This window comes from Microbacterium psychrotolerans, from assembly GCF_031085295.1.
GTDB lineage: Bacteria > Actinomycetota > Actinomycetes > Actinomycetales > Microbacteriaceae > Microbacterium > Microbacterium psychrotolerans.
Window position 1 is genome coordinate 1 of the sequence record NZ_JAVFWO010000005.1, and the last position, 57,196, is coordinate 57,196.

The window sequence follows — 57,196 nt, forward strand, 5'->3', positions numbered from 1 at the left end:
GTCTGGTTGGGGGCGGGGGGGGGGCGGGGGGGGGCGGCGCTGCGGGGGGGGTGTGTTTTGTTGGTGGGGGGGGGGGGGCGGGGGGGGGGGGGGGGGGGGCCGCCCCCCCCCCCCCGGGGGGGGGGGGGGGGCCCCCCCCCCCCCCACCGCCCCGACCGAGGCAGGAAGATGACCGCCACCGCCACCGCCATCCCCGTCCAGAAGATCCGCCGCGGAGAACGGCCCCCCTCCCGGAAGATCCGGCACCCGCTCGCGGAGCGGATCGCGCCCTACGTCTACATCGCGCCCTTCTTCGTGCTGTTCGCGATCTTCGGCCTGTTCCCGCTGCTCTTCACGTTCTACGTCGCGCTCTTCGACTGGAACCCGATCGGCGAGCAGACGTTCGTCGGGCTGGCGAACTTCGAGCGACTGGTGCAGGATCCGCGGTTCTGGAACGCGTTCGTCAACACCTTCGGCATCTTCCTGATCTCGACGATCCCGCAGCTGCTGCTGGCGCTCGGCCTCGCGCACCTGCTGAACCACGCGATGCTGAAGTTCGCGAACTTCTTCCGGATGGCCCTGCTGGTGCCCTACATCACCTCGGTCGCCGCGACCGCGCTGGTGTTCGCGCAGATCTTCGACAAGAACTTCGGGCTGATCAACTGGGTGCTCGGATGGTTCGGCATCGGCGAGGTCAACTTCCTCGCGTCGCAGGTCGGCTCGTGGATCGTGATCTCGTCGATGGTCATGTGGCGGTGGTTCGGGTACAACACCCTCCTCTACCTCGCCGGTCTCCAGGCGCTGCCGCGGGAGATGTACGAGGCCGCCTCGGTGGACGGGGCATCGAGCTGGCAGCAGTTCATCCACCTGACGATCCCGTCGCTGCGCCCGATCATCATCTTCACGGTCATCATGTCGACGATCGGCGGGCTGCAGATCTTCACCGAGCCCCTGCTGGTCGCCCCGGAATCGGGTCTCACCTGCGGCGGCGGCCGGCAGTGCCAGACGCTCGCGCTCTTCCTGTACGAGCAGGGCTTCGGACAGTTCGAATTCGGTTACGGCTCCGCCATCGGCGTCGCGCTGTTCGTCATCGTCGTCGTGGTCTCGCTGATCAACTTCTTCCTCACCACCCGCACCCGGAGGGCACGCTGATGTCCGATGTCATCGACCAGGCCATTCCGCAGACACCGGAAGAGGCGTTCGCACGACCGGAGAAGACGCCGTCGCGCCGCGGCGGACGCCTGGGCCGCGTGCCGTGGCCCGTGTACGCCATGCTCATCATCGCGGTCGTGATCAGCGTCTTCCCGCTGTACTACATGTTCGTGATCGCGTCGGTCGGGGCCTCCGCGGTCACCTCGATCCCGCCACGGCTGTACCCGGGATTCAACTTCTTCGAGATCGCCGGCAAGGTGTTCGAGACGGTCCCGTTCTTCCAGTCCCTGCTCAACAGCGTGATCGTGTCGCTCGCGATCGCGGTGATCGCCTCGCTGCTGTGCGCGCTCGCCGGATTCGCGTTCGCGAAGATGCACTTCCCCGGCCGCAATGCCCTGTTCCTGATCGTGCTGCTGACGATGACGGTGCCCGCGCAGCTCAGTGTCATTCCGCAGTACCTGATCATCTCGTGGCTCGACTGGGTCGACACGCTGCAGGCGATCATCGTCCCAGGGCTCGCCAGCGCGTTCGGCATCTTCTGGATGCGCCAGCACATGGCCACGACGCTGAGTGACGAGCTCATGCAGGCGGCGCGGATCGACGGGGCGAACAGCTGGCAGATCTTCTGGCGCATCGGCTTCCCCGTGGTGCGGCCGGCCGCCTTCGTGCTGGGCCTCATCACCTTCACCGCGGTGTGGAACGACTTCATGTGGCCGTTCATCGTGCTCAAGTCGCCGGAGCTCTTCACGGTTCAGATCGCACTCAAGCAGCTGCAGGCGAACCGCACCATCGACCTGGCGCTGACGATGGGCGGGTCCTTCATGGCGACGCTGCCGCTGCTGATCGTCTTCTTCTTCGTCGGACGGCGAATGGTCGCCGGGATCATGGACGGGGCGTTCAAGGGCTGATGAGCGCGCAAGCCGGCGTCATCGATCAGGGTCGATGGCGCGATACGACGCTGAGCGCACGCGAGCGCGCGCAGGCACTCGTCGACGAACTGACCCTCGAGGAGAAGGTCGCCCAGCTCGGCTCCGTCTGGCTGACGGATGCTGCCGACGACTTCGCCCCGACTCTGGAGGACGGTCTCGCGCCGGACGGCGCCGATCCCTTCGCCCACGGGCTCGGTCAGCTGACGCGCGTCTTCGGCACCGCGCCTGTGAGCGTGCGCGAAGGCGTCGCCCGACTGCGCGAGCTGCAGCATCGCGTCGTGGCGAGCCAGCGGCTCGGCATCCCGGCCCTCGTCCACGAGGAATGTCTGACGGGCCTCGCGACGTTCGGAGCGACGGCCTTCCCGACGCCGCTGGCGTGGGCGGCGACGTTCGACGAGGATCTCGTGCGCGACATGGCCCGGGCCATCGGCGACGACATGCGCGCGATCGGCGTGCATCAAGGGCTCGCGCCCGTTCTGGATGTCGTGCGCGACTACCGGTGGGGCCGTGTCGAGGAGACCCTCGGAGAAGACCCCTACGTGGTCGGGCAGATGGGCGCGGCGTACGTCGCGGGTCTGGAGGGCGCGGGCGTGGTCGCCACCCTCAAGCACTTCGCCGGATACGCGGCGTCGCGCGCCGCGCGCAATCACGGGCCGGTGAGCATGGGACCGCGAGAGTTCGCCGACACCGTCCTGCCGCCGTTCGAGACGGCGCTGCGCCAGGGCGGTGCGCGCAGCGTGATGACCTCGTACACCGATGTCGACGGCATCCCGAGCACCGCGAACCGGCAGCTGCTCGACGGTGTGCTGCGCACAGAGTGGGGCTTCGACGGGACCGTGGTCGCCGACTACTGGGCGGTGCCGTTCCTGGTGTCGATGCACCGCGTCGCCGCGGACGGCGCCGCGGCAGGCGCCCTCGCGCTCCGCGCCGGCGTCGACGTGGAGCTGCCCTCGACCGTCGCGTACGCCGCCCTGCCGCGCCTCGTGCGCGAGGGCGTCGTGGACGAGAGCGACATCGATCGCGCAGCGGTGCGCCACCTCCGCCACAAGATCGAAGCCGGCCTGCTCGATCGCGGGCCGGTCGTGCCCGACGGAGCGGAGGATGTGCTCCTGGACAGCCCACGCAACCGCGCCATCTCGGCCGCGCTCGCCGAGGAGTCGATCATCCTTCTGCGGGACGACGGGATGCTGCCGCTCACCGGTGCGCGGCGCATCGCGCTGATCGGTCCCGCCGCGACGGAGTACCGCAGTCTCCTGGGCTGCTACGCCTTCCCCAATCACGTGCTCACCAAGTACCCCGGACACGCGCCCGGTATCGACATCCCGACGATCGAAGACGCCGTGCGCGCCGAGTGGGGAGACGCCCGGGTCCGCTCGGAGCGCGGCTGCGAGATCGTCGGCGACGCGGGGGTGCGGATCGATGAAGCGGTCGCACTCGCCCGCCACAGCGACGTCGCGGTGCTCGTCGTCGGCGATGTCGCCGGCCTCTTCGGGGCCGGGACCTCCGGCGAGGGGTGCGACGCGCCGCACCTGCGGCTGCCGGGACGTCAGGACGATCTGGTCCGTGCGGTGCTGGCGACCGGGACACCCACCGTGCTCGTCGTCGTCTCGGGGCGCCCCTACGCGCTGGGCGACTACGCCGAGGCGGGAGCGATCGTGCAGGCGTTCTTCCCGGGTGCGGACGGTGCAGCGGCCGTCGCGGGCGTGCTCTCCGGCCGCATCGCGCCCAGCGGGCGGCTTCCCGTCCAGATCCCGCGCTCTGCCGAGGCGACCGGCACCTACCTGCAGCCGCCTCTCGGACGGCACAACCGCGGCATCACCGTCGCCGACCCCACGCCGCTCTTCCCGTTCGGCCACGGCGTGACGCCGGGCCGGATCGTCTACGAGAGCATCGAGACGCCGGCGGTGCTGTCCACCGGCGGCGCCGCGGAGGTGGCGGTCGTCGTGCGCAACGACGGTGCGGATGCGATCGAGGTCGTGCAGCTGTATGCGTCCTTCCCGTCCGGTCCGATCGTCCGCCCCGACGTCCAGCTGGTGGGTTTCGCGCGCATCCCGGTGCCCGCCGGGGCGCGACGCACCGTACGGTTCACCCTCGAGGCCGCCCGGCTCGCGGCGACGGGCCCGGACAGCAGGCTCGCCGTCGAGCCCGGCGTCGCGGTACTCTCGGCCGGCCCTTCGGCGGCGGAGCGTCCGGCAGAGACGCGTGTGCGTCTGGCGGGGCCTCGGCGCGTCCTGCTGGCCCGCGCCGGGCGGACAGCATGGGATGTAGACGCGACCGAAGCGAAGGAGACAGCATGACGCAGGCGCGGGGAATCCGGGTCCTGGTGTGGGGCGAGAACCACCATGAGAAGCACGATGAGGTGCCACGCCGCCTGTACCCGGACAGCATGCACGAGACGATCGCCGCCGGGCTGCGCTCCCTCCTCGGCCCCGACATCGTCGTCGACACGGCGACGCTCGACGATCCGGAGCACGGCCTGAGCGCCGAGCGACTGGAGCAGACCGATGTGCTCTTCTGGTGGGGGCACGTGCGACACGACGCCGTCGACGACGCCGTGGTGGAGCGGGTGCATCGCGCGGTCCTCGCCGGCATGGGACTGGTGGTGCTCCACTCCGGGCACTTCTCCAAGATCTTCATCCGCCTGATGGGAACGACGTGCAGCCTCCGATGGCGCCAGGGGGATGACCGCGAACTGGTGTGGACGGTATCGCCCACCCATCCGATCGCCGCCGGCGTGCCGCATCCGATCGTCATCCCCGCACAGGAGATGTACGGAGAGTTCTTCGACGTGCCCGCCCCCGACGAACTGGTGTTCGTCTCGAGCTTCAGCGGAGGAGAGGTGTTCCGGTCGGGCATGACGTTCTCTCGCGGGCGCGGGCGCATCTTCTACTTCTCTCCGGGCGATCAGGACTATCCCGTCTATCACCAGCCGGAGATCCAGCGGGTGCTCGCCAATGCGGCCGGATGGGCGTTCCAGGACCGGCCCCGTGACCTTCCGCACCTGGCGATGCACCGCACGGGCGAGTTCGACACGCCTCGCGAGTGGAACGGCGAGGCGCTGGCATGAGAGAAGTCGTCCTCGTCGGCGCGGGAGGGATGGGCCGCGCCTGGATGGATGTGATCGAGCGACGCCCCGATCTGCGCGTGAGCGCGGTCGTGGACGTCTCGGTCGCCGCCGCGCAAGCGGCGGCCCGCGAGCGGGGCTGGGACGTCCCGTGCGTCGCCACGGTCGCCGAGGCGTTCGCCACAGTGGAGCCGCCGAGCATGCTGCTCAACGTCACGATCCCGGAGGCTCACCGGGGGGTCAGCGAAGCGGCACTGCACGCCGGAGTGCCCGTGCTCAGCGAGAAGCCGGTGACCCCGACGGTCGCGGACGCCCTCGCCCTCGCCGCCGTGAGCGAGCGCCTGGGGGTCCTTCTCGCGACGAGCCAGTCTCGGCGTCACCTGGCGGGCCTGCGCGCGTTCCGCGACGCCGTGGCGGCGTACGGCGGCGCGGCCCAGCTGGACGCCGCGTTCTTCCAGAATCCGCGCTTCGGCGGTTTCCGCGACGAGATGGACTCGCCGCTGCTCATCGACATGGCCATCCACACGTTCGATCAGGCGCGCTACGTCCTGGGCAGCGAGCCGGCGTCCGTCTACTGCGAGGAGTTCTCGCCGCCGTGGAGCTGGTACCGCGGCGGTGCCGCCGCCCAGGCGATCTTCCGTTTCGCCGACGGCGCGAGGTTCGCGTACTCCGGAAGCTGGTGCGCCGACGGCCTGACGACGTCGTGGAACGGCGCGTGGCGCGCGAGCGCGGCGGCAGGCTCGGTCGAGTGGGACGGCGAGCAGGCCGTCCGCGCGCAGGACGCCCATGGCGCCGCGCGGACGCTGCGGCCCGTCGAGCAGGCGGAAGGTCTCGACGCCGCGCTTGCCGAGTTCCTGCAGGCGCTGGACGGCGGACCGACGCCGTCGGGCGAGATCCACGCCAACATCTGGAGCCTCGCGATGGTGGAAGCGTCCGTCGCGTCCGCGCGATCCGGCGCCCCGGTGCTCCTCGACGACGTGTTCGCGCGCGCGGCGGAGACATGCGTGACCGAGGCGCGCAGCAATGGTGACGACGCCACAGCCGACCTCGTTGCGTCCTGGGGCGGCGCCCCACCCCGCTGACGTCGGACCGCGCCTCGTGACGCTCAGTCGTCCGCCCGCAGGTGCACCACGGCGGCGCGCTCCGGGTGGAAGGTGGGGAACTCCAGACCGACGCGGCTGAGGAGGCTGCCGCTGAGGACGGGAGCAGGACCGCCCTCGTCGAGACCCGGTGCCTTCAGCCATCCCGGCACCTGCCACGGAGGCCCGAGCGACTCCGGCGCGTCCACGGTGATGCGGTAGCGGCGTTCGGGATCGAGGCCGGTGAGCCGCACGCGCGCCAGGGTGTCCGCGCTGGTCGCGGGCGTGACGATCGTGTACAGGGCCTCCGCACCGTCCTGCGCGACGACTCCTCGCACCGCGGGCGCGGACGGGTCGGCGGGCCCGCCGACGGCGCGCCCCGTCGAGATGAGACGTCGGTGCCTGCGGTACAGCGAGATCCAGGACGAGAGCGACTCCCGATCGGCTTGCTCGAGGCCCCGGATGTCCCACTCGATCCCGAAGTGGCCGAGCAGCGCGACCGCGCATCGGTAGTGCAGGCTGGAGGTGCGCCCTGTCGTGCTGGACACCGCGGACGCGACGTGCGAGCCCATCATCTCGGGCGGCACCAGAAGCCCGGTCCACCGCAGGATGTGGAACCTGTCGATCGGGTCGTGGCTGTCCGAGGGATGGATGCGGTCGGTGCGCTCGAGGATGCCGAGATCGACGCGTCCGCCGCCCGAGGCGCAGCTCTCGATCTCGAGGTCGGGGTGGCGGGCGCGCAGCTCGTCGATGAGGCGGTAGACGGCAAGGGTCTGCTCGTGCACGGCGGGAGCGCCGCTCGCGGGGTGGCCGGCCTCGACGAGGTCCCGGTTGTGGTCCCACTTCAGATAGCTCACGTCGATCGAGGTGACGAGGTCGTCGAGCCGTTCCAGGATGTGGGCGTAGGCCTCGGGGTGCGTCAGATCGAGCACCTGCTGGAACCGGTAGCGTGGCGGAAGCTCGGGCCGGGCGCGGAGGATCCAGTCGGGGTGGGCGCGCGCGAGGTCGGAGTCCTCGTTGATCATCTCGGGTTCCACCCAGAGCCCGAACTCCATGCCGAGCCGGCGTACGCGGTCGGCCAACGGCCGCAGGCCGTCGGGCCAGCCCACCGGGTCGGGCGTCCAGTCGCCCAGCCCCGAGCGATCGTCGCGGCGGCCGCGGAACCAGCCGTCGTCGAGCACGTACCGCTCCACGCCGAGTTCGGCCCCGCGTTCGGCGAGATCGATGAGCGTCGCCGGGTCCTGGTCGAAGTACACCGCCTCCCAGACGTTGAGTGTGACCGGGCGCTCCCGCCGCGATGAGCGCGACAGGGCGCGCAGGTGGTCGTGATAGCGCGCCGCCGCACTGTCGAGGCCGTCGCCGTAGCTGCCGTAGACCCAGGGCGTGGTGTATTCGTCACCCGTCGCGAGCCTGATCTCTCCGGGCAGCAGCAGTTCGCCGCCCCGGAAGGCGAGGAAGCCGTCACCACGCTCGATGGCGTGCTCGTGGTTCCCGCTGAAGCCCACGTGACAGACCCACACCTCGCCGGCGTCCGACCCGAACCCGGGAACGCCGGCGGCGACGACCGTCGTGGCGTCCAGGCCCGTGCGTCCACGCCGGGAGGGCCGGGTGTGCAGGCCGCGGACGATCGGATGCCGCTGAGGGATCCGCTCGTGCGCCCAGCGCCCGGAGAAGTCGAGGATCTCGCCCGCACGAAGCGGCAGGGGCAGCGACAGCATCACCTCGGCGATCTCGAGCGGGGCCTCGTCCTGGCCGGTATTGCGGACGAGAGCACGCGTTCGCAGCAGCCCAGCCGGGCTGAGATCGATCTCCACACGCAGATCGATCCCGCCCCAGTCGTCGCGTGCATCGATGATGACGGTGTCCGCACCGCTGGTCGTCACACCCGTTTCGGCGGTGCCGCCGCCGACTCGGAGCGGCGTGGCACGGAAGCGAGGGGCCCAGGCCGAACCCGCTCGATGCGCGCTCAGCCCGGGCCGGCCGAACCAGCCGCGACTGTGTTCAGGCAGGATGCTCGCCTGGTAGGGAACGTCCGAATCAGCGGAAAGACCTGGCCTTTCCTCGGCGGTGACGAACGCGTGGAGGTCATCCGCGCTCGCGGCGATGCGAGCGCCCCAGTGGGCGATCCGGGGCAGGCTCGCTCCCTGCTGGGCCACCACGAGCGAAACGTCGCCGGCCGACAGGTGGACGATGCGCACATCATTCATGCGACCCATTGTGGCGGGTGTGATGGCCTCGGGTACAGTCGGAGATCGATCTCACAGGAGTGGACCATGACCATCGATACCTCCACCGCCATCACCCTGGCTCCCGGGGCGGTGCGACTGACGCGCGGTGACGTCGACCGTCGCCGGCGGCGCAACCGCGACTATCTCGTCTCCCTCACCGAGCGCAACCTGGTGCAGAACCACCTCATCGAGGCGGGGATCGGCGACCAGCTGTGGCATCTGCATCCGTCGCGCGACGGGCATGGCGATCGTGGACTCGACCGTCACTGGGGGTGGGAGACGCCGGGGTCTCTCCTGCGCGGCCACTTCCTCGGCCACTGGATGTCGGCGGCCTCACGCGAGGTGGCGACGACGGGCGATGCCGTCCTCCGGGGCAAGCTCGACAACGTCATCCGCCTCCTGGCCGAGTGCCAGGAGGAGAACGGGGGCGCATGGGTCTTCGCCACACCGCGGTCGTTCCTGCGCCGGCTGGGGGAGGGGCGGGAGACCTGGGCGCCGCAGTATGCGATCCACAAGACCTTCATGGGCCTCGTCGACGTCTACCGCGACCTCGGTGACGAGCGCGCGCTCGCGATCGCGCATCGCGCCGCCGGGGAGATCGCCGCGTGGGCACGTGGCTTCGACAGGTCGCGGTTCCAGGAGATCCTCGACGTCGAGACGGGCGGGATGCTCGAGGTCTGGGCGGATCTGCTCGAGGCCACAGGCGACGTCCTCTATCGGGAGCTCCTCGATCGGTACTGGCACGCGTCGCTGTTCGATCCTCTGCTGGACGGCCTGGACGTGCTGACCAACATGCACGCCAACACGACGATCCCTGAGGTGCTCGGCGCCGCGCGCGCCTACGAGGTGACGCGGGACGAGCGCTGGCGGCGCGTCGTGGAGGCGTACTGGGAGTGGGCGGTCGTCCGCAGGGGCACTTTCTGCACGGGTGGGCAGACGTCGGGTGAGATCTGGACCCCGCCGTTCGAGTTCGCCGCGCGCCGCGGATCGAAGACGCAGGAGCACTGCGTCGTGTACAACATGATCCGCCTGGCCGACGTGATGTTCCGCTGGAGCGGTGCCGCCGAGCCGCTCGATTACATGGAGACCAACCTCTACAACGGGCTGCTCGCTCAGCAGAACCCCGAGACGGGGATGGTGGCGTACTTCCTCCCGCTGGCGGGTGGGGGGCGCAAGGAATGGGGCGCGCCGACCGAGGACTTCTGGTGCTGTCACGGAACTCTCGTTCAGGCGCACACTCGTCACGCCCAGCTCGCGGTGTACGCCGGTGCGGACGGCGTCGTGACGGTGGCGCAGTACCTGTCGGTGCGCGCCGAGGCGGCCGCAGCCGGGCGTGCCGTCGGCATCGACATCCGACTTCTCGATGACGCCGGCTACGTCGGTCCGGACGCGAACGCCGGTCCCGGTGGCGACCGTCGCCGCCCACGAGCCCTGCGGACGCGCGTGACCGTGACTTCCGACGCGACCGATGCCGTGCGTCTGAGGCTTCGCGTGCCTGCGTGGACCGTCGGCGAACCCGGGGTCCGCACGTCCGCGCGATGGCGTCGGGAGGGCTCTTGGCTCGAGGTCGACCACGCGGGCGGGGAGACCTGCATCGACCTCGAGTTCCCGATGGCGCTGCGCGCGGTGCCGATTCCCGACGAGCCTTCGACCATCGCCTTCCTCGAGGGGCCGGTCGTCCTCGCCGGTCTCGTCGACCGCGAAGTCGCCCTTCACGGGGATGCCGGCGATCCCACCACGATGCTCGCGCCCGACGACGAGCGTCAATGGACGCAATGGCTCGTGCGGTATCGCTCGATCGGCCAGGATGCCGCCATCCGGTTCCTGCCGCTGCACGAGGTGACCGACCAGCGGTTCTCGATCTACTTCCCGGTGCGCCCGGTGGTCAGTCGCTGACCGCCGGCCGGGTGGACCCGCGCTCCACGAGCTCCGTCGGCATGACCACCGCCTCTGCCTCCACCGACTCGCCTGCCGCGGCGCGGGCCAGGATGTGCACCGCAGCGGCTGCCATCTCGCGGATCGGCTGGCGGATGGTCGTCAGCGGCGGATGCAGCCAGCGCGCGCCGCGCACGTCGTCGAAGCCGATGACGAGGACGTCTCGGGGGATGCTCCGCCCGCTGTCGGAGATCGCGCGGTAGGCACCCGCCGCCATCTCGTCAGAACACGCGAACACGCCGATCGGGCCTTCGCCGCCGAGCTCTGAGAGTGCGCGCGCGCAGGCGCGTCGGGCGTCCCATGCGCTCCAGTCGGCGCTCGTCCGCACGAACTCGGCGTCCGGGGCGACCCTCTGCAGCGCGCTCGCGAAGCCCTCGACGCGCGCGCGGCCGTAACGGTAGGAGGGGGCGCCTCCGATGACGATGAATCGGCGTGCGCCGCGCTCGACGAGGTGCTCGGCGGCGGCCTCGCCCCCGGCGCGATCAGTGGTCCGCACGCTCGGAAGCGGGCGGGACGCCTCGGAGGGCGGCTCCATCAGCACGAGCGGGATGCCGGCGCGGCGCATCGCGGCGATCTGGGTGCTGGTCGGCACGATGAGTCCCACGATGACTCCGGCGGAGCCGCGCGACCGGATCCGCTCGGGCCAGTCCTGGGCGGGATCCTCCCGCTCGCCCGTGAGTACGAGATCGAACCCGAGCTGCGACGCGGTCGTGCGCGCGCCGGCGGTGATCTCCTCGGTGTACGGGTCATGGAAGTGACCGAGCACGAGATCGAACATCAGCGACGTGCCGCGGCGCGGACGTCCCCGCACCTGCCCGGCGGGCCGGTATCCGAGCTCGGTCGCCGATCGCAGCACGCGTGCGCGGGTCTCGGCGGCCATCTCGCCGCGCGCGCGAAGGGCTCGGGACGCGGTGGCGATGCTCACCCCGGCACGCTCGGCCACGGCTGTGAGGGTGACGCGATCTCCGGTGGGCATGACTCCCATTTTGCGCAAATTGCGTTCGCCCGGCAACGCCTCGGTGGCATCGTTTGTCGACGTTGCACCTGCCCGTCGATGTGGAGGGATGAAGTCGATGACGACGACACCGCGAACCGGACCGGCCGGAGCCCGCTGCACGGGCCGCCGGCACGGCATCGCACGCACCGAGGTCCGGCCGTGAGCGCGCGGCGCGCCCTCATCGTCCGTGGTGGCGGCGAAGGGCATCGGCCCATCGAGGCGACCGAGATGTTCCGGTCGTTCCTCGACGACCACGGCTTCGACGTCAGGGTGGAGGAGTCCCACGCGATCTACGCCGACCGTGAGGAGATGGCGCGCATCGATCTGGTCGTGCAGTGCGTGACCGGCTGCGAGATCTCCGACGACGCGCTGCGCGGACTCCGCGAGGCGGTCGAGCGGGGCACCGGGCTCGCCGGCTGGCACCGTGGCATCGCCGATTCCTATCGCAACAGCTCGGACTACCTGCAGCTGATCGGTGGCCAGCTCGCCACGCATCCGGCACCCGGCGCCGGTGCCCAGGACCAGGACGGCCCGGACGAGACGGTCTGCTACACCGTCGACGTGACGGACATCGGCCGCTCGCACGAGATCATGTCGGGACTCGAGGACTTCACGCTGCGTACCGAGCAGTACTGGGTGCTCACGGACGACCTGAACGAGGTGCTCGCGACCAGCACGCTTCCCGTGCGGCCGCACCGACCGTGGCATCGGCCCGTCACCACGCCCGCGGTGTGGACGCGCGAGTGGGGGCAGGGCCGGGTCTTCGTCGCCGCGCCGGGCCACAATCTCCGGGTCCTGCGCGACGTCAGCGTGCGCACGATCATCGAGAGAGGCATGCTCTGGGCCAGCCGCGGCGCCGCCGCCTAGGCATCCGTCTTCGGCGCTGTACCGAGCGCCCGATCTCAGGCAACTCCGGCAGACCCCATCCGCTTCCGGGGGTCTGCACCCGGGTTCCGTTCATCCTTCTTTCGTAGCGTGGACTCGTCGCGCCGACCGGTCGCGGCCGCCGCCACCAGGTGCCGACGGACGGACGGGATCCGACGAATGACGACTGCGACGACGACCGACGGCTCGTGGCTGAGCACGCTCGCCGATGGGGCGGTCTCGCTCATGGACGTGATCGGACCGGCCGGCGCCGGCATCGCGATCGCGATGGAGAACCTGTTCCCGCCCCTGCCGAGCGAGGTGATCCTGCCGATGGCAGGGCTCGCCGCGAGCCGCGGCTCGTTCACCGTCGTCGAGGCCCTCGTGTGGACGACCGCCGGATCGGTGATCGGAGCGCTGCTGCTGTACGGCCTCGGTGCCTGGCTCGGCGTCGAACGGCTGCGCGCGATCGCGACGAAGGTGCCGCTGCTGAAGCCCGAGGACATCGACCGCACGGTCGCCTGGTTCCAGCGGCACGGCGGCAAGGCCGTGTTCTTCGGACGCATGATCCCGATCTTCCGCAGCCTCATCTCGATCCCCGCCGGCATCACGCGCATGCCGGTGTGGCGATTCGCCCTCCTGACGGCGGCGGGCAGCCTGCTGTGGAACTCGATCTTCGTGCTGTCGGGTTACTTCCTGGGGGAGTCCTGGCACATCGTCGAGCGGTACGCCGACATCCTGCAGTACGTCGTCATCGCCGTGGCGGCGGCCGCCGTCGTGTGGTTCGTCGCGGCCCGCGTGCGTGAGGCGCTCGCCGCGCACGATTCCCGCGACGGCCGCGGTGAGCCCGAGCTCGACTGAGCCCGAGGGCGTTCGGGCCCGCTCGGGCCAGGCCCAGGAACCGCGAAAGGGCATGTCTCCGCAGCACGCCGCGTGCGGAGATCCACCCTTGCGCGGTTCCCGAGGCGCGGACGCGGCTCGGAACCTGGGAGGACGCTCAGCCGGCCCATAGATGAGGCCCACGTAGACTGGGGCGGTGCCCGCAGCTCGCCTCCATCTCGTGCGCCACGGGGAGGTTCACAACCCCGCCCGCGTGCTCTACGGGCGACTCCCGGGATACGGCCTCAGTGCAGACGGCCGCCGGATGGCCCGGCAGGCGGCGGAGTACGTGAAGTCGCTCGACCGGCCCGTCTCGGCGCTGGTGTGCTCGCCGCTGCAGCGGACCCAGGAATCGGCCGAGCCGTTCGCCGAGATCTTCGGCATGGCGCCCGTCATCGACGAGCGCGTCATCGAGCCGACCAACGTCTTCGAGGGCAAGCGCATGGCGATCGCCATGATCAACCCGTGGAACTGGCGCCATCTTCGCAAGCCCGCGCTGCCGAGCTGGGGCGAGCCGTACGCGGATGTCGTCGGGCGCATGAACGCGGCGATGACCCACGCATGGGATGCCGTGGACTCGGGCGACATCGTCATCGTGTCGCACCAGCTCCCGATCTGGATCACCCACCTCGCGGTCGCCGGGCTGCCGCTGCGGCACGACCCCCGCGCGCGCCGCTGCGCGCTGTCGAGCGTGACCAGCTTCGAGATGGTCGACAAGAAGTGGACCGAGACCGCCTACGCCGAGCCGGCGTCGACGGCCGGCGCGGTGGATGTGGGGGCGGTATGACCCGTCGGCGGTCGCTGGGCGAGCGGAGCGGGACGAGGCGCAGGACGCGGGCGGCGGCATCCGCTCTCCTGGTCGTCGGACTGATCGCCGGTCTCGCCGCGTGCACGAGCGACCCGCTGGCCGACCAGTACCGGTCCGGTGACAACAAGGGCTTCGTCGCCGCCGACGGCTTCCGCGTGGTCGAGATCTCGGCCGACGAGCGCAGCGAGCCGGTCGACTTCGAGGGTGTGCTCGACACCGGCGGTACGACCTCCAGCGCCGACTACGCCGGCGACGTGCTCGTCGTGAACTTCTGGTACGCCGGCTGCGCGCCGTGCCGTGTCGAGGCCCCCGAGCTCGCGGCCGCCGACGCCTCATTCGAGGGGCAGGATGTCGCCTTCCTCGGCGTGAACCTGTACGACGGCGCCGAGGCGTCGCGCGCGTTCGCCGACACGTACGGCGTCTCGTACCCGAGCGCCCTGGCGACCGAGGACGGGTCCATCAAGCTCGCGTTCGCGGGGGAGAGCCCGCTCAACGCGGTCCCCGTCACCCTCGTGCTCGACAAGGAGGGCCGCGTCGCCGCGCGCCTGGTGGGGCAGATCGAGGACGCGTCGATCCTCGAGACCATCGTGCGCGAGACGCTGGAGGAGTCGTGAACCTGGGCGCGCTGGTCGCCGACGGGTCGCTGCTCATCGCGATCCCGATCGCGATCCTCGCCGGTGCCATCTCGTTCCTCTCGCCCTGCGTGCTTCCGCTGGTCCCCGGCTACCTCGGCTTCATCGGCGGTGCCGTGAGCCCGCGTCCCGCCCGGGTCGCGGTGGGCGCTTCCACAGGCACGGCGACCACCGACGGCTCGACGACCGGCGACGCCTCGGCGGCCGGGAGCACTGGGAATCCCGAGTCCGTCGACGCACCAGGTCGCGGGCGCCTCGTCCTCGGGGTGCTGCTGTTCATCGCCGGCTTCACCGTGGTCTTCGTCAGCATGGCGATGCTGGGCGGCACGCTCGGGCGCTTCCTCCTCGAGTACGCCGACCTCATCACGCGCGTGCTCGGTGTCGTCATCATCGCGATGGGGCTCGTCTTCATCGGCTGGTTCGGCAGGGCGCAGCGCATCACGAGACCGCAGGTGCGGGGCAACCTCGGGCTGATCGGCGCGCCGCTGTTGGGGATCGCGCTCGGCATCGGCTGGGCACCCTGCATCGGACCCACCCTCGCCGTCATCCTCACCATGGCGTTCGACTCCGGGTCGGCGGCGCGTGCGGCGCTGCTCGGCGTGGCGTACTCGCTGGGGCTCGGCATCCCGTTCCTCCTCCTCACACTCGGCTTCGGCTGGGCGACGCGCTCGGTGTCGTTCGTGCGCCGTCACATCCGCGTGGTGAATCTCATCGGCGGTGCGCTGCTCATCGTGCTCGGCCTCCTCATGGTGACCGGCGTGTGGACCGCTGTCATGGCCCAGCTCCAGGGGGTGTTCTCCAGTGTCCCGGCCCCGCTCTGACGCTCCGGAAGGCTCGGCGACCGATGGGGCGGACGTCTCCGACCCGGTCGAGGGGATGCTGCGTCCCGCCGATCACGCCGACTCCGCGGACGCCGCGGCCGCCCAGGAGGGCATCACCCAGCCCGCCCTCGGCGTCGTCGGCTGGCTCCGCTGGGGCTGGCGCCAGCTCACGTCCATGCGCACCGCGCTGGTGCTGCTGCTGCTCCTCGCGATCGCGGCGGTGCCCGGGTCGCTCGTGCCGCAGCGCAGCGCCGACCCCAACGGCGTGCGCCAGTACTTCGTCGACAACGCCGACCTCGCGCCGGTGCTCGACAAGCTGAGCCTGTTCGACGTGTACACGTCGCCGTGGTTCTCGGCGATCTACATCCTGCTGTTCATCTCGCTCGTCGGGTGCGTCATCCCGCGCACGAAGCACCACTACAAGGCGATGCGGGCACAGCCGCCGCGCACGCCTGCGCGCCTGTCGCGGCTGGAGGTGCACCGGTCCGAGATCCTCGAATGCCAGGACGAGTCGGATGCCGCGGCCGCCGCGGCGACGGCGGTCGAGGCCGCGCAGCAGCAGCTGCGCAAGGCCGGCTACCGCGTCGCGAGATACGACGGCGCCCGGTCGTTCTCGGTCTCGGCCGAGCGCGGCTACCTGCGGGAGACCGGCAACCTCGTCTTCCACGCGTCGCTCGTGGGCGTGCTGCTGGCCGTCGGCATCGGCGGGGGGTTCACCTACACCGGGCAGACCGTCATCATCGAAGGCCGCACGTGGGTCAACACGATGCTCGATTACACGTCGTTCAACCCCGGCCGGTTCGTGGACGAGGATGCCCTCACCCCGTACGCGCTCACGCTCGACGACTTCTCGCTGTCGTACGTGACCCCCGGCCAGCAGGGTGCGGGGCAGGCCGGCGACTTCGTCGCGCACCTCTCCACGCAGTTCCCCGACGCCGACCCTGGAACGGGCGAGGTACGGGTCAACCACCCGCTGCAGATCGCCGGCGACAAGGTCTACCTGATGGGCAACGGCTACGCGCCGACCATCACGATCCGCGACGATGCGGGCGATGTCGTGTTCTCCGAGCCCGTGCCGTTCCTGCCCCAGGACAACAACATGACGTCGCAGGGCGTCGTGAAGGTCCCGGACGGGCTGCGTGAGCAGGTGGGCCTGGTGGGCTTCTTCTATCCCACCGCCCAGGAGCTCTCCAACGGCGCGTTCACCTCGGTCTACGGCGACCTCGAGTATCCGATGCTCACCTTCTGGGTGTACGCCGGCGACCTCGGCATCGACGGCGGCATCCCGCGGTCGGTGTACACCCTCGACCCCGAGGGGATGACGCAGCTGGCCGGCGGCGATTCCGGCACGGAGTCGCTCGCGCTCAAGCCGGGCGAGACCGTGGACCTGCCCGACGGACTCGGCACCGTCACGTTCGAGAACGAGGCTCCCGAAGGCGCGGCAGGGTTCGAGGACTCGGTCAAGCGCTACGTGTCGCTGTCGGTCCACCGCGATGCCGCCGCCACCTGGGTGCTGTTGTTCGCAGTCCTCGCAACCGCGGGACTCCTGGCCGCGCTGTTCGTCCCGCGCCGGCGGATGTGGGTGAGGGCGACGCCGCAGGGGCACACCGTGCAGCTCGAGTACGCCGGCCTCGCCCGCGGCGAGGACCCCGCGCTCGAGGGTGCCGTCGCCCAGTTCGCGCAGCGGCACCTCGCGTCGCTCGCCGGCCGTGAATCCGGCGGCGACCGCCCCCTCCAGCCCCCTTCGACCCCCGACGTAGACTGAGGATCATGCCCGACGCCTCCCCTCTCACCCTCGACTCCGCCTCGGTGCTCCTGGTCTGGACGGCCATCGCGATCTACGCGCTCGCGTTCATCGCCTACGCGGTCGACCTGGCGCGTCGAGGCGCGGTCGCCGTAGAGGCGAAGGACGCCGCGGCCCAGACCGTGCGCAACCGTGAGCTCGTCGCAGCAGGCGCCGGCGGGGCGTCGCCGCGCACCGGGATCATCGAGCAGATGCGTGCGCAGGAGACGGCATCCGAGCGGGCGCTGAACGCCCCCGTCGGCAGCCGCGCGCGCCTGGTGTGGGCCCGTATCGGCACGTCGCTGACGGTGCTGGGCTTCCTGTTCCACCTCGGCGGAGACGTCACCCGGGGCATCGCCGCCGGCCGGGTGCCGTGGTCGAACATGTACGAGTTCGCCCTCACCGGAACCCTGCTGATCGTCGCGGTGTACCTGGGTGTTCTGTTCCGCTACGACCTGCGGTTCCTCGGCACCTTCATCACCGGTCTCGTCGTCGTGCTGCTGGGCGGCACGGCCATCTGGTTCTACACCGACATCGTGCCGCTGATGGACCCGCTGAAGTCCGTGTGGCTCGTCATCCACGTGTTCGTCGCATCGCTCGCGACCGCCTTGTTCGCGCTCGCCTTCGGCCTGTCGGTGCTGCAGCTGATGCAGGCGCGGCGAGAGGCGCGGATCTCCGCTGCGGCCCGCATCCAGGACGCCGACGCCCCCGCGGCGTCGACCGCCAAGACCGGGCCCGGATTCCTGCGGACGCTGCCGAGCGCCGAGGCGCTCGAGTCGCTCGCCTACCGGTTCGCGATCCTCGGCTTCATCTTCTGGACGTTCACCCTCATCGCCGGTTCCATCTGGGCCAACGACGCCTGGGGCCGGTACTGGGGCTTCGACACGAAGGAAGTGTGGACCTTCGTGATCTGGGTGCTCTACGCCGGCTACATCCACGCGCGAGCGACGCGCGGGTGGCGCGGCTCGCGTTCGGCCTGGCTGTCGATCATCGGCTTCACCGCCGTGATCTTCAACTTCACGATCGTGAACATGTTCTTCAAGGGCCTCCACGCCTACTCCGGCCTGAGCTGATCGGCTCCGGGCCGCTCACCGCCGCAGCCTCCTTCGGAACGACATTCCGTGAACGGAATGACCGAGGCTGAGCGCGAGCCGGGGCGGGTTCCCGGACGACGCGGCGTCTCGCCGCGATGACGAGCGCAGCTCCCGTCCAGGTCGGCGACACTCTCGAGCGAGCGGAACACCGCCCCGATGCGCTCGCGCTCGGCACCGTGCGATCTGCGGGTGACCGCGCCCGTCGCCCCCGGGCGGGTCCGCGGATGCCGTAGGCGGGGCCTGCGGGTCGAGCCTCCACGCCTGCAGCGCCGACGGGAACGGCTCGAGCCCGGTCGACGTGTCGACCGGGCTCGAACTGTTCGGGACTACGCGGTGGCGGGCGTCGCCCTCAGCAGGGCGCGCGCCGAGGTGCTGCGCCGGCGAGCCACGACGATCATCGTCGCGACGAGCGCGAGGACCGTCCAGATGATCAGCCCCGCGAATGCGGCCCCGAGCCCCGAGGTCGACGTGAGCGCGGCGAGCATGCCGTTGTATGCCGGGGCCGTCGGCATCAGCCCGGCGACGCTCGACAGCACACCGGGCACGGTGGAGACCACGCCGGTCGCGACGGTGAGGACGCCGATGAGCGCCGAGATCCAGCGGCCGGCGCCGCCGAAGACGGCCACGAGGGCCTGGTTCACGGCAGCGAACGCGATGCCCGCGACGACGCAGACGCCGGCGAGCGCCCACCATTCGCCCCAGCCGTACGACGCGGCCAGCTGCACGACGGCCGCGACGAGCGCGCCCTGCAGTGCACCGAGGCCGGCCGCCGGGGCGAACGACCGCAGTGCGAGCACCGCGGACGGCTGCCGCGACGTGAGGGCGCGACGCGACACGGCCTGCAGCGCGATGAACGTGCCGAGCCCGCCGAACCACAGCGCGAGGGTCGCCAGCAGGGGGACCGCCGACGCGCCGAAGAGCGAGGTGCCCACGCCGTCGGCTTCGACCGGGTCGGCGACGACGGAGGCGAGATCGGTCGCCTCCTGGTCGGTATACGACGGAAGGGACTCGGATGCCGTCGTGAGGCCGCTCGCGAGTTCGGACGTGCCCGTCGCGAGCTGGGCGACACCGTCGGCGAGGGTCGTCGCACCGTCCGCCGCCTGCGTCGCACCGGAGGCGAGCTGCGTCGCACCGTCGGCGAGACCGTTGGCGCCGTCCTGGAGGCCCGTTACGCCGGTGGCGAGCTGGCCGGCGCCCGCGGCAGACTGGTCGATTCCGCCGGCGAGCTGGGTCAGTCCGCCGCCGAGTGCTGCGACGTTGGTGCCGATGGTACGGAACTGAGCCGCAAGGTCGGCGGTACCCGCGGTGTCGAATGCAGTGAGTGCACCGGAGGTGCCCTGGGCGGCGGCCTTCGCGCCCGTGGCGGCGTTCACCAGCTTCGTGCAGTACTCCGCTGAACCGCCGTTGGCGACGCACTCATTCGCGAGGGCGAGGACCGAGCCGGCCGCCTGGACCGACCCAGTCGCTGCGTCGTACACCGGATCGGGTACGAGCCCGGTTGCCTCGAGCTGTGCCGCCCCGCCGTTCACCCCGTCCGCGAGCTGCTGGGCTCCGCCAGCGGCCTCGCGCGTCTTGCCCGCGATCGTCGTCAGACCGGACTGCAGTGACGTCGCTCCACCGGCGACCTGCCCGGCGCCGTCGGCGAGCTGCGAGGCCCCATCCGCCAGCTGGATGTTGCCGTCCGCGAGCTGCGAGATGCCGTCGGGCAGCTGTGCCGCGCCGTCGGCGGCCTGGCCGGCGCCCTCGGCGAGCTGCGCGGCGCCGTCGGCCGCCGTGCCGAGCTGGTCGCCCAGCGTCGTGAAGCCCAGGAACACGTTCTCGAGGTACACGCTCGACAGTTGCGTGCCCATACTCGACGCGGCGGCCGTGGCAACCTGCGCGGTGATGGCGTCGTCGACGATGAGGCTGTCGGGCGGGGTCGTGACCTCGATGGTCGCCTGCTCGGGGGTCGAACCCGGCGCCGTCGACGTCGCGGCGGCCGAGAAGTTCTCGGGGATCGTGATGACGGCGGCGTAGGTGCCGTCGGCGAGGCCTGCCTCGGCGTCGTCGGCGTTCGAGATCGTCCAGGTGAGGTTGCTGTCGAGCTCGTCCGATCCCTCGACGAGGCCGGCGGTGAGCTGACGGCCGAGCGGCACGGTCTGCCCGTCGATGGTGACGGGCTCGTCCTCGTTCACGATCGCGGCGGTGAGGCTGTCGAGCCGCTCTACCGGGTTGTACAGGGCGGCGACCAGGATTCCGCCGATGACGACGGGCAGCAGCAGCACGCCGACGAGCGTCAGCCACGTGACGGGACGACGGGAGCGCGCGCGCTCGACGGCCGTGGTGATCCAGTTCGGGGTCATGCGTTCACCTCTGCGGTGGGGGTGGTCAGGGGAGCGCCCGAGCGCAGCGTCAGCGAGGCCACGTCGGGGCGGTGCGCGTCGGCGAGCAGCGCGAGCGCGGCGCTCTCGCTGCGGGAGGTCACGACGAGCGTGAGCACGCCGTCGCCGCCGCGGCGCAGGGCGCTCGCCGCGTCGCGCAGCAGCGCACCCGCCTGGTCGCGCTCGGCGGCGTCGAGGGCGTCGACACCCTCGACGACGACGAGGGTCGCCTTGCCGGCGAGCGCTCGGCGGAGTGCGGGGAGCCGTTCGTCAGTGTCGCCGAGCAGCGCGAGCCCGACGTGGGCGCGCACCCAGACGGCGCGCTCAGGGAGCAGGTGGCCCGCGACGCGCAGCTTGCCGTCGGTGGGCGCGAGCCGCCCGGCCAGGGTGAGCGCGAAGGCTTGGGCGGCACGGGGGTCGCCGGTAGCGATCAGGGTGCCGCCGGGCTCGACGCGGAATGCGGCGTCCTCGAACAGCACGACCTCGCCGGCGGAGCCGCCGGCGTCGGCGCGGACGCCGACGCCCTCGCCGACGACCGCGGCGGTCGTGTTCGACTCGGGCCAGGCCTCGAGCGCGAGCTCGCGCTCGACGGCTTCGCCCTCGATGTCGAAGTGGGGGAGGATCCGGTCGAGCCAGCGCGGGATCCACCAGGCCTTGTCGCCGAGCAGCGCCATCACCGCCGGCACGAGCGTCATGCGCACGAGGAACGCGTCCACGGCGATGCCGACGGCGAGGCCCAGCGCGATCGGCTTGATCGACGAGTCGCCCTCGGGTACGAAGGCCGCGAAAACCGCGAACATGATGATCGCCGCCGCCGTGACGACGCGTGCCGAGGCCGTGAAGCCAGAGCGGACGGCGCCGAGCGCGATGTCGCGACGGCCGCGCGTCGAGTGACTGGCGGCGGCCCGGCGGGCGTGCACATAGTCCTCGCGCATGCGGCTGACCAGGAACACCTGGTAGTCCATCGCGAGCCCGAACAGCACGCCCATCAGGATGATCGGCATGAAGCTGATGACCGGTCCGGTGCGATCGACGTGCAGCAGCTCGGCGCCCCAGCCCCACTCGAACACAGCGGCGACGACGCCGAAGGCGGCGAGCACCGACAGCAGGTAGCCGACGGCGGCCTTGATGGGCACCCAGATCGACCGGAACACGATCATCAGAAGCACGAGCGACAGGCCGACGACGAAGACGCCGAACGGCAGCAGGGCGGCGCCGAGGCGGTCGGAGATGTCGATGCCCACGGCGGTGAAGCCGGTCACCTTCAGGTCGACGCCGTACTCGTCCTCGAGCTGAGGAGCGAGATCCCGCAGCGCTCGTACGAGCTCGGCGGTGGCGGGGTCGTCCGGAGCCGTCTCCGGCACGATCTGGATCAGGCCGGTGTCGGCGGTCTCGTTCGGCGTCGCGAGCGCGACCTCCTTGACGCCGGGGATCTTCTCGACCTCGTCGGCCAGGTCGGCCATCAGCCCGAGCGGGTCGGTCGAGGTGACGATCGTGCCGGTCATGATGAGCGGGCCGTTGGCACCTGGTCCGAAGTGCTCGGCGGTGAGGTCGTAGGCCTGACGCGCCTGGCTCGACTCGGGCTGCTGGCCCGCGTTGGGGAGGGCCAGGGCCAGGCTCGCCGCGGGGATCGCCATGACGCCGAGGGTCAGCACCACCGCGATGGTGGTGACGACGGGGTGCTTGGTGACCCACAGGACCCAGCGGTTGGTCTTCTTGACCGGAGCGTGGACGGCGTCGGCCGCATCGGGGGAGGGGGCGGTCTCGCCCGCCGCCGCGGCGTCTGCCGGCCGTTCTGCACTCCCGATCGGCGCGGGATCACCCGTGCCATGAACCGCCTTCTCGCGCTCGGCGGACGGTGCGATCGCACGGCGGCGGGAGAGCGGGATTCCTCGGCGCGTGCGGCCGTGACCCCAGCCGGCGACCCGGCCCTTCGCGAAGCCCAACAGGGCGGGCGTCAGAGTGATGGCGACCACCACGGCGATCGCGACGGCCACGGCGGCGGCGATGCCCATCGTCGTCAGGAACGGGATGCCGGCGAAGCCCAGGCCGATGAGGGCGATGAGCACGGTGACACCGGCGAACACGACGGCCGAGCCTGCGGTGCCGGTCGCCCGCGCGGCGGACTCCTCGGGCTCGACCCCGGCGCGCACCTGGTCCTGATGTCGGGCGACGATGAACAGGGCGTAGTCGATGCCGACCGCGAGCCCCAGCATGATCGCGAGCATCGGCGTGGTGGACGAGATCGACGCGAACGCCGTCGAGACGTAGATGAGGGCGATCGCCAGGCCGACGCCGATCAGCGCCGACACCAGCGGGAACCAGGCGACCGCGAACGATCGGAACGTCACGATCAGCACGAACAGCGCAATGAGCACGCCGACAGCCTCGATCAGCGAGAGGGCCGGCACCGAGGTCGAGAACAGGTCGCCGCCCATGGCGACCTCCGAGCCCTCGGGGAGCGTCTCGCGCAGATCGTCGGCGACGTGTTCGAGGCCCGCCTTGGTCTCGTCCGACACGTCCGTCGCCTGCCCGTCGAACTGCAGGCGGATGATCGCGGCCGACTCGTCGTCCGAGACCATGCCCGTGACCATCTCGTTGAAGGGGTCGGTCACAGCGATCACACCGTCGAGGTCCTCGAGATGCGAGACCGTGTCGTCGATCGCCGACGCGTAGGGCTCCTCGTCGACCTGATCGCCGTCGGCGGCGACGATCACCAGCTGCGCGCTCGTGCCGCTGGCCTGCGGAAAACTGCGGTCCAGCAGCGCGATGCCTTCCTGGGCCTCGGTGCCAGGGATCGAGAACGAGTTGTCGGTGCCCTTCATGAACAGGGCCGCGCCGCCGCCGGCGAGCGCGAGCAGCAGCAGCCACGAGACCAGCACCCGCCAGGGGTGGCGGTACGTCCAGCGGCCGAGCGCATACAGAAGGGTCGACACAGCGCCTCCGTTTTACGGGTGAGAGGTAGGGGTTGCGTCGATACAGCGCTGTATCGGATACATGAGTGTATCGTAAGGCGGGTTGGCCGCCCCAACCTGAGTAGTCCGTGTGAGACTGGCGGCAAGGAGGACCGATGAGCGACACCCCCGTGGTCGAAGTGGCCGGCATGTCCCGCCGACGCGAAGCGACCCGGCAGAAGCTGCTGGATGCCGCGGCGCTGGTCTTCGCCGAAGTCGGCCTGGATGCGGCATCCGTGGAGGCGATCTGCGAGCGCGCGGGCTTCACCCGTGGCGCGTTCTACTCGAACTTCGAGACCAAGGACGAGCTGTTCCTCGAGCTCGCAGGCTCGGTCGCGCGCGGGCGTGTCGCCGTGGTGCGGGAGCGCGTGGCGGCGCTGGAGGGCGAGGGCGCTCTCGACCTCATGCCGACCAACGCGTTCGAGATCGTTCAGCAGATCCTCGACGTGTCGGCCGACGACCGCCTCGGCGTCCTGCTGATGAGCGAGATCCGCATCCGCGCCCTTCGCACGCCGGCGCTCGCCGTCGCCTACCTCGCACAGGACGAGGAGATGCTGCGCAACGTCGCGCAGATCATCTCCGACATCGGCGCAGCGCGCGCGCTGCGATTCCGGGTTCCCGCACACGAGGCTGCGCGGCTCATGCTCACCGTGTGGGAGGCCGCGTCGGTGCGGGCCGTGATGGCGGGGCTCGGCGACGAGGAGATGCATCTGCGCATCAACGAGGAGCTCGCCCGCGTCGCGCAGATCATCATCGAACCTGTCTGAGTCGGTCAGCGGGCCGAGCGCGCGGGCGAGCCGTACGGCCGTCGCCGCCGAAGTCGTGCCCCTTCGCTCGCCAGGTCAGCGGGCGGAGTCGAGCACCTTGTAGCACCGCGCCAGGCGGTCGAGCCACCAATCTCGGCGGTCGGCGGCGGCCGCGTGCGCGTCCAGGAGCGCCGCATCGGGAGTGACCCGACCCACCGCGAGGAAGCCGTCGTGCGGCTTCAGCGGCGGTTCGACCACGTCGGCGGTGAACAGCGACGCCGTCCCGAGGCCGCAGTCGTAGTCGAGCTCGGGCAGCGCGGCAGCGAGCGCCACTCCCATCGACAGCCCGACCGACGTGTCGAGGGCGCTGGAGACGACGGCCGGGAGCCCTGCCTCCGCCACGATCTCGAGCGCCCGGCGCACGCCGCCGAGCGGCTGCGCCTTGACGACGAGCAGATCGGCCGCCCCCGCACGAGCCACGGCCAGCGGATCGGCGGCCTTGCGCACGCTCTCGTCGGCGGCGATCGGAATGCCCATGTATTTCACGCGCCGCCGCAGTTCGGCGAGCTCGTCGACGGTCGCGCACGGCTGCTCGGCATATTCGAGGTCGAACTCTGCGAGGGCGTGCAGCGCGCGCTCGGCCTCGTCCACGTTCCAGGCGCCGTTGGCGTCGATGCGCACGCGCCCCTCCGGGCCCATGGCCTCGCGGACCGCCCGCACGCGGGCGACGTCGTCGGCGAGCACCTGACCGGCCTCGGCGACCTTGATCTTCGCCGTCCGGCAGCCGTCGAATCGCGCCAGCACGGCGGGGACGGATGCCGCAGCCACGGCCGGCACGGTGGCGTTGACGCCGATGCTCCCGCGGCGGGCCTCGGGCCGCGGCATCCGCGAGTCCTCGATGGCTGCGGCGAGCCACGTCGATGCCTCTGCGTCGTCGTACTCCGGGAACGGCGAGAACTCGGCCCAGCCTTCGGGTCCCTCGAACAGGAGGGCTTCGCGCACGTCGATGCCGCGGAACCTGGTCGCCAGGTGCAGGGCGACGACGCGCGCCGTCGCCAGGACGTCGTCGAGCGGGGGGAGCGCGTGCGGGATCGTCACCGCTTCATCCTGCCCTGTCGGCGGATCAGAATTGCCCCGCCTCGAAGCGCTGGTTGCGCAACTCGAGCTGAGCGCTCACGCGAGCGTCGTAGTAGTGCGACGCCTGCGCGTTGCGGTGTTCCTCGTAGGTCACGGGCTTTCCGAGAATCGCCCACTTCAGTCGGATCCAGCGGCTGGGCTTCTCTGACATGGCCGGCCCTCTCTCGCGTTCCGGTCAGCATGACAGGTTGGTGTCCGACTTTAAAGTGTCATTGACGATAGTGTGTGACACACAGTATGGTGTGAGGTATGAGCGAAACCGAGATCCTCGAGACGCACCTGCAGGAGCTGCGGCGCGGCACCGTCGTGCTCGCCTGTCTGCGCCTGCTCGTCCACCCGGGGTACGGGTACGGACTGCTCGAAGAGCTGGGGGAGCGCGGCTTCCCCACCGATGCGAACACGCTCTACCCGTTGCTGCGACGCCTCGAGAAGCAGGGGTTCCTCACCAGCGAGTGGAACACCGACGAGTCGCGGCCGCGCAAGTTCTACCGCACCAGCGCCGCGGGCTCACGGCTCGCGGCATCCCTCACCGACGACTTCCGCGCGATCGCCGCAGCGATCGACGACCTTCCCACCCCCGACGTCCCGCACTGACCCACGATCCGCAACTGAGGAGAACCGACATGACAACCGCGACGCTCACCGACCGTTACGTCGACGCCGCGATGCGCACCGTGCCCGAGGCGCAGCGCGACGACCTGGCCGCCGAGCTGCGCGGCTCGATCGACGACCAGATCGAGGCGCGCCTCGCCGAGGGGCAGGACCACACGTCCGCCGAACGCGCCGTCCTGACCGACCTCGGCGATCCTGACAAGCTCGCCGCCCAGTACACCGACCGGCCGCTGTGGCTCGTCGGCCCGCGCTACTTCCTCGACTGGTGGCGGCTGCTCAAACTGCTGCTCTGGATCGTCCCGGTGTGCGCCGCCTTCGGCGTCTCGCTCGCCATGGTGCTCAACGGCGCCACGTTCGGCGAGATCGTCGGGGCCATCGTGCCGCTGCTCATCTCGGTGGTCGTGCACATCGCGTTCTGGACCACCCTCGTGTTCGTGGTGCTGGAGCGTAGCGGGCACGAGACGATGACGAGCGGACCCTGGACGCCCGATCAGCTGCCCGAACCGCGCCAGCGCGGCGCCGGACTCGGCGACATGGTCGCCTCGCTCGCATTCCTCGCGATCATGGCCGGCGTCGTGCTGTGGGACCACTTCGTCGGACTGGTGCCCACGCAGCCCGGGCTGCCGTTCCTCGACCCGGGGCTGTGGCCGTGGTGGATCATCGGACTGTTCGTGCTGATGGCACTCGAAGCGGTGCTCGCCGTCGTCGTGTACGCCGTCGGCCGCTGGACTCCGGCGCTCGCCGTGGCCAACGGCATCCTGAATCTCATCGTCGCGGTTCCGGCGCTGTGGCTGCTGTTCGAGGGCCGGCTGATCAACCCGGAGTTCTTCCCGTCGATCATCGCCGACGACGGCGCGAAGGTCGGTGTGATCGTCAACGTGGTGTTCGGATTCGTCATCGCCGGCATCGCGATCTGGGACACGGTGGATGCCGCGATGAAGGCCGCGCGGGCGCGCCGAGGCTGAGGCCGGCGTCCTCGACGGAGGAGGATCGCCGAGATGAGGACGCGCGGGTCACGGCGCGACCTCATCTCGGCAACCCTCGTCGAACGAGGATCACCCCCTCGCGGCGGCCCTAGTCTTTTTTCATGCCCCTCCTCGATACTCCTGTGCGCCTCGGCGTGCAGCTGCAGCCCCAGCACGCCCCGTACTCCGCGTTCCGCGACGCCGTCCTGCGTCTCGAGGAGATGGGCGTCGACGTCCTCTTCAACTGGGACCACTTCTTCCCGCTGTCGGGCGACCCCGACGGCCTGCACTTCGAGTCGTGGACCATGCTCGCCGCCTGGGCCGAGCAGACCGAGCGCGTCGAGTTCGGGGCACTGGTCAACTGCAACAGCTACCGCAACCCCGATCTGCAGGCCGACATGGCCCGCACCGTCGACCACATCTCGGCGAAGGACGGCGTCGGCCGCTTCATCTTCGCGACGGGCTCGGGCTGGTTCGCCCGCGACTACGAGGAGTACGGCTACGACTTCGGCACCGCCGGCTCGCGGCTCGACGACCTCGCCTCGGGCCTCGAGCGCATCGAGGCGCGCTGGGAGAAGCTCAACCCGGCGCCCACGCGCGAGATCCCGGTGATGATCGGCGGCAAGGGTGAGCAGAAGACGCTGCGCCTCGTCGCCCGGCACGCCGACATCTGGCACAGCTTCGTGCGCCCCGACGAGCTGCCGCACAAGCTCGACGTCATCGAGCGCTGGGCCGAGCGCGAGGAGCGCGACACGTCCGGCCTCGTGATCTCCAACGAGCTGCATCAGCGCGGCGAGGGCTTCGCCGACGAGCTGTACGACGCCGGCGTGCGCCTGTTCACGCTCGGTTTCCAGGGCCCCGACTGGGACTACGACCTCATCCGGTCGTGGCTGCGCTGGCGCGACTCGAAGAACGCCTGACGCGCGGCGGTCCGCCCGCCCCGTTTCGCACCCGGCGTCCACCCCGCGAGAGTACATCTGGTCGCCGAGAGGCAGGCAACCGCCCGACCTCTCGTCCGCCAGTTGTACTCTCGCGGACGGGTGGGAGCGGCACTCGCGGACGGGTGGGAGCGGCATCCGTCACGAACCGGGACACTCCCGAGCCGCGCGACTAAAATCACGGGGTGACCGCTGCCTCGACCGCACCCCGCTTCGCCCTCGACATCGACGGCGTGCCGCGGCCCGAGCGTTCGCAGCGGCTGCTGGAAGGCGTGCGCGAGCGCGTCGTGATCGCCGACGGGGCGATGGGCACGATGCTGCAGCGCTACGACCTCTCGATCGACGGCGACTTCCAGGGACTAGAGGGCTGCAACGAGATCCTCAACGTCTCGCGCCCCGACGTCGTCGCGGCGATCCATGACGCCTACCTCGAGGTCGGCGTGGACGCGGTCGAGACCAACACGTTCGGCGCGAACTGGTCGAACCTCGGCGACTACGGCATCGACGACCGGATCACCGAGCTCGCCGCCGCGGGGGCGCGCATCGCGCGCGAGCGGGTCGAGGCGGCCGAGGCCGCCGACGGCCGCGTGCGCTGGGTGCTCGGCTCTATGGGACCGGGCACGAAGCTGCCGAGCCTCGGTCACACGACGTACGACAACCTGAAGCAGACCTTCGCGCTGCAGGCCGAAGGGCTCATCGACGGCGGCGCCGACGCGTTCCTCGTCGAGACCTCGCAGGACCTGCTGCAGACCAAGGCCGCCATCAACGGCTGCCGCCAGGCGATCGTGAGCCGCGGCATCCGCCTGCCGATCTTCGTCGAGGTGACGGTCGAGACCACCGGCACCATGCTCATGGGATCCGAGATCGGGGCGGCGCTCACCGCGATCGAGCCGCTCGGCGTCGACGCGATCGGCTTGAACTGCGCCACCGGACCCACGGAGATGAGCGAGCACCTGCGGCACCTGTCGAAGCACGCCACCGTACCGGTCGCGTGCATGCCGAACGCGGGGCTTCCGGTGCTCGGGGCGAACGGCGCGCACTACCCGCTCTCGCCCGGCGAGCTCGCGACGGCGCACGAGCAGTTCGTGCGCGAGTTCGGGCTGGGCCTCGTCGGCGGATGCTGCGGCACGACTCCCGAGCACCTGGCCGCGGTCGTCGAGCGGCTGAGCCCCTTCCGCCAGGGCGAGGGACGCGACGAGGTGCGGTCCCTGAGCCTGTCGAGTGGCCCGGAGGAGGACCCCGGCGTCGCGTCGCTGTACCAGCACGTCTCGTTCCAGCAGGACGCGTCGTATCTCGCGATCGGCGAGCGGACCAACGCGAACGGCTCGAAGGCGTTCCGCGAGGCCATGCTCGAGGAGCGGTGGGACGACTGCGTCGAGATCGCCCGCGATCAGATCCGTGTGGGCGCGCACCTGCTCGACGTCTGCACCGACTACGTCGGGCGCGACGGCGCCGCCGACATGCGCGAGGTCGTGTCGCGTCTGGCGAGCGCCTCGACGCTGCCGCTCGTCGTCGACTCGACCGAGCCGGCGGTCATCGCCGCGGGGCTCGAGCTGATCGGCGGACGCCCGGTCGTGAACTCCGTGAACTACGAGGACGGCGCCGGCCCCACCTCGCGCTTCGGCCGCATCATGCCGCTCGTGAAAGAGCACGGCACCGCGGTCGTGGCGCTGACGATCGACGAGCGTGGCCAGGCCCGGACGACCGAGGGCAAGGTGCAGATCGCGACGCGCCTCATCGACGAGCTCGTCGGCGAGTGGGGCCTGCGTGTCAGCGACATCATCGTCGACTGCCTGACGTTCCCCATCGCGACCGGCCAGGAGGAGACGCGCCGCGACGCCATCGAGACCATCGAGGCGATCCGGCAGATCACGGCGAAGTACCCCGGTATCAACACCACGCTGGGCGTCTCGAACGTGTCGTTCGGGCTCAACCCGGCCGCACGCAGCGTGCTGAACTCGGCGTTCCTCCACGAGGCCGTCGAGGCCGGGCTCACGTCGGGCATCATCGACGCGGCGAAGATCGTGCCGCTCGCGTCGATCTCCGACGAGCAGCGCAAGGTCGCCCTCGACCTGGTGTGGGATCGCCGCGAGTACGACGCCGACGGCAACGTCACGTACGACCCCCTGGCACGCATGCTGGACCTCTTCGCCGGGGTCGACACCGCGGCGCTGCGCAACCAGCGCGCCGCCGAGCTCGCCGCGCTGCCGGTCGGAGAGCGCCTCGAGCGCCGCATCATCGACGGCGAGGGGAAGGGCCTCGAGGCCGATCTCGACCTGGCTCGGGAGGGCGGGCTGACGCCGCTCCAGATCATCAACGACCACCTGCTCGAGGGCATGAAGATCGTCGGCGAACGGTTCGGCGCGGGCGAGATGCAGCTGCCGTTCGTGCTGCAGTCCGCCGAGGTCATGAAGACCGCGGTCGCGCTGCTCGAACCGCACATGGAGAAGTCGGATGCCTCCGGCAAGGGCCGCATCGTGCTGGCCACGGTCCGCGGCGACGTGCACGACATCGGCAAGAACCTCGTCGACATCATCCTCACCAACAACGGGTACGACGTCGTGAACCTCGGCATCAAGCAGCCGATCGCCGACATCATCGCCGCGGCCGAGGAGCACGACGCCGACGTCATCGGCATGTCTGGCCTGCTCGTGAAGTCGACGGTCGTCATGAAGGAGAACCTCGAGGAGCTCCGCTCCCGAGGGCTCGGCACGAAGTGGCCGGTGATCCTCGGCGGTGCGGCGCTCACCCGCGCCTACGTCGAGGACGACCTGGCCTCGCTGTTCGACGGCGAGGTCCGTTACGCCCGCGATGCGTTCGAGGGCCTGGCGCTCATGGAGCCGCTCGTGAAGATCGCCCGCGGCGCCGATCCGGCCTCGGTCGGACTCCCGGCGTTGAAGAAGCGCCGGCACGCGGCCGGCTCGAAGCTCACGCTCACCGAACCCGAGGCGATGCCGACGCGCTCGGATGTGGCATCCGACAATCCGGTGCCGGCGCCGCCGTTCTGGGGCACCCGTATCGTCCGCGGCATCGCACTGCACGACTACGCCGCGTTCCTCGACGAGCGCGCGACGTTCATGGGCCAGTGGGGTCTGAAGCCCGGGCGAGGCGAGGACGGCGCGTCGTACGAGCAGCTCGTCGACACCGAGGGACGGCCGCGGCTGCGCTACTGGCTCGACCGCATCCTCGGCGAGGGCATGCTCGACGCCTCCGTCGCGTACGGCTACTTCCCCGTCGTGTCGGAGGGCAACGACGTCGTCGTGCTGCACCACGGCGACGATGCGTCCGGCGTGCTGGGCGCAGCGGGTCTGCTCGCGCCCGACGGCGGCTCCGGCGGCGAGATCGGCGCCGACCGCCTGCGCTTCCACTTCCCGCGCCAACGCCGCGACCGTCACCTGTGCCTCGCCGACTTCGTCCGCTCGCGCGAGTCGGGCGCCGTCGACGTGCTGCCCGTGCAGCTCGTGACGGCGGGCGCCCACATCGACTCGGTGACCGCGAAGCTGTTCGCCGAGGACAAGTACCGCGACTACTACGAACTCAACGGGCTCGTGATGCAGCTGACCGAGGCGCTCGCCGAGTTCTGGCACGCCCGCATCCGCTCCGAGCTCGGCTTCTCGGGGGAGGACCCTGCCGAGACCGCGGGGCTGTTCAAGCTCGAGTACCGCGGTGCCCGCTTCTCACTCGGCTACCCCGCCTGCCCCGACATGGAGGACCGCCGCAAGGTCGTCGAGCTGCTCCGCCCCGAGCGCATGGGCGTCGAGCTCAGCGAGGAGCTGCAGCTGCACCCCGAGCAGTCCACCGACGCCTTCGTCTTCCACCACCCCGAGGCGAAGTACTTCTCGGTCTGAGACGTGAAGGAGATCGGATGCCGCGGCCTGCGGCATCCGTCAGTCATTCCGTGGTGATCTCGACGCTGACGTTCGGAGGCGGCGTGGTGTGCACCCAGAAGGCCGGATCGGCGGTGAAGAAGGTCAGGAGGCCGATGACCGCCGCGAGGAGCGGGAGGGCCCACAATGCGGTGGCGGCGCGCCGGAGCACCCGCGTGACGACGGTGGTGTCGGTGGCCCGAGACGCTCGACCCAGCGAGACGACGAAGACGACCGCCATCGCGAGCCACACCACCGGCGACGGATCGAGCGTCGCGGTGTAGCAGCTCGTTGCGGCGTCGGCGACGCTTATGCAACCGCCGCGTGAGCCGCGCGCGAACAGCCCGTAGAGGACCGCCCAGAACAGTCCCCGCTTCGCGAGCGAGATGATCTCGGGCACGTAGGCGCCGATGGGATTCGTCGGCGTCAGGGTCGAGGGTATCGCTGTGGTCACGTTGGCTCCTCCTGGCGCGTGAACCTCACGATAGGGCAGACGCCCGTTCTCGCGGAGCGGAGGCGGGCTGCCGGTGCGGCGCCAGCGGCTTGGCGCGGCGCAGGGCGGCGAGGATGGGCCGGCCTACCACGATCAGGCCGACGACGGTCGTGATCGCGCGGAGAGTGTCCCAGCTGAGCGTCGACGTCACGAGCGAGTAGAGCAGGAAGCTCGACAGGTTGACGTCGAACGGCGCGGCGCCGTCGTACGAGATGCCGGTGCCGTAGCCCACGGCGAACGGCCAGAACCACAGGTTCATCAGCAGGCCGAAGACGTACGAGGCGACGACGCCGTAGACGCAGAGCATGGCGATCTCGGCGGCTGACGAGCGAGCCCATGCCCCCGGCGGCTGCGGGCGATGCGTCAGCGACGCCCGGAGGGCGCGTGGCGATCGGCGCGGCAGCAGCCCGGCGACGGCACCGACCCACGCGCACGAGAACATCTGGAAGGGCGTCCACGGCCCGAACGTGCCCGTGATGACCGTGGACAGCACGATGGTCGCCATGCCGAGGAGCATGCCGAAGCGCGCTCCGTACGCCCGCCCGGCGAGGATCAGCAGGATGAAGACCGCCTCGACTCCGCCGACCCCGGTGCCGGCGATGCGCACCGCCGCCCCGATCGCGGCGAGCGTGCCGAGAAGGGCCAGCATATGGGCCGAGCGCACCGTGCCGTCGAGCGTCGCCACCACCACGAGCATCGCCAGCGGCGCCAGGGCGAGGGCCGCGATCGGCACCGCGGCGTATGCCTGCTCCGGCACGGCGGTCGCGACGAGCGGCCAGCAGAACGCCCCGAGCGCGACGAGGTTGGCTGCGAGGAGGGCGATCAGCGGAAGCCGGGCGACGCGAGCCCGGGCGACGCGGGCGTGAACACCGGTCGCAATGAGCGCGTCGGAGCCGGGGCCTGCGAGCGCCGTCGGTGCCGCGGTGCGGCGGTTACTGCGCCCCTGAGCCGCAGCAGCGGCGGCCGCGGGGCCGGCGATGTCGACCAGCGCGGGAGCGCCGGCGCCCCCGGGATGACGCGCCTGCGCCCGTACGAGGTCGGCATGCAGGGCGACACCGCGCACAGCGCCATCGGCGCGCGCCGCCTGCGCGCCTCCCGCACGCAGCACGCCGCCATGCATCTCGAGCACCCGATCGGCGAGATCGGCGATCTCGGGCTCGTGCGACGCCACGAGCACCGCCGTGCCCGCGTGGGCGAGCGTGAGCAGAGCCGCCCAGACCATCGCGCGCGCGGTGGGGTCCAGCCCGCGCGTCGGCTCGTCGATGAGCAGCACGTCGGGAGCGCCGGCGAACTGGATGGCGAGGGCGAGGCATCGTCGCTCGCCGACCGACAGATCGCGCGGATGCCGCGCCAGGCGCGACGTGAACTCTGGTCCATCGGGGTCGAGGCCGAGGAAACCGGCGAACCTTGCTGCGGTCGATTCCTCACCGGCGGCTGGGTGTCGCCCCGTCGTGCTCCCCGTTCCGCCCCAGGCGGACGCTTCCGAGCCTGAGGCAACGATCCCGTGCCCGCCGTGCGCGGCACGTCGTGACGCGCGCCGGTCGGCGCGGCGGCACTCGGCGGCGACGGTGTCGGAGACGAAGAGGTCGTCGGAGGCATCCGGCACGAGCGCGACGCGCCCCGACGCCTCGACCCGCATCCAGCGATCGGGCAGCGCCAGCGCCGCGAGCAGGCTCGACTTGCCGGCGCCGTTGGGCCCGACGAGTGCGACGATTTCGGCGGCGTCTAGGTCGAGATCCGCCGCCGACACGGCCACGGTCTCGCGGTGGCTCAGGGTGATGCCGCGGGCGCTCAGCACCGGCTCCGAGCCCGACGGCTCGCGCACCGAGAGCGTCCCCGAGTCTCGGGGTTCGGGGCGCGCGCCGTGCGTCTGGGACGTCAGCGGCGCGCCCCGAACGCCTGCGGAGCGCCCCAAACCAGATGCGCCACCCGCCGGCGACGACGAATCATCCCTGGCGGCATCCGATGCGACGACCGCACGGCCGGGCCACCTCTCCTCGTCGGCGGTATCCACGATGACGACCGCACCACCGTCGATCCGCAGGACGGTGTCGGCGATGCGCGCGAGGGGCGTGGTGCGGTGCTCGGCCACGACCACGCACATCTCCGCCTCGTGCGCCAGGGCGTCGAGCAGCCGCGCGATGCGCGTGCGCGCGCCGGCGTCGAGGTCGGCCAGCGGCTCGTCGACCAGCAGGAGTATCGGGTGCTCCACGATCGCCGCCGCAATGGCGACGAGCGTCGCCTCGCCCGCCGACAGGCCGCGCGTCGGCCGGTCGAGCAGCCCGGTCACTCCGACGCGGCCGGCGACCTCGGCCACACGCGCCGCCGCGACCACCGGCGCGACACCCCGCAGCTCGAGCGACAGGCCGATCTCGTCGCGGACGCGCTCCGTCGCGAACGCCTCACGCGGATGCTGCAGCACCACGCCCACGCGCTGCGCCACGTCGCGGGGCGGCACCGCGGTGCGGTCGTGGCCCACCACACGCAGCGACCCCGCGATCCAGCCGCCGTCGGTGTGGACGTGCAGACCCGCGATCCCGCGCAGCAGGGTGGACTTGCCCGAACCCGTCGCCCCCGCCACGAGTGTGAGCGTGCCGGCCTCGAGCGCCAGCGCGGGAGGAAGGCGGATGCCGGCATCCGCCCGCCCGCCGTAGCCCATCTCGACGTCACGAGCCTCGACGGGAGCGAGGCAGTCGCCGTCGAGCCCGCGCCCCGCGAAGCCGCGCAGCTCGAGGGCCGCGGCCACGTCACCGGCGCGTTCGAGGGTGCGCTCGAGCAGGGGCAGCAGCATCCGTGGACCGGCGCGCTCGCCGCGGAGCCGCTGGGCGAAGCGCACCGCGCGGGCGCCGTCGGCGAGCGAGGGGAGGGTCGCCGCCGCGATCGCGAGTGCCCGCGCGATGCCTCGGAGCGGTCCGCGGCGCGAAGCCCGCGCGAACACGCGATTGAGGTCGACGACGGCGTTCAGGACGCCGAAGGCGAGGATCGCGAGGGCGATCGGCAGTGCGCTGGCCGCGGCATCCCACAGTCCGTCGATGGTGACCTGGCCCAGCAGCACGACGTGCGCGAACGGCGGCGGCAGCCGCACCGCTGGAAGGTCCAGCAGTACGAAACCGTCGCCGTCGGCCCCGTGGAAGAGGATGCGGTAGACGACCCGGGCCGCCACGAACCCTGCGGCGAGGATCGCCGCGGCACGCAGGGGACCGGGTCGGAACGTCATGTCAGGTCGCCGGCGCGGCCGGCTCGCCGTTCAGCGTGAAGAGCAGCTCGAGCGACTCGCCGGGTTCGAGCTCGAGGGTCGACAATCCCTCCTCGGCATAGGCCCACTCGCCGTCCGCAGGCTTGATCCAGATCGACCAGTACGCGAACGCGGCGGGCATCGACTCGCACGTCTCGAAGTAGTCCGTGCCGTCCGCGGCGGGGATCGCGACGTCTTCCGCGGGCACGCCGTTGACGCGGCACACGACCTCGTCGCCGTACTCGTCGGTGCCCTCGGTCGTCACATTCACGAGGGTGAGGGCGTCGGCCGCGGCGAGCGTCTCGTCTGTGCCGATGCACCATTCCTTGCTGTCGCCGTCCTCCAGGCTCGACGCGTCCACGGCGACGGTGATGCCTTCGTCGTCCCCGCAGGCGCTGTCGAGGATCGCGAGGGTCTTGGTCTCCGCGGGCGTGGGGGTGGCGTCGGGCGCGCCGGTGCAGGCGACGAGGGTGAAGAGCAGGGCAGCGGATGCCGCGGCGGCCGCCACGGTGCGAAGAGTCGAGGTCACCGATCCAGGCTAGTTGGCGGGCAGTGGTGTCCGGTGGCGGATGACGCCCGCCGACGCGCCGCCGTAGGCTGGCCGGGTGAGCGTTTCGGAACTGTTCGACGAGGACGAGTGGACTGCAGCACCCGGCCAGGCGGAGGGCGGTTACAGCGACATCACGTCCCACGTCTCGCGCGACGGTCGCATCGCCCGCATCGCGTTCCATCGCCCCGAGGTCCGCAACGCGTTCCGCCCGCACACGGTGGACGAGCTGTACCGCGCACTGGACATCGCACGTCAGGACCCGCGCGTCGGGGTGGTGCTGCTCACCGGCAACGGACCGAGTCCCAAGGACGGCGGCTGGGCGTTCTGCTCCGGCGGCGACCAGCGCATCCGCGGTCGCGACGGCTACAAGTACTCCGAGTCCGCAGACTCGGTCGCCGAGTCCGCCGGAGCGCCTGCTCGCGCCGGGCGGCTGCACATCCTCGAGGTGCAGCGGCTGATCCGCTTCATGCCCAAGGTGGTCATCGCCGTGATCCCCGGCTGGGCCGCGGGCGGTGGCCACTCGCTGCACGTGGTGTGCGACCTGTCGATCGCCTCGGCCGAACATGGCAGGTTCAAGCAGACCGACGCGGACGTCGGGTCGTTCGACGCCGGCTACGGCTCGGCCTACTTCGCCCGTCAGATCGGCCAGAAGTTCGCGCGCGAGGTGTTCTTCCTGGCCGAGGAGTATTCGGCCCAGCGCGCATACGAGATGGGCGCCGTCAACCGGGTCGTGCCGCACGCCGACCTCGAGCGCGAGGCTCTCGCCATGGCGCGGACCATCCTCACCAAGTCGCCGACCGCGATCCGCATGCTGAAGTTCGCGTTCAACGCGGTCGACGACGGCATGGTGGGCCAGCAGGTGTTCGCGGGTGAGGCGACCCGGCTCGCGTACGGCACCGACGAGGCGGTCGAAGGCCGCGACGCGTTCCTCGAGAAGCGCGACCCCGACTGGTCGCCGTACCCCTGGCACTTCTGAGGGCTGCCGTGCACGAACTCCTCAAGATCGCGCGACGGGGCGATGAGCACGGCGAAACCCGCCCGTGCCGATGCTTTCTGGAGGAGTTGATGTCCGCATGAAGCTCCAATCCGTCGTCGGCGACGATCCGCGCGAGATCCTCCGAGCCCTGCGCGGAGCGCTCCACGGTGCCGGTCCCGCGCTGGGCGTCGGGCTCGTGAGCGGGCTGCCGAGCGAGGTGCCCGCCGGCACCGCCGTGGTCGTCACGACGTCGGGGTCCACCGGCATCCCCAAGAGCGTCGTGCTCAGTCGCGACGCGCTCACCGCGAGCGCGCTGGCGACCGCCGACCGCATCGGCGACGGCGCCTGGCTGCTGGCGCTGCCGGCGAGCTACGTCGCCGGGCTCCAGGTGCTGGTCCGCTCGCTCGTCACCGACCGCGAGCCGGCGATCCTGTCCGGCGCCTTCACGCCCCAGTCCTTCGCCGCCGCCGCCCTGCTGATGGTGTCGACGGACCGCGGCGAACGGATCCCGACGTACACGTCGCTGGTGCCGGCCCAGCTGTCGAGGCTGCTCGACGCTGCGGAGCACGACAGCTCCGTTCTCGCCGCCGTGCGGTCGTTCGAGACGATCCTCATCGGCGGCCAGGCGCTGCCCGCCGCGACGCTCGAGCGTGCCGAGGCGGCGGGGGCGAGGATCGTCCGCACCTACGGCTCGACCGAGACCAGCGGCGGCTGCGTCTACGACGGCGTGCCCCTCGCGAACGTGCGGCTGCGCATCGAGCGCGGCGAGGTGCAGGTGTCGGGACCGACGCTTGCGGAGGGCTACCTGGGCGACCCCGTGCGGACGGACACCGTCTTCCTCCGCGAGCGCGACGGCACGCGGTGGTATCGCACCGGCGACGCGGGCCTGTTCGACGACGGCGTCCTGCGGGTGCGCGGACGCATCGACAACGTCATCGTGTCGGGCGGCATCAACGTCTCGCTCGACCGCGTCGAGCGGATCGTGCGGGGGATACCCGGACTCGACACGGCCGTCGTCGTCGGGATTCCCGACGAACGCTGGGGCGAGGCATCCGTCGTCGTCGCCTCTCGCGGTGAGGCGCTGCGCCGCAGCGAAGCGGTCCAGCTGCAGGAGGCGCGTGCCGCCGTGCAGGCCGAGATCGGCGCGCACGCGCGTCCGTCGCGCCTCGTGCTGGTCGACGAGCTGGCGACGCTGCCGTCGGGGAAGCCCGACCGCGAGGCCATCCGCCGCGCCGTCCTCGCCCTGCACTGATCCGGCTCGTCTGCCGCTCGAGGCTCCGGCGGCGATTCCGGCGGGCGTCAGCCCTGCGGATACGGCCCGGTCTGCACGACGCAGAACCTGTTGCCCTCGGTGTCTTCGAGCACGACCCAGTCGGCGTCGTCGGGGTAGTCGTCCCAGTCGACTTCGCGGGCGCCGAGATCGAGCAGGCGCTGGATCTCGGCCGCCTGGTCTTCGGCGTACAGGTCGAGGTGGATGCGCGGCGGATAGTGCTGGGGATATCCGGTGACCGACAGGGCGAGGCTCGCGCCCGGCGCAGCCCAATGGGTCTTGCCGGGCGGGTCGAGGATCACCCAGTCGTCGCTGGGCTCACCGCGGCTCTCGTAGCCGAGGGCCGCGCGCCAGAAGTCGCCGGCGCGGTCGATGTCTTCCACGGTGAGGACCGTGGATCCGATGCTCAACATGGCCTCCATGATCCGTGCCGCGCCCGACATCCGGCGAGGGGCTTGACGGCCGCGCGGGTCTTCATCGGCTGGACCCCTATGATGTGCATTCGTGGCAGCAACCTCCAGCAAGAAGCGCGGCGCCCCGGGCGCGAAGAAGCGGCAGCCCCGCGGCAACCCCCAGAAGCCGAACGTCTCGCGCAGCCCTGCGCGCGTGGCGAAGCCCACGGCCGCTGACTGGGTCGGCGCGGCACGGCTGCGCACCCTGCCGCTGGCGGTCACTCCGATCCTCGTCGGCACGGGCGCTGCGATCCTGGTGACGGACGTCTTCCACTGGGTGATCGCGCTGTTCTGCCTCATCGTCTCGGTGTCGCTGCAGATCGGCGTCAACTACGCGAACGACTACAGCGACGGCGTCCGCGGCACCGACGACCACCGCGTCGGGCCGGCGCGCCTGACGGCGTCGCGCAAGGTCAAGCCGCGCACGGTGCTGATCGTGGCACTGGTGTTCTTCGCGATCGCGGCCCTCGCCGGTCTGGCCATCACGATCCGAACGCAGCAGTGGTGGCTCCTGGCCGTCGGCGCGGTCTGCATCCTCGCGGCGTGGTTCTACACCGGCGGCAAGCGCCCCTACGGGTACTACGGGCTCGGCGAGCTCTTCGTCTTCGTGTTCTTCGGCCTCGTCGCCACTCTCGGCACGACGTGGGTGCAGGCGCTCGCTCTGCCGCAGGAGGCCTGGTTCGGCGCGGTCGGCGTGGGACTCCTCGCGTGCGCGGTGCTCCTGGCCAACAACCTCCGCGACATCGACCAGGACCGCGTCGCGGGCAAGAAGACGCTCACAGTGCTCATCGGCCGCACGGCCACGCGCTGGCTGTTCACGGTGTTCGTGCTGGTGGCGTTCCTGATCGCCGCCTTCCTCGCCTGGATCGGCTACCCGATCGCGTGGCTCACGCTGCTCGCCCTGCTGGCGGGGCTGCCCGCGATCCTCATCGTGTGGACCTACCGTGATCCCCGCGAGCTGGTGGTGGCCCTCGGGCTCACCTCGCTCACCTCCGTCGCGTACGGCGCCTTCCTCATGTGGGCCTTCATCGGCTGAGACCGGATGCCGAGCAGCCTAGTCTGCGCCGCCGGTCACGGCGGCACGGATCCTCTCGATGGGAAACTTCGGCGACCGGTCAGCGAACAGCAGACCGTTCGTCTCCTGACCGGTGTCGGTGAGTTGCGTGTAGCAGAATCCGGCCAGCGGTGAGGACCGGCGGACTGCGCGCAGGATCGCGGTGACCTTCTCTTCGAAAGCGGCGGGATCGCTCGCCGAGGAGTATCCCCAGTCATCTGCCCCGTCCGTCTCCAGGCTCACTCCTCCGAACTCGGACAGGATGACGGGCGCGCCCCCGTCCTGCGCACCGATCGTCATGCGCCTGCCGGCAGGTCCGAAGCCCGCGAGCATCTCGCGTAGCGGGGTCTCCTCGCCGTAGCGCTCGGCGAGCACATCGGGATCTGATTCGTAGTCGTGGATCGTCAGGATGTCGGAGGCCGTGTGCTCCCAGCCGTCATTCGAGATCACCGGCCGCGAACCGTCGAGCGCGCGGGTCAAGTCGCTGATGGATCGGCTGAATGCCGCCTGCCGCGGGTCGTGCGAGATGTGCTGAACACCCCAGCTCTCGTTGAGCGGCACCCAGACCACCACGGACGGGTGCGACTGGTCGCGTCGCACGAGCGCGCTCCACTCTCCGACGAGATTGACGATCGCCCGTTCGTCGAAGGCGTAGGCGTTCGCGGTCTCCGCCCAGATCATGAGCCCCAGCCGATCGGCCCAGAACAGGAAGCGAGGATCCTCGGCCTTCTGGTGCACTCGCGCCGTGTTGAAGCCGAGTTCGAGGATGAGCTCGACCTCGCGCCGCAGGGTCTCGGCCGTCGCGGCCAGGTGCGTCTCCGGCCAGTAGTTCTGCGCGAGCACGGCGCGAACCTGCAGCGGACGGTCGTTGAGCAGGAAGTTCCCGCCGGCCACGGACACCGAGCGGAGCCCCACATAGCTGGCCACGACATCCATGACGGAGCCCGACTCGCGCTCCAGCGTCACCGATGCCGACAGCAGTGTCGGTCGCGCCGGACTCCAGAGCAGCTCCTCGTACTCCTGGCCGTTGAGCTGACGCGGTATGACCAGCCGAACGGTGCCGTGCTGCAGACCTCCCGTCCGCACGCGCCCCTCCGCCAGCGTCTGATCGTCATGCGAAAGCGCGACCCGCAGCCACGCGTCGACGGGGACCGGTCCCGAGAGCTCCACGTCGACCTCGACGGTCGCGGTCGGAAGGTCCGGCCGCCAGGTGAGCGATCGGACCGCGGACTCGGGGATGCACTCCAGCCACACGGGCTGCCAGATGCCGGTGGTGCGGTGGTACCAGATCGAGTGGGGCCGTTCACGCCAGTCCTGTTTGCCACGCAGGACGGAGACGTCATCCGGCACGTCGACGGCCCGCACGGTGAGCACGTTGTCGCCCTGCGAGGCGAGGGCGTCGGTGATGTCGACCTGGAACGGCGACTGTCCTCCGGAGTGGCTCGCCACCAGACGGCCGTTCACCCAGACATCGGCCGTGTGATCCACCGCTCCCAGGTGCAGCACCACGCGAGGCCGCTCGGGGCCGTATCCCGCATCGAGCAGCTCTGCGTGCCCGAAGGAGCGGCGGTACCAGACGCAGGGGGTGAAGCGGGTGTCTCCGATCCCGGATGCCGGGGACTCCGGCGGAAACGGAACCTCGATGCGGCGGTCGAACACGATGCGGTCCACCTGAGCGATCATCATGTCGTCCCGGGCGAAGTCCCACACACCCGACAGATCATGCCAGCAGGGTCGTACGAGCTGCGGCCTCGGATACGTGCCGTCCTGCGCCGTGGCGTCCGCTGTTGCGTCGCTGGTCATTCGGTCGGTCCTTTCGTGCTCGCCCGGTGCGCGACGGTGAAACCCACCGTGTGGATTCCCGGCGTCGGTGGTGCTTCATAGAGGAGGTCGATCGCGAGTCGGGCGAGCGCTCGCGTGTCGGGCGAGATAGAACTGAGCGCCGGCGTGCTGTAGCGGGACTCCTCGATGTCATCGAAGCCGATGATCGCGATGTCGTCCGGCACTCGGACACCCGCCGTGATGAGGACGTGCATTGCGCCGAGCGCGAGGAGATCGTTGAAGGCGAAGACGCCGTCCGGTCTGACGCCTGAATCCAGCATCCGGTGAGCCGCGGCGGCGCCGTCGGCGCGATGGAATTCATCGACCTCGAACACCAGCCGCTCGTCGTACTCGACTCCGGCTGCTTCCAGCGCCGCACGATAGCCGGCCAGACGCAGCACCGCGGTCTCGTTCGGACCGGTGGTCTGGGCACCGATCGCGGCGATTCGTCGACATCCGAGCGAGAGCAGATGCTCCGTCGCGCGCGCGGCGGCCGCAGTGTTGTCGACCGTGACGTGCGCGAAGCCCGCGTCGCCGATGTGCTCGCCGAGCAGAACCAGGGGTGTGGGATCGATACGTGTGTCGAGCTCCTTCGCGCCCAGGGCCAGCGGGCTCATGATGAGTCCGTCCATGACAGGTGCGTCGATGCCGTCGCTGATGCGCCGCTCGGTCTCGGCACGACCATCGGTCTGATGGACCAGCACGGTGATGGACCGTTCCTGGGCAGCACGCACGAGTTCGGAGGCCAGTTCGGCGAAGTAGGGCTGGCTGAGTTCCGGGAGGGCGAGTGCGATCATGCGGCTCCGCCCGCTGCGCAGCTGCCGTGCGGCGACGTTCGGCCGGTAGCCGAGTTCGCTGATGGCCTCGCGCACGCGGGCCGCCAGCTCATCGGTGACCCATCCCGTGCCGTTCACGACGTTCGACACGGTCTTGGCGGAGACGCCGACCCGCGCTGCGACGTCCTTGAGCGTCGTCCGCGTCATCGCCACCGCCCTTTCCTGCGTTCCGGCGTCGCTCACACTCTCACGAGACGCCTGTCTTGTTCAACGATTACCGGTCATGTATAACAGTATTCGATCCCATCGTTCAACGTTGAACGGCACTCGAAGGAGAAAGATCGATGAACACACAGCACACGCTCCGCAGCGCCCGCCCCCGTCGCCCGCGCGTCGTGATGGCGACGGCGGCAGCACTCGCCATCTCGGCTCTGACGCTCGCGGGATGCGCCGGCCAGGGGTCCGGCGGCAATGATGAGGCGACCGGCGACGGGAAGATCGTCCTGGACTTCTGGAACGGCTTCACCGGTCCGGACGGGCCCGCACTGCAGCAGGTCGTCGATGATTTCAACGACTCCCAGGACGAGATCGAAGTCAAGACGAACATCATGCCGTGGGACACGCTCTACCAGAAGGTGCTCACGTCGGTCGCGGGCAACAACGGCCCCGACATCATCGCCATGTCGGCGTCCCGCATCCCGCAGTTCGCCGACGAGGGCATGTTCATGCCTGTCGACGACTACTACGAAGATGAGGCCAACGACGCCGCCGCGCTCACCCCGGCCGCCGTCGAGGCGTCGATGTACGACGGCGAGAATTACGGCGTCCCCGTGAACTACGCCACCATGATGATGTACTACAACAAGGACCTCTTCACCGCGGCGGGGCTCGACCCCGAGGCACCGCCGACCACGTGGGACGAGTTCGCCGCGATGGTGCCGCAGCTGTCTACCGATGACAACGGTGACGGCAAGCCCGACGTGTACGCGATCGCGCTCGCCGATCACGAGACTGTGCCGATCTTCCCCTCACTGCTGTGGGGGACAGGCGGGGGCATCGTGTCGGAAGACGGCACGACGTCGATGCTCGGCGACCCCGAGTCGATCGAGGCGCTCGAGTTCTGGGTCGACCTGGTCACCGAGCAGAAGGCAGCCCCCGTCGGGCTTTCCGGGGCCGACGCCGACAAGCTCTTCCAGACGGAGAAGGCGGCCATCGAGATCGTCGGGCCATGGATGACGACCGGCTTCGACGAGGCCGGCATCAACTACGGCTTGGCGAAGCCGTTCGCGGGGCCTGCCGATGACGCGGTGCTTGCGGACGTCGTGTCGATGGGCATCCCGTCCAACGCGAGCGACGAGGTCAAGGAGGCGGCGTACAAGTTCTTCGCGTACTGGAACTCGCCGGAAGGCCAGATCACGTGGGCGAACGGATCCGGCTTCCCGCCCACGCGCGCGGATGTCGCCGACCAGATCACCGAGAGCCCGTACCCGGCCATCTTCGGCGCTCCCGACGTCGCCGACAGCGCGCGCGTGCTCATGCCGGGTGTTGCGGCAGGCGGGCCGATTCTGGAGACGGTGTTCACGCCTGCCCTGCAGCGGGCGCTCAACGGAGAGGGGACCGTCGAGGAGATCTTCACACAGGCGTCCGAAGAGGCTCAGGCCGAACTCGACAAGTGACCGGATGTGAGGCGGGTGGTGCGCGTGGCGCCACCCGCCCCCCACGGGAAGGCTCTTCATGACCACCACGATCGCCGCAGCCCCTGCGACCGGAACGAGCTCCGCGGCCCCTCGTCGCCGTCTGCGCGCGGGCGGACGCCGCGCGCTCACCGCTTGGCTGTTCCTGGCACCGTCGCTCATCATCCTGACCGCGTTCACGCTGTACCCCATGATCCAGGCCGTGTACCTGTCGTTCACGGACTACAACCTCATCCGCGCGGCCGAGTTCATCGGCCTGTCGAACTACGTCGAGCTGTTCCAATCGGCGCCCTTCTGGAACGCGTTCACCAACACGGTGGTCTACGCGCTGGTGGTCACTCCGGTGACCGTGATCCTCGCTCTTCTCTTCGCCATCATGCTCAACCAGGCGTTCCACGGTCGGGCGTTCGCACGCACGGCCATCTTCCTGCCGTTCATCGTGTCGCTCGGCATCATCGCGATCGCGTGGGCCTTCCTCCTGGACCCCAACATCGGTCTGCTGTCCTACTGGCTCGGCTTCGTCGGCATCGTGCCGGAGCAGGGATGGCTCAGCGATCCGCGCTATGCCATGGGTGCCGTCATGCTCGTCGGCGTGTGGAAGAACGTCGGCTTCTACATGGTGATCTACCTGGCGGGGCTGCAGTCCATCCCGGTGGACATGTACGAGGCCGCGCGTCTGGACGGCGCCGGCCCCTGGCAGCGGTTCCGGAGCATCACGCTGCCCTTGCTCTCGAACCAGACCCTTCTCGTGATGGTGCTGGCCCTCATCTCGACCCTGCAGGCGTTCGATCAGATCTACGTCATGACGCGAGGCGGACCGTTCTTCCGCACCGAGACGCTTGTCATGCTCATCTATCGCGAGGGGTTCCAGGAGCTGCGCTTCGGCTATGCGTCGGCCATCTCGTTCGTCTTGCTGATCTTCGTGTTCATCCTGTCGATGATCCAGTTCGGCTACCTTCGCCGGAAGCAGGTGACTTACTGATGGCTGTGACCGCTCTTCCCACCGTCGAGGATGATCGTGCCGCGGCGGCTCGTCGCCCTGCGCGGGGGCGCGCCGCGCGCCTGCAGCGCACCACGAGCTGGCTGCTCGCGATCGTGTCCACCATCATCGGGCTGCTCATGCTGCTGCCCATCATCTGGATGGTGTTCACCGCGTTCAAACCCGAGGCGGACATCGTCAGCTACCCGCCCACTCTGTGGCCGCGGGAGCTCACGCTGGACCACTTCATCGACGTGTGGAACCGGATCCCGTTCGCCAGGCTCTACGTCAACACGATCATCTTCGCCGGCGGAGTCACGCTCATATCGTTGCTCTTCGACTCGATGGCGGCGTATGCCCTGGCACGGATCCCGTTCAGGGGGCGGGGCGTCGTCTTCGTCGGCATCCTGCTCCTGCTCATGCTGCCGTTCCAGGTGACGCTCATCCCCCTCTACGACATGCTCAACGGGATGGGGCTGACGAACACCCTGCCGGGTCTCATCATCCCGAGGATGACCAACGCGTTCGGCATCTTCTTCCTGACGCAGTTCTTCCTGTCTCTTCCCAAGGATCTGGAAGAGGCGGCGCGCGTCGACGGGGCGTCGGAGTGGCGCATCTACTCGGGCATCATCATGCCGCTCGCCAAGCCTGCGCTGCTCACGCTGGGCCTGTTCCACTTCCAGTACAACTGGAACGACCTGCTCTGGCCGCTGGTGATGTCGTCGGAGGTGCAGACGTCCACGCTCCCCGCCGGGCTGGCGCTGTTCATGGGACAGCACGTCGTCGAGTACGGACTCCTGATGGCGGGCTCGCTTCTCGCGCTCCTCCCCGTCATCGTGTTCTTCCTCCTCATCCAGAAGAGCTTCGTCGCCGGCATCGCCACGACGGGCCTGAAATGACCTGTTCCGCTGACACAGCGGCACCACGCTCGAGAAAGGACGCCGAATGAGCGGCACCCCCTGGTATCGCGACGGCCGGCTGCGCTACGGCGTCGGCATCGAAGACACCTTCATTCCGCAGGAGCGGATCGGTCACCGCAAGCTCGACGAGTACGAGCTCACCCAGCACTATGCGCGCTGGTCGGACGACCTCGAGCTGGTGGCCGAGAGCGGTGCCGAGTTCCTGCGGTGGGGCATTCCCTGGTATCTCGTCGAGCCGGCTCCGGGCGAGTTCGACTGGGCGTGGGTCGACCGGGTCGCCGCAAAGATGCAGGATCTGGGGCTGCGGTGCATCGTCGACCTGATGCACTACGGAACGCCGCTGTGGCTCGAGAACTCGTTCCTCAACGCGGACTATCCGGAACGGGTCGCCGCGTACGCCCGGGCCGTCGCCGAGCGCTATCGCGATGTCTGGTCCGATTTCACGCCCCTGAACGAGCCGGTTGTGAACGCCGAGTGGTGCGGGCAGAACGGCGCGTGGCCGCCCTACCTCGTCGGTGATGACGGCTTCGTGAAGGTCACCACGCAGCTCGCGCGCGGCATGGTGCGCACGCAGCAAGAGATCGCAGACGTGCACCCGGACGCGGTGTTCGTTCACGTCGATGCCGGCTTCCGCTACGAGGGCGAGACGACGCCGGTGCCGCGCGACTTCCTGGAGGAGCGGAGGTTCGTGGCCCTCGATCTCATCACCGGGCGGCTGGAGTCCGACTCCGTGCTCGGACGGTGGCTGGCGGCGCATGGCGTCTCGAGCGACGAGCTTCAGTGGTTCCGTGACAACGCTGTCACGCCCGACGTCATCGGCATCAACTATTACCCGCGCTTCACGACCGTGCGCATCGAGGATGGCGTCATGACGCCGGAGCGCTCGGATGCCGCAGGCCTGCGGGATCTCGTCGAGCTCTACTCCGCGCGTTACGGCGGCCCGCTGGCGATCACCGAGTCATCGCTCGTGGGCACGCCGGACGAGAAGCTCGAATGGCTGCGTGACTCGGCGCAGGAACTGGGCTCGCTGCGGTCCGAGGGGCATGACATCGTCGCATTCACGTGGTTCCCGTTCTTCACCCTCGTCGACTGGCTCTACCGGTACGACCAGAAGCAGCCCGATGAGTGGTTCCGCGAGTTCGGGCTGGTCGATCTCGTCCGCGGCGCCGATCAAGGTCTGGAGCGGGTGCCGAACAGATCGTTCCAGGCCTTCCGGGAGCTGGCGCTGCGCGGGCGCTGATCAGACGGCGCGGTTGATCAGGCGCGGGCGTCCGGTGCGTCGGACTCGGGTGCGGCCGGCGCGGTGGGCGTCGCGGCATCCGGCCCAGCGGGCGTGGCGGCGTCGGCGGCGGCATCCTCGGCCTGCTCGTCGGTGACCGCGCTGCGCGACCGGGCACGGCGCTCGGCGAGCCCTGCCGTCGCATCCTCGAGCGGCTTACGCAGGAAGAGCACCGACAGGCTCAGGCCGATGAGCGCTGCGAAGATGGCGGCGAGCCAGTAGTACTCCTGCATGATCGGGAACAGCATCAGGATGCCGAACGGCACGAGGAACGCCAGCAGCCGCAGCACCGAGTAGACGATGGCCGAGCGCGCTTTCACCCGTCCATCCTACGTTCGCCCCGCCGGCCGGTTCGGCGACGGTTGCGTCACGGAGCGACCGCGCACGCCCACGCCGGGCCCCGCCCGCCTAGGATGGGAAGATGCCTCGGGTGCTGTTGATACTGGCCCTGGTGGCGACCGCGTTCTGGGTCTTCACCATCGTCGATTGCGCGGTCCAGCCCCCGAGCCGCCACCGCGGTGTGAGCAAGCCCGTTTGGATCCTCATCGTCGTCCTCCTGCCGGTCCTCGGCGGCCTTCTCTGGCTCGTCGTCGGACGCGTGCGGGCATCGACGGTCGCCGCTCGCCGCGCGCCGGACGACGACCCCGAGTTCCTCGGTCGCATCGGCACGATCAGCGATCAGGACGAGCGCATCCGCCGCCTCGAAGAGGAGCTGGCGCAGCTCGACGCCGAGAGCGACGACCCACGCTGGAGCCCTCCGCTGGGGCCGGCGGCATCCGACGACACCACTGCTCCGGGCGGAACGGCCGCCGCAGGCGGCACGGCCGCGCCGGGCACCCCGCCGCAGCCGAAGCCCCCGATCCGGCCCGCCGAGGGCGATGACGACGCCCGCGGCCAGCGCGGGGCCATCGGCTGACGTGACCGACACCCGCCGCGCCGCGGGCGCGCTCGACTCCGCGCCCGCGACCGACGCCGCCGCGGCGCTGCTGTGCCGCCTCGTGGAGCTCGGCCTGCGCCATGTCGTGCTCAGTCCCGGTTCGCGCTCGCAGTCGCTGGCGCTCGTCGCCGCCGAGCTCGAGCGCCGCGGCGCGATCCGTCTGCACGTGCGCATCGACGAACGCGTCGCCGGCTTCACGGCGCTGGGCATCGGGCGGGAGACTCGGATGCCGGCGGCCGTGGTCTGCACCTCCGGCACGGCGGTCGCGAACCTGCTGCCCGCCGCGCTCGAAGCCCACCACGCCGGGGTGCCGCTGCTGCTGCTCACCGCCGACCGCCCGCCCGAGCTGCGCGGCGTCGGCGCCAACCAGACCACCCGTCAGCCGGGGATGTTCGCTCCCACGGTGCGGCTCGAGGCCGATGTGCCGGTGCCGGAGGCGGTCGATCCGGACGGCACGCACGAGCAGAGCGCGATGCTGCGGGCGCTGGCCGACGAGGCCGTCGCCGCCGCACTCGGCGCCGGCACCCGCGCCCCGGGGCCTGTGCACCTGAACCTGCCGTACCGCGAACCACTGGCCGGAGCGCTCCCCGCATGGATGGGTGTGCCCGCGGCAGAGCTCGACACCACCGTCGACGACGACCCCGACGGGCCGCCCGTCGACGCCGAAGCCGAGGACGAGGCATCCGGAGCGCTCTACCAGGGGGGCGGCGGGATCGGCGAGTCCGACGTTCCGACCGAACCCGAGGATGCGCCGCTCGTCCTCGAGCGCGGACCCCGCACGATCGTGCTCGCCGGAGCGGACGCCGGCCCCGATGCCGAGGAGCTCGCGCACGTCGGCGGGTGGCCGCTCGTCGCCGAGATCGTGAGCGGTGCGCGCTTCGGGCGCCACCTCGTGCACGGCTACCGGGAGCTGCTGCGCGACCCCCAGCTCGGCGGGCGCATCGAGCGGGTGGTCGTGCTGGGCCATCCGACGCTCAGCCGCGAGGCTGCGGCGCTCCTCGCCGACGCCGATGTCGAGGTCGTCGCCGTACGGGGCCCCGGCGAACCCCTCAACCTCAACGGCGTCACGTTCGCCGCCGACCGCATCGCCGTCGCGACCGGCGACCCCGACCGCGCCTGGCTCGGGGAATGGCTCCAGGCGTCGCGCGCGGCATCCGTCGATCTCACACCTCCGGCTCCCGACGCCGACGGCCTCTCGTCGGCGGTGCCGGGGGAGCGGCTGGGCGCGATCGCCGCGGAGCTCGAGGTGATTCGCGCGCCGATCGATCGCGCCGCACTCGTCGACGCCGTCTGGCGGGCCTCCTGGCCCCACGACCGCCTCATGTTCGGCTCGTCGCGGCTGGTGCGGGTGGCCGACCAGGTGCTGCCGGGCAAGAAGGTGCCGGTGCATGCGAATCGCGGGCTCGCGGGCATCGACGGCACGATCGCCACGGCGACCGGCATCGCGCTGGCGAGCCAGTCGGCCGGCGTCGCAGGCGTCACGCGCGTGCTGCTGGGCGATCTTGCTCTGCTGCACGACGTCGGCGCGCTGCTGCTGCCTCCGCATGAACAGCAGCCGCGCATCCAGCTCGTGGTCGGCAACGACGGCGGCGGCACCATCTTCGACGGGCTGGAGGTGGCGGCCGTGGCAGGCTCCGACGTGATGGATCGCGTGCTCTACACGCCGCACGCGGTGAGCCTCGAGCAGCTCGCGCTCGCATACGGGTGGGAGTACCGGCGGGTCACCACCCGGTCGGCGCTCGATCAGGCGCTCACGTCGCCGGTCGAGGGTCGTCAGCTCATCGAAGTGCCGCTGGAGCGCTGACCTCCGGCACATCGCCGCGGAACCGGGCGGCGTGGCACGTCAATCCTGGTCGCCGCGCGCCGAAGCAGGCCATGATGGCTCCATGATCGCCTCGAGTCAGAAGCACTGGATCGGCGACGTCGCCGATCTCCTCCGGGTCGGTGACGGGTTCGTCCTCGCCGACGTCGACACCCGTTCCACGCCTGGGTACGCGAAGGACAAGGTGCAGGCCGCGGAAGACCTGAGCGCCGGCGCGGCGCAGCTCGACGAGTACCAGGAGCGGCTCTACGCGCGCAGCCGCGTCGACGCGACGGATGCCGCGGTCCTGCTGGTGCTGCAGGCGATGGACTCCGCGGGCAAGGGCGGCATCATCCGGCACGTGGTGGGGTCGGTGGATCCGCAGGGCATCGTGCTCTCGGCGTTCAAGAAGCCGACGCCCGAGGAGCTCGAGCACGACTTCCTGTGGCGGGTCGAGCAGCGACTGCCCGTGTCGGGCCTCATCGGAGTCTTCGATCGCTCGCACTACGAGGACGTGCTGATCGGGCGCGTGCGACAGCTCGCCCCGGCCGAAGAGATCGAGCGCCGCTATGGCGCCATCAACGAGTTCGAGAAGCGCCTGACCGACACCGGCACCCGGGTGGTCAAGGTGATGCTGCACATCTCTCCCGACGTGCAGAAGAAGCGACTGATGGAGCGCCTCGAGCGCCCCGACAAGCACTGGAAGTACAACCCGGGCGACGTCGACGAGCGGGAGCTCTGGCCGTCGTACATGGCCGCGTACCAGACCGTCTTCGACCGCACCTCGACCGAGCACGCACCGTGGCACGTCGTGCCCGCGGACCGCAAGTGGTACGCGCGCCTCGCCGTGCAGCACCTGCTTCTCGAGGCGCTCGAAGACATCGACCCGCATTGGCCCGCGGCGACCTTCGACGTCGAGGCCGAGAAGAAGCGGCTCGCCGCGAGCTAGCCTCGCGCGCACGCACGGACTTCGCGGAATCGCGCGAATCTCGCAGGCTCCTCGCCGGACCCTCCGAGGCTCGCGCGATTCTGCGCGGTTCACGAAGGGGCCGCGGTATGACATGGGCCAGACAGAGTAGTTGATGCTCTGGAGTACTTGATCTGATAAAGTACTCGACATGACACAAGACGACGCGTTCGCGGCCGACCTGCTGCGCGGTCATACCGACACGATCGTGCTCGGCGTGCTCCGCCGCGGCGACGCGTACGGCTTCGAGATCTACAAGGCGATCCGCGATGCGACCGGCGGCGACCACGAGATCAAAGAGGCGACGCTGTACGCCACCTACCGCCGCCTCGAGAAGGACGGGCTCGTCGAGTCCTACTGGGGCGACGAGTCGCAGGGCGGCCGTCGCAAGTACTACCGCATCACCGACGCGGGCCGCGCCGTCTTCCGCGGCAACGTCGCGGCCTGGACCGCGACCCGGCGCATCATCGACGCACTGCTCGACGTGAAGGAGAGCCAGCAATGAACACCGACATCCACCGTCTCCTCGACGAGGCCTTCCAGGGCATCGATATGACGCCCGATGCCCAGGACCTGAAAGAAGAGGTCCGCGCGAACCTCGTCGCTCGCGTCGACGAGCTCGAGTCGGCCGGCGTCGCGCCGGCCGAAGCCGCCCGCCAGGCCATCGCGGAGCTCGGCGACGTCCGCGCCCTGCTGGAAGAGACATCGGATGCCTCGCCCCGCGCTCTCGCGAACGACTACGCGGCGCTCCAGCAGCGCCACCGGGTGCGACCGCAGCCGGCGTTCGTCGCCAGGATCGTGGCCTGGTCGGCTGTGGCGGTTGCGGCCATCGCGCTCGGCATCCTCGGCGCCGTCGGGGTCCTGGCGATCCCGGTCGGTGCCCAGATCGGGATCTTCGGTCTGGCGTCGACCGCCCTGGCGCTCATCGTGGGCGACTCGCTCTCGCAGGAGACGACGACGAACCACCCGATGCCGCAGAACCGGGCCGCCTCCTACGCGCTGGCCACGTTCCTCGGCGCCTACGGGCTCGGGTTCGCAGGGCTCGTGATCGCGGGCGCGTTGCCGGTGTGGGGCGTCGTGTTCGCCGCTCTCGGCGTGATCGCGTCGATCGTCCTGTTCGCGTTCCTCGGCGCGACCCAGACCAACCGCCACAAGGCCTGGACGCGCGAGGCGCTGCGGAACGAGCCGCCCAACCGGTTCGAACGCGAGCCCGAGACGGCTGCCCGCTTCGGCGTCTACACGGCCGTCATCTGGCTCGTGACGTTCGCCGTGATCGCCGTGCTCGTCTTCACGGTGGGCTGGTGGTGGGCGCCGGTCGCCTTCGTCGCCGGCTTCGCCCTCATGATGCTCGTACTCGCGCGCATGCTGTTCACCCCGGGCAGCGTCGACAAGAAGTCCTGAAAACGTCGGGCGGCGAGCGTCGCCCGACCCCTCAACAACCCATTCGCAGGAAGGGATGCTTCGCCATGCCTGAAAACTCCACCGCCGATGGCACCGCCATCGTCGCCCGTGACCTGATCAAGGTCTACCCGGGTCGCGGCCGCAAACCCGGCGTCCGTGCGCTCGACGGTCTCGGATTCGAGGTTCCGGCCGGCCGCGTGTTCGGGCTGCTCGGACCGAACGGCGCGGGCAAGTCCACCACCACCAAGATCCTCACGACGCTGTCGCGCCCGACGAGCGGCTCCGCCCTCGTCGCCGGTCATGACGTCGCGACCGAGCCCGCAGTCGTTCGCGCCGCCATCGGCTACGTGTCGCAGGGGGCGAGCACGGATCCGCTGCTCACCGCCCGCGAGAACCTGGAGATCGCCGCGCGACTGCGCGGGGTCGCGCCGCGGGACGCGCGCCGCGGTGCGCTGCGGCTGCTCGACGAGTTCGGCCTGGCCGACGCCGTCCGGCGCCCGGTCGGCACCTTCTCGGGCGGCATGCGCCGGCGCCTCGACGTCGCCGCGGCCCTCGTCCACCGGCCGCGCGTGCTCTTCCTCGACGAGCCGACCACGGGCCTGGACCCCGAGGCGCGCGCCACGATGTGGGCCGAGATCCGGCGGCTCGCGGGGGAGGAGGCGCTCACCGTGGTGCTGACCACCCACTACATGGAAGAGGCCGACCGCCTGGCCGACGAGCTGCTCCTGGTCAATCGCGGCCGCGCAGTCGTGCAGGGCACGCCCGGCGAGCTCAAGGCCGCGCTGCACGGCGACTCGGTGCGCGTCTCGCTCGTCGAGCCCGACCCCGCGGCCGTGCGCGCCGCGATCGGGCGCGTGCCGGGACTCCGCGACGTCGTGATCGAGGCTGCCGGTGTCGACGGCGTCCTCGCCGCGCGCACCGACGACGCCTCCGCGGCCGTCGGCGCGGTGATCGCCGCGCTGGATGCCGCAGGAGTCCGCTTCGGGCAGGTCGCGGCATCCCACCCCACCCTCGACGACGTGTACCTGCACTTCGTCGGGCACACGTTCGGCCCGTCGACAGGCGCAGGGACCGCAGACTCGACGGACGCTCTCACGACAGGAGCCGCAGCATGACCCTCGTACTCACCCCCGCCGCCTCACGCGCGGGATGGCTCACGCAGGCCGGACAGGTGCTGCGCCGATGGCTGATCTCCACCATGCGCCAGGTGTGGGGACCGGTGATGTCGCTGATCCAGCCGGTGATCTGGATCGTGCTGTTCGGCGAGGTGTTCCAGTCGCTCGGAGCGTTGCCGCAGTTCGGCGGCGAGGGGTACATCGACTATCTCGTGCCCGGCATCCTCATGATGACGGTGCTGTACTCCGGCGCCTGGGCGGGAACCGGCTACATCGACGACATCAACTCCGGTGTCATGGACCAGTACCTGACCTCGCCGGTGCACCGGTCGGCGATCATCACCGGGCAGCTGGTGCAGCAGCTGATCATCAACCTCGCCCAGTCGTTGGTGGTGCTGGGAATCGGCTGGTTGGCAGGCGCCCGGTACCCCGGCGGGATCGGCGGCATGCTCGTCGCGCTCGGCGTCGCGACGCTGCTGGCGACCGTGTTCTGCTGCGCGTCGACGGCCGTGGCGCTGACGGCGCGCAGCCAGGTCGCGCTCATCAGCCTGTCGCAGCTCATCGTGCTGCCGGCGACGTTCCTGTCGACCACGATGATGCCCGCCGACCTGATGCCCGAATGGGTGCAGGACGTCTCGCGCTGGAACCCGATGACGTGGGCGGTCGAAGTCGGCCGTGGCGGGCTCACCGGCGACTACCCGGCGAACAGCTGGTGGCAGGTCGGCGGCCTGGCGCTGCTCGCGGCGCTGGCCTTCTTCTGGGCCCTGCGCTCGATCCGCGCCTACCAGCGCTCGGTGTGACGAGGTCCGGCCGTCGGCGCCTCGCTCAGGCGAGCGCGTCGACGATCGGCCGGAACTTCACACGCGTCTCGAGCAGCTCCGTCTCGGGGTTGCTCTGCGCGACGATGCCGGCGCCGGCGTGGGCCACCACGGGAATGGTGTCGCGGTCGGCCGCTTCCTCCGGCGCCGGTTCGTGAGCCGGTCGGGGTGTCGCGCCGATCTGCGCGCAGCGCAGGGCGATGGCCCACTCGCCGTTCCCGTCGCCGTCGACCCACCCGACCGGACCGGCGTACCGGCGGCGGTCGAACGGCTCGAGCCGGCGGATGAGGTCGACTGCGGCATCCCGCGGCGTCCCCGCGACGGCCGCCGTCGGGTGCAGCGCCGCCACCAGGTCGAGCGCCGAGGCGTGGTCGGCGAGGTCGCCCGCGACATCCGTCGCCAGATGCCAGAGGTTCGGCAGCTTGAGCGTGAAGGGCTCGGGATCGGCGCTCAGGTGGCTCACGTGCGGGCCGAGCGTCGCAAGAACGCTCTGCACGGCGTAGCGGTGCTCGTCGAGGTCCTTCCCGCTGTGCGCGAGGGAGGTGGATGCCTCGGTGTCATCGTGCGCGTCGGTGCCGCGGGGGATCGTCCCCGCCAGCACGCGTGCGGTCACGACGCCGCGCGAGGCCGTCACGAGGGTCTCGGGGCTGGCGCCGATGAGGCCATCGACGGCGAAGGTCCAGGTGTCGGGGTAGTCGTCGGCCAGGGCGCGGACAAGCCTGCGCAGGTCCGCGCCGGCGGGGATCGTGCCGACGAGATCGCGGGCGAGCACCACCTTCTCGAGTTCGCCGCGGACGATCGCGTCCACGGCCTGCCGTACGGCGGACTGATACCCAGCGGGGTCGAGCGTGCCGGGGCCGAGGGTCGCCGACCAGTAGGGGCCGTACGGCGTCGGCTCGACGACGGGGTCCGGAAGCTCGGTGTCGGCCGGGCGCACGCGGGTCACCCATGACCGCCCGCGATGACGACCGACGACCGTCTGCGGGATCACGAGGCGGCTCGTGCCCGAAGAGCGGTCGTCGAAGACGAACGTGCCGAAGGCGACGAGACCCGTGCCGGGCAGTCCCACCGGATCGTCGACGTCAGCCGCCTCGGCGATCCGACGCCACGTATCGGCCGGAGTGACAGGGTCCGGGCCCCAAGTGCTCTGCGGTCCCCGCTCGTACCCGCCGACGTTTCCGATGCCGACGATGCCGTCGCCGCGGCGCAGCCACGCGAGCGGCTCATCGGGCGAGGCGTACGTGAGGAGGTCGTCGACGTGCTCGATCTCGCGGGTCTCGACCACCAGCGCGGGTGGTCGGTGCGCAGATGTCACCCCTCCAGCCTAGACTCGCGGGGTGACCGCCGACGCCCACCAACAGCTCCTTCCCGGCGCCGCCGACCGCCCTGTGCCCGGTGCACCGCTGCAGTTCCGCTGGACGAAGTGGGACACGAGCGCCCACTGGGTGAACGACGGCATCTACCTCGGCAGCGACCGATGGGGCGACTGGATCGGGCAGCCCGACGGCTGGCGCAACGTCCGCCCGGGGCTGGAGTTCCTCGCCGACGGCCCGAACGTGACGCTTCTCCCGCCGAGCGGGGACTACGCGATGACCGTCCACGGCTCACCCCGCCGCGTGCGCACCTACATCGACATCGCGTGGGACATCCGGTGGGAGAATCGCGAGCCGCGCGGGATCGACATGGACCTCGACGTCGTGAAGGCCATCGACGGCCGCGGGCTCTTCATCGACGATCGCGACGAGTGGGACGAGCATCGCGTCGTCTACGGCTACCCGCTCGACCTCGTAGAGAGGCTGGAGGCGCTCGCGGTCGACCTCGAGCGTCGCGTCGCCGCGGCCGAAGCGCCCTTCGACGACGCGACGCCCGACAGCTGGCTCGCGCGCCTCTCCGCGTACGACGCCGTCGCACCCCCGCCGCCGGTGTCCTTCGCCGGTGCCGCGGGACCGGCCGAGACCTCCGGCCCCGCTCGCCCGGGCAGCGCCGCCTAGACTCGAAGCCGTGGCAGCTCACCCCTCCGATCACGAGCCGAATCGCGCAGACCTGCACAAGGATCCCTCGCGCGTGAGCGGGATGTTCGACCAGGTCGCCGCCGGCTACGACCGCACCAACACCGTGCTCAGCATGGGCAACGACCGGTTCTGGCGGGCTGCCACCACGCGTGCCGTCGACCCTCGTCCCGGCCAGCGCATCCTCGACCTCGCCGCCGGCACCGGCGCGTCCAGCGTCGCGCTCGCCGGGCGCGGCGCCGACGTCGTCGCGGCCGACTTCTCGCCCGGCATGATCGCCGAGGGCGAGCGCCGCCACGGGGCCGGTGCGCCGGGCGGCGGCATCCGGAATCTGTCATTCGTGCAGGCAGACGCGACCGCGCTCCCGTTCGGCGACGACGAGTTCGACACCGTCACGATGTCGTTCGGGCTGCGCAACGTCAACGAGCCCAAGAAGGCGCTGCGCGAGTTGCTGCGCGTCACGAAGCCCGCAGGGCGGCTCGTGATCTGCGAGTTCTCGCACCCGCCGTCGAAGGCCTTCAACGGCCTGTACCGCTTCTACAACGACCGTGTGCTGCCGGTCGTCGCGAAGACAGTGAGCTCGAACGCCGAGGCGTACGACTACCTGAACGAGTCGATCCGCGACTGGCCGGACCAGCACACGCTGGCGGCGTGGATCCGTGAGGCGGGGTGGACCGACGTCGCCCACCGCAACCTGTCGATGGGCATCGTCGCGCTGCACCGAGCCACGAAGCCCGCGGCAGGCGTGGGACGAGTGCAAACGCGCCCCCGGTAGGCTGGGCGTGTGACACCGACAGCGCCGGGCTCGCACATCGCGGGCAAGCTGG

Annotated in this window: 49 protein-coding genes (1 of these 49 cut by a window edge); 35 read left to right on the top strand and 14 right to left on the bottom strand. The window is 70.6% G+C overall.

Annotated features, from left to right (window positions below):
* Positions 1-168 precede the first annotated feature (168 nt).
* Genes Q9R08_RS15850 through Q9R08_RS15870 form a run of 5 tightly spaced genes read left to right on the top strand, consistent with a single transcriptional unit; the run spans position 169 to position 6,206 of the window.
* Positions 169-1,131 carry a carbohydrate ABC transporter permease gene (locus Q9R08_RS15850; RefSeq protein ID WP_308869114.1) on the top strand — a complete coding sequence of 321 codons (963 nt, stop codon included), beginning with the start codon at positions 169-171 and terminating at the stop codon, positions 1,129-1,131.
* Positions 1,131-2,039 carry a carbohydrate ABC transporter permease gene (locus Q9R08_RS15855; protein WP_308869115.1) on the top strand — a complete coding sequence of 303 codons (909 nt, stop codon included), beginning with the start codon at positions 1,131-1,133 and terminating at the stop codon, positions 2,037-2,039. Before Q9R08_RS15850 ends, Q9R08_RS15855 begins: the two co-directional genes overlap by 1 nt.
* Positions 2,039-4,357, top strand: a complete 2,319-nt coding sequence (locus Q9R08_RS15860; RefSeq protein ID WP_308869116.1) for a beta-glucosidase family protein — start codon at positions 2,039-2,041, stop codon at positions 4,355-4,357. Before Q9R08_RS15855 ends, Q9R08_RS15860 begins: the two co-directional genes overlap by 1 nt.
* Positions 4,354-5,127 carry a ThuA domain-containing protein gene (locus Q9R08_RS15865; RefSeq protein WP_308869117.1) on the top strand — a complete coding sequence of 258 codons (774 nt, stop codon included), beginning with the start codon at positions 4,354-4,356 and terminating at the stop codon, positions 5,125-5,127. The genes Q9R08_RS15860 and Q9R08_RS15865 overlap by 4 nt, the downstream gene beginning before the upstream one ends.
* Positions 5,124-6,206: a Gfo/Idh/MocA family protein gene (locus Q9R08_RS15870; RefSeq protein WP_308869118.1), complete on the top strand. Its 1,083-nt coding sequence runs from the start codon at positions 5,124-5,126 to the stop codon at positions 6,204-6,206. The genes Q9R08_RS15865 and Q9R08_RS15870 overlap by 4 nt, the downstream gene beginning before the upstream one ends.
* A 23-nt stretch (positions 6,207-6,229) precedes the next feature.
* Here the strand turns inward: Q9R08_RS15870 and Q9R08_RS15875 are convergent, their stop codons facing one another.
* The gene (locus Q9R08_RS15875; RefSeq protein WP_308869119.1) at positions 6,230-8,410 is read right to left on the bottom strand and encodes an alpha-galactosidase; all 2,181 of its coding nucleotides are present in this window, start codon (positions 8,408-8,410) and stop codon (positions 6,230-6,232) included.
* A gap of 66 nt (positions 8,411-8,476) precedes the next feature.
* Between Q9R08_RS15875 and Q9R08_RS15880 the strand changes: the two genes are divergently transcribed.
* Positions 8,477-10,327 (top strand): beta-L-arabinofuranosidase domain-containing protein, encoded by a 1,851-nt coding sequence (locus Q9R08_RS15880; protein WP_308869120.1) that lies wholly within the window; start codon positions 8,477-8,479, stop codon positions 10,325-10,327.
* On the opposite strand, the gene Q9R08_RS15885 is transcribed toward Q9R08_RS15880, so the two are convergent.
* Positions 10,317-11,342: a LacI family DNA-binding transcriptional regulator gene (locus Q9R08_RS15885; RefSeq protein ID WP_308869121.1), complete on the bottom strand. Its 1,026-nt coding sequence runs from the start codon at positions 11,340-11,342 to the stop codon at positions 10,317-10,319. The genes Q9R08_RS15880 and Q9R08_RS15885 overlap by 11 nt on opposite strands.
* A 180-nt stretch (positions 11,343-11,522) precedes the next feature.
* Between Q9R08_RS15885 and Q9R08_RS15890 the strand changes: the two genes are divergently transcribed.
* The 7 genes from Q9R08_RS15890 (at position 11,523) to ccsB (ending at position 18,223) form a co-directional block, all read left to right on the top strand.
* Entirely contained in the window at positions 11,523-12,230 is a 708-nt protein-coding gene (locus Q9R08_RS15890; RefSeq protein ID WP_308869122.1) for a ThuA domain-containing protein, read from the top strand.
* A 177-nt stretch (positions 12,231-12,407) separates the two neighbouring features.
* Positions 12,408-13,088, top strand: coding sequence for a DedA family protein (locus Q9R08_RS15895; protein ID WP_308869123.1), 681 nt, complete (start codon positions 12,408-12,410; stop codon positions 13,086-13,088).
* Positions 13,089-13,263: 175 nt separating this feature from the next.
* A complete protein-coding gene (locus tag Q9R08_RS15900) occupies positions 13,264-13,893 on the top strand; it encodes a histidine phosphatase family protein (protein ID WP_308869124.1) in 630 nt (209 codons plus the stop codon).
* Positions 13,890-14,528 (top strand): TlpA family protein disulfide reductase, encoded by a 639-nt coding sequence (locus Q9R08_RS15905; protein WP_308869125.1) that lies wholly within the window; start codon positions 13,890-13,892, stop codon positions 14,526-14,528. Before Q9R08_RS15900 ends, Q9R08_RS15905 begins: the two co-directional genes overlap by 4 nt.
* Positions 14,525-15,367 (top strand): cytochrome c biogenesis CcdA family protein, encoded by an 843-nt coding sequence (locus Q9R08_RS15910; RefSeq protein WP_308869126.1) that lies wholly within the window; start codon positions 14,525-14,527, stop codon positions 15,365-15,367. Before Q9R08_RS15905 ends, Q9R08_RS15910 begins: the two co-directional genes overlap by 4 nt.
* Positions 15,348-17,132 carry a cytochrome c biogenesis protein ResB gene (gene resB, locus Q9R08_RS15915; protein ID WP_418001361.1) on the top strand — a complete coding sequence of 595 codons (1,785 nt, stop codon included), beginning with the start codon at positions 15,348-15,350 and terminating at the stop codon, positions 17,130-17,132. Before Q9R08_RS15910 ends, resB begins: the two co-directional genes overlap by 20 nt.
* A 5-nt stretch (positions 17,133-17,137) precedes the next feature.
* The gene (gene ccsB, locus Q9R08_RS15920) at positions 17,138-18,223 is read left to right on the top strand and encodes a c-type cytochrome biogenesis protein CcsB (protein ID WP_308869127.1); all 1,086 of its coding nucleotides are present in this window, start codon (positions 17,138-17,140) and stop codon (positions 18,221-18,223) included.
* 347 nt (positions 18,224-18,570) lie between these two features.
* On the opposite strand, the gene Q9R08_RS15925 is transcribed toward ccsB, so the two are convergent.
* A complete protein-coding gene (locus Q9R08_RS15925; RefSeq protein ID WP_308869128.1) occupies positions 18,571-20,586 on the bottom strand; it encodes a YhgE/Pip family protein in 2,016 nt (671 codons plus the stop codon).
* Entirely contained in the window at positions 20,583-23,540 is a 2,958-nt protein-coding gene (locus Q9R08_RS15930; RefSeq protein ID WP_308869129.1) for an MMPL family transporter, read from the bottom strand. Before Q9R08_RS15930 ends, Q9R08_RS15925 begins: the two co-directional genes overlap by 4 nt.
* A gap of 134 nt (positions 23,541-23,674) precedes the next feature.
* Between Q9R08_RS15930 and Q9R08_RS15935 the strand changes: the two genes are divergently transcribed.
* Positions 23,675-24,325, top strand: coding sequence for a TetR/AcrR family transcriptional regulator (locus tag Q9R08_RS15935; protein ID WP_308869130.1), 651 nt, complete (start codon positions 23,675-23,677; stop codon positions 24,323-24,325).
* Between the two features lie 75 nt (positions 24,326-24,400).
* Here the strand turns inward: Q9R08_RS15935 and Q9R08_RS15940 are convergent, their stop codons facing one another.
* Both Q9R08_RS15940 and Q9R08_RS15945 read right to left on the bottom strand, forming a co-directional pair.
* On the bottom strand, positions 24,401-25,402 hold the full coding sequence (locus Q9R08_RS15940) for an o-succinylbenzoate synthase (RefSeq protein ID WP_308869131.1): 1,002 nt from the start codon (positions 25,400-25,402) through the stop codon (positions 24,401-24,403).
* 25 nt (positions 25,403-25,427) lie between these two features.
* Positions 25,428-25,592: a hypothetical protein gene (locus tag Q9R08_RS15945; RefSeq protein WP_308869132.1), complete on the bottom strand. Its 165-nt coding sequence runs from the start codon at positions 25,590-25,592 to the stop codon at positions 25,428-25,430.
* A 98-nt stretch (positions 25,593-25,690) separates the two neighbouring features.
* On the opposite strand from Q9R08_RS15945, the gene Q9R08_RS15950 reads away from it, so the two are divergent.
* From Q9R08_RS15950 to metH, 4 genes are all read left to right on the top strand, one after another.
* Complete coding sequence (locus Q9R08_RS15950; RefSeq protein ID WP_308869133.1) at positions 25,691-26,035, top strand: PadR family transcriptional regulator; 345 nt, start codon at positions 25,691-25,693, stop codon at positions 26,033-26,035.
* 29 nt (positions 26,036-26,064) lie between these two features.
* On the top strand, positions 26,065-27,018 hold the full coding sequence (locus Q9R08_RS15955; protein ID WP_308869134.1) for a permease prefix domain 1-containing protein: 954 nt from the start codon (positions 26,065-26,067) through the stop codon (positions 27,016-27,018).
* Positions 27,019-27,140: 122 nt separating this feature from the next.
* Entirely contained in the window at positions 27,141-27,938 is a 798-nt protein-coding gene (locus Q9R08_RS15960; protein ID WP_308869135.1) for an LLM class F420-dependent oxidoreductase, read from the top strand.
* Between the two features lie 203 nt (positions 27,939-28,141).
* A complete protein-coding gene (gene metH / locus Q9R08_RS15965) occupies positions 28,142-31,804 on the top strand; it encodes a methionine synthase (protein ID WP_308869136.1) in 3,663 nt (1,220 codons plus the stop codon).
* 43 nt (positions 31,805-31,847) lie between these two features.
* On the opposite strand, the gene Q9R08_RS15970 is transcribed toward metH, so the two are convergent.
* The 3 genes from Q9R08_RS15970 to Q9R08_RS15980 are packed head-to-tail and all read right to left on the bottom strand — an operon-like array spanning position 31,848 to position 36,079.
* Positions 31,848-32,276, bottom strand: a complete 429-nt coding sequence (locus Q9R08_RS15970) for a hypothetical protein (RefSeq protein WP_308869137.1) — start codon at positions 32,274-32,276, stop codon at positions 31,848-31,850.
* A gap of 25 nt (positions 32,277-32,301) precedes the next feature.
* Positions 32,302-35,532, bottom strand: coding sequence for an ATP-binding cassette domain-containing protein (locus Q9R08_RS15975; RefSeq protein ID WP_308869138.1), 3,231 nt, complete (start codon positions 35,530-35,532; stop codon positions 32,302-32,304).
* Between the two features lies 1 nt (position 35,533).
* Positions 35,534-36,079, bottom strand: coding sequence for a hypothetical protein (locus Q9R08_RS15980; RefSeq protein WP_308869139.1), 546 nt, complete (start codon positions 36,077-36,079; stop codon positions 35,534-35,536).
* Between the two features lie 76 nt (positions 36,080-36,155).
* On the opposite strand from Q9R08_RS15980, the gene Q9R08_RS15985 reads away from it, so the two are divergent.
* Positions 36,156-37,076, top strand: a complete 921-nt coding sequence (locus tag Q9R08_RS15985) for a 1,4-dihydroxy-2-naphthoyl-CoA synthase (protein WP_308869140.1) — start codon at positions 36,156-36,158, stop codon at positions 37,074-37,076.
* A gap of 97 nt (positions 37,077-37,173) precedes the next feature.
* Positions 37,174-38,328, top strand: a complete 1,155-nt coding sequence (locus Q9R08_RS15990; RefSeq protein WP_308869141.1) for an AMP-binding protein — start codon at positions 37,174-37,176, stop codon at positions 38,326-38,328.
* A gap of 47 nt (positions 38,329-38,375) precedes the next feature.
* On the opposite strand, the gene Q9R08_RS15995 is transcribed toward Q9R08_RS15990, so the two are convergent.
* On the bottom strand, positions 38,376-38,759 hold the full coding sequence (locus Q9R08_RS15995) for a VOC family protein (RefSeq protein WP_308869142.1): 384 nt from the start codon (positions 38,757-38,759) through the stop codon (positions 38,376-38,378).
* A 91-nt stretch (positions 38,760-38,850) separates the two neighbouring features.
* On the opposite strand from Q9R08_RS15995, the gene Q9R08_RS16000 reads away from it, so the two are divergent.
* Positions 38,851-39,834 carry a 1,4-dihydroxy-2-naphthoate polyprenyltransferase gene (locus Q9R08_RS16000; protein ID WP_308869143.1) on the top strand — a complete coding sequence of 328 codons (984 nt, stop codon included), beginning with the start codon at positions 38,851-38,853 and terminating at the stop codon, positions 39,832-39,834.
* Positions 39,835-39,852: 18 nt separating this feature from the next.
* On the opposite strand, the gene Q9R08_RS16005 is transcribed toward Q9R08_RS16000, so the two are convergent.
* The gene (locus tag Q9R08_RS16005) at positions 39,853-41,655 is read right to left on the bottom strand and encodes a glycoside hydrolase family 2 protein (protein WP_308869144.1); all 1,803 of its coding nucleotides are present in this window, start codon (positions 41,653-41,655) and stop codon (positions 39,853-39,855) included.
* Positions 41,652-42,656 (bottom strand): LacI family DNA-binding transcriptional regulator, encoded by a 1,005-nt coding sequence (locus Q9R08_RS16010; protein ID WP_308869455.1) that lies wholly within the window; start codon positions 42,654-42,656, stop codon positions 41,652-41,654. The genes Q9R08_RS16005 and Q9R08_RS16010 overlap by 4 nt, the downstream gene beginning before the upstream one ends.
* A 137-nt stretch (positions 42,657-42,793) precedes the next feature.
* Between Q9R08_RS16010 and Q9R08_RS16015 the strand changes: the two genes are divergently transcribed.
* The 4 genes from Q9R08_RS16015 to Q9R08_RS16030 are packed head-to-tail and all read left to right on the top strand — an operon-like array spanning position 42,794 to position 47,282.
* Positions 42,794-44,125, top strand: a complete 1,332-nt coding sequence (locus tag Q9R08_RS16015) for an ABC transporter substrate-binding protein (RefSeq protein ID WP_308869145.1) — start codon at positions 42,794-42,796, stop codon at positions 44,123-44,125.
* Between the two features lie 58 nt (positions 44,126-44,183).
* On the top strand, positions 44,184-45,125 hold the full coding sequence (locus Q9R08_RS16020) for a carbohydrate ABC transporter permease (RefSeq protein WP_308869146.1): 942 nt from the start codon (positions 44,184-44,186) through the stop codon (positions 45,123-45,125).
* Positions 45,125-46,021: a carbohydrate ABC transporter permease gene (locus tag Q9R08_RS16025; RefSeq protein ID WP_308869147.1), complete on the top strand. Its 897-nt coding sequence runs from the start codon at positions 45,125-45,127 to the stop codon at positions 46,019-46,021. Before Q9R08_RS16020 ends, Q9R08_RS16025 begins: the two co-directional genes overlap by 1 nt.
* 46 nt (positions 46,022-46,067) lie before the next feature.
* Positions 46,068-47,282 carry a family 1 glycosylhydrolase gene (locus Q9R08_RS16030; protein WP_308869148.1) on the top strand — a complete coding sequence of 405 codons (1,215 nt, stop codon included), beginning with the start codon at positions 46,068-46,070 and terminating at the stop codon, positions 47,280-47,282.
* A 17-nt stretch (positions 47,283-47,299) separates the two neighbouring features.
* Here Q9R08_RS16030 and Q9R08_RS16035 read toward each other — a convergent pair whose 3' ends face one another.
* Entirely contained in the window at positions 47,300-47,641 is a 342-nt protein-coding gene (locus tag Q9R08_RS16035; protein ID WP_308869149.1) for a DUF4229 domain-containing protein, read from the bottom strand.
* A 101-nt stretch (positions 47,642-47,742) separates the two neighbouring features.
* Between Q9R08_RS16035 and Q9R08_RS16040 the strand changes: the two genes are divergently transcribed.
* The 7 genes from Q9R08_RS16040 (at position 47,743) to Q9R08_RS16070 (ending at position 54,342) form a co-directional block, all read left to right on the top strand.
* Positions 47,743-48,237: a PLDc N-terminal domain-containing protein gene (locus Q9R08_RS16040; RefSeq protein WP_308869150.1), complete on the top strand. Its 495-nt coding sequence runs from the start codon at positions 47,743-47,745 to the stop codon at positions 48,235-48,237.
* Positions 48,200-50,062, top strand: coding sequence for a 2-succinyl-5-enolpyruvyl-6-hydroxy-3-cyclohexene-1-carboxylic-acid synthase (menD, locus tag Q9R08_RS16045; protein WP_418001362.1), 1,863 nt, complete (start codon positions 48,200-48,202; stop codon positions 50,060-50,062). The genes Q9R08_RS16040 and menD overlap by 38 nt, the downstream gene beginning before the upstream one ends.
* An 82-nt stretch (positions 50,063-50,144) precedes the next feature.
* Positions 50,145-51,008 (top strand): polyphosphate kinase 2 family protein, encoded by an 864-nt coding sequence (locus tag Q9R08_RS16050; RefSeq protein WP_308869152.1) that lies wholly within the window; start codon positions 50,145-50,147, stop codon positions 51,006-51,008.
* A 169-nt stretch (positions 51,009-51,177) separates the two neighbouring features.
* Positions 51,178-51,531, top strand: a complete 354-nt coding sequence (locus tag Q9R08_RS16055) for a PadR family transcriptional regulator (RefSeq protein ID WP_308869153.1) — start codon at positions 51,178-51,180, stop codon at positions 51,529-51,531.
* A complete protein-coding gene (locus tag Q9R08_RS16060; protein WP_308869154.1) occupies positions 51,528-52,427 on the top strand; it encodes a permease prefix domain 1-containing protein in 900 nt (299 codons plus the stop codon). Before Q9R08_RS16055 ends, Q9R08_RS16060 begins: the two co-directional genes overlap by 4 nt.
* 65 nt (positions 52,428-52,492) lie before the next feature.
* The gene (locus tag Q9R08_RS16065) at positions 52,493-53,542 is read left to right on the top strand and encodes an ABC transporter ATP-binding protein (RefSeq protein WP_308869155.1); all 1,050 of its coding nucleotides are present in this window, start codon (positions 52,493-52,495) and stop codon (positions 53,540-53,542) included.
* Positions 53,539-54,342: an ABC transporter permease gene (locus tag Q9R08_RS16070; RefSeq protein ID WP_308869156.1), complete on the top strand. Its 804-nt coding sequence runs from the start codon at positions 53,539-53,541 to the stop codon at positions 54,340-54,342. The genes Q9R08_RS16065 and Q9R08_RS16070 overlap by 4 nt, the downstream gene beginning before the upstream one ends.
* A gap of 25 nt (positions 54,343-54,367) precedes the next feature.
* Here the strand turns inward: Q9R08_RS16070 and Q9R08_RS16075 are convergent, their stop codons facing one another.
* Positions 54,368-55,675, bottom strand: a complete 1,308-nt coding sequence (locus Q9R08_RS16075; protein WP_308869157.1) for an isochorismate synthase — start codon at positions 55,673-55,675, stop codon at positions 54,368-54,370.
* A 22-nt stretch (positions 55,676-55,697) separates the two neighbouring features.
* On the opposite strand from Q9R08_RS16075, the gene Q9R08_RS16080 reads away from it, so the two are divergent.
* The 3 genes in view from Q9R08_RS16080 to Q9R08_RS16090 are tightly spaced (at most 10 nt apart) and all read left to right on the top strand, a layout consistent with a single transcriptional unit that may run on beyond the window.
* The gene (locus Q9R08_RS16080) at positions 55,698-56,351 is read left to right on the top strand and encodes a DUF402 domain-containing protein (RefSeq protein ID WP_308869158.1); all 654 of its coding nucleotides are present in this window, start codon (positions 55,698-55,700) and stop codon (positions 56,349-56,351) included.
* Between the two features lie 10 nt (positions 56,352-56,361).
* Entirely contained in the window at positions 56,362-57,144 is a 783-nt protein-coding gene (locus Q9R08_RS16085; protein WP_308869159.1) for a demethylmenaquinone methyltransferase, read from the top strand.
* 9 nt (positions 57,145-57,153) lie between these two features.
* Positions 57,154-57,196 carry the beginning of a polyprenyl synthetase family protein gene (locus tag Q9R08_RS16090; RefSeq protein WP_308869160.1) on the top strand. The gene runs 1,013 nt beyond the window's last position, so 43 of the gene's 1,056 nt are visible here — the first part of the coding sequence; it begins with the start codon at positions 57,154-57,156; its stop codon lies off the right edge, out of view.

What these genes read in the sequence shown, in the direction of transcription:
- Q9R08_RS15860 (WP_308869116.1), top strand. Translation starts at nt 2,039, where the DNA reads ATGAGCGCGCAAGCCGGCGTCATCGATCAGGGTCGATGGCGCGATACG.
- Q9R08_RS16010 (WP_308869455.1), bottom strand. Translation starts at nt 42,656, where the DNA reads ATGACGCGGACGACGCTCAAGGACGTCGCAGCGCGGGTCGGCGTCTCC.
- Q9R08_RS16015 (WP_308869145.1), top strand. Translation starts at nt 42,794, where the DNA reads ATGAACACACAGCACACGCTCCGCAGCGCCCGCCCCCGTCGCCCGCGC.
- Q9R08_RS15870 (WP_308869118.1), top strand. Translation starts at nt 5,124, where the DNA reads ATGAGAGAAGTCGTCCTCGTCGGCGCGGGAGGGATGGGCCGCGCCTGG.
- Q9R08_RS16065 (WP_308869155.1), top strand. Translation starts at nt 52,493, where the DNA reads ATGCCTGAAAACTCCACCGCCGATGGCACCGCCATCGTCGCCCGTGAC.
- Q9R08_RS15850 (WP_308869114.1), top strand. Translation starts at nt 169, where the DNA reads ATGACCGCCACCGCCACCGCCATCCCCGTCCAGAAGATCCGCCGCGGA.
- Q9R08_RS15975 (WP_308869138.1), bottom strand. Translation starts at nt 35,532, where the DNA reads ATGACGTTCCGACCCGGTCCCCTGCGTGCCGCGGCGATCCTCGCCGCA.
- Q9R08_RS16005 (WP_308869144.1), bottom strand. Translation starts at nt 41,655, where the DNA reads ATGACCAGCGACGCAACAGCGGACGCCACGGCGCAGGACGGCACGTAT.
- Q9R08_RS16060 (WP_308869154.1), top strand. Translation starts at nt 51,528, where the DNA reads ATGAACACCGACATCCACCGTCTCCTCGACGAGGCCTTCCAGGGCATC.
- Q9R08_RS15960 (WP_308869135.1), top strand. Translation starts at nt 27,141, where the DNA reads ATGCCCCTCCTCGATACTCCTGTGCGCCTCGGCGTGCAGCTGCAGCCC.
- Q9R08_RS16055 (WP_308869153.1), top strand. Translation starts at nt 51,178, where the DNA reads ATGACACAAGACGACGCGTTCGCGGCCGACCTGCTGCGCGGTCATACC.
- Q9R08_RS16030 (WP_308869148.1), top strand. Translation starts at nt 46,068, where the DNA reads ATGAGCGGCACCCCCTGGTATCGCGACGGCCGGCTGCGCTACGGCGTC.
- Q9R08_RS15895 (WP_308869123.1), top strand. Translation starts at nt 12,408, where the DNA reads ATGACGACTGCGACGACGACCGACGGCTCGTGGCTGAGCACGCTCGCC.
- Q9R08_RS15950 (WP_308869133.1), top strand. Translation starts at nt 25,691, where the DNA reads ATGAGCGAAACCGAGATCCTCGAGACGCACCTGCAGGAGCTGCGGCGC.
- menD (WP_418001362.1), top strand. Translation starts at nt 48,200, where the DNA reads ATGACGACGCCCGCGGCCAGCGCGGGGCCATCGGCTGACGTGACCGAC.
- Q9R08_RS15925 (WP_308869128.1), bottom strand. Translation starts at nt 20,586, where the DNA reads ATGACCCCGAACTGGATCACCACGGCCGTCGAGCGCGCGCGCTCCCGT.
- Q9R08_RS16025 (WP_308869147.1), top strand. Translation starts at nt 45,125, where the DNA reads ATGGCTGTGACCGCTCTTCCCACCGTCGAGGATGATCGTGCCGCGGCG.
- Q9R08_RS16040 (WP_308869150.1), top strand. Translation starts at nt 47,743, where the DNA reads ATGCCTCGGGTGCTGTTGATACTGGCCCTGGTGGCGACCGCGTTCTGG.
- Q9R08_RS16020 (WP_308869146.1), top strand. Translation starts at nt 44,184, where the DNA reads ATGACCACCACGATCGCCGCAGCCCCTGCGACCGGAACGAGCTCCGCG.
- Q9R08_RS15945 (WP_308869132.1), bottom strand. Translation starts at nt 25,592, where the DNA reads ATGTCAGAGAAGCCCAGCCGCTGGATCCGACTGAAGTGGGCGATTCTC.
- Q9R08_RS15855 (WP_308869115.1), top strand. Translation starts at nt 1,131, where the DNA reads ATGTCCGATGTCATCGACCAGGCCATTCCGCAGACACCGGAAGAGGCG.
- Q9R08_RS15990 (WP_308869141.1), top strand. Translation starts at nt 37,174, where the DNA reads ATGAAGCTCCAATCCGTCGTCGGCGACGATCCGCGCGAGATCCTCCGA.
- Q9R08_RS15880 (WP_308869120.1), top strand. Translation starts at nt 8,477, where the DNA reads ATGACCATCGATACCTCCACCGCCATCACCCTGGCTCCCGGGGCGGTG.
- ccsB (WP_308869127.1), top strand. Translation starts at nt 17,138, where the DNA reads ATGCCCGACGCCTCCCCTCTCACCCTCGACTCCGCCTCGGTGCTCCTG.
- Q9R08_RS15885 (WP_308869121.1), bottom strand. Translation starts at nt 11,342, where the DNA reads ATGCCCACCGGAGATCGCGTCACCCTCACAGCCGTGGCCGAGCGTGCC.
- Q9R08_RS15865 (WP_308869117.1), top strand. Translation starts at nt 4,354, where the DNA reads ATGACGCAGGCGCGGGGAATCCGGGTCCTGGTGTGGGGCGAGAACCAC.
- Q9R08_RS15955 (WP_308869134.1), top strand. Translation starts at nt 26,065, where the DNA reads ATGACAACCGCGACGCTCACCGACCGTTACGTCGACGCCGCGATGCGC.
- Q9R08_RS16070 (WP_308869156.1), top strand. Translation starts at nt 53,539, where the DNA reads ATGACCCTCGTACTCACCCCCGCCGCCTCACGCGCGGGATGGCTCACG.
- Q9R08_RS15905 (WP_308869125.1), top strand. Translation starts at nt 13,890, where the DNA reads ATGACCCGTCGGCGGTCGCTGGGCGAGCGGAGCGGGACGAGGCGCAGG.
- Q9R08_RS16050 (WP_308869152.1), top strand. Translation starts at nt 50,145, where the DNA reads ATGATCGCCTCGAGTCAGAAGCACTGGATCGGCGACGTCGCCGATCTC.
- Q9R08_RS15935 (WP_308869130.1), top strand. Translation starts at nt 23,675, where the DNA reads ATGAGCGACACCCCCGTGGTCGAAGTGGCCGGCATGTCCCGCCGACGC.
- Q9R08_RS15995 (WP_308869142.1), bottom strand. Translation starts at nt 38,759, where the DNA reads ATGTTGAGCATCGGATCCACGGTCCTCACCGTGGAAGACATCGACCGC.
- Q9R08_RS15875 (WP_308869119.1), bottom strand. Translation starts at nt 8,410, where the DNA reads ATGAATGATGTGCGCATCGTCCACCTGTCGGCCGGCGACGTTTCGCTC.